Origin of the sequence: Pseudolabrys taiwanensis, assembly GCF_003367395.1 — a bacterium.
GTDB classification, from domain to species: Bacteria; Pseudomonadota; Alphaproteobacteria; order Rhizobiales; family Xanthobacteraceae; genus Pseudolabrys; species Pseudolabrys taiwanensis.
In genome coordinates this window covers 2,091,415-2,146,973 of sequence record NZ_CP031417.1, presented here as the reverse complement: position 1 = coordinate 2,146,973, position 55,559 = coordinate 2,091,415, and the positions used below count along the sequence as shown (strand labels likewise).

Annotated in this window: 57 protein-coding genes (1 of these 57 running past the window's edge); 25 read left to right on the top strand and 32 right to left on the bottom strand. The window is 64.3% G+C overall.

The window, feature by feature from the left end:
• The 10 genes from DW352_RS10300 to DW352_RS10255 all read left to right on the top strand — a co-directional run.
• On the top strand, positions 1-585 hold the 3' portion of the coding sequence (locus tag DW352_RS10300) for an ABC transporter ATP-binding protein (RefSeq protein WP_115690927.1). Its footprint begins 174 nt before the window's first position; 585 of the gene's 759 nt are visible here — the last part of the coding sequence; its start codon lies off the left edge, out of view; it ends in the stop codon at positions 583-585.
• Positions 578-1,294 carry an ABC transporter ATP-binding protein gene (locus DW352_RS10295; RefSeq protein WP_115690925.1) on the top strand — a complete coding sequence of 239 codons (717 nt, stop codon included), beginning with the start codon at positions 578-580 and terminating at the stop codon, positions 1,292-1,294. Before DW352_RS10300 ends, DW352_RS10295 begins: the two co-directional genes overlap by 8 nt.
• Positions 1,295-1,335: 41 nt before the next feature.
• Positions 1,336-2,547, top strand: a complete 1,212-nt coding sequence (locus DW352_RS10290; RefSeq protein ID WP_115690923.1) for an ABC transporter substrate-binding protein — start codon at positions 1,336-1,338, stop codon at positions 2,545-2,547.
• Positions 2,548-2,629: 82 nt separating this feature from the next.
• Positions 2,630-3,841, top strand: coding sequence for an ABC transporter substrate-binding protein (locus DW352_RS10285; protein WP_115690921.1), 1,212 nt, complete (start codon positions 2,630-2,632; stop codon positions 3,839-3,841).
• 138 nt (positions 3,842-3,979) lie between these two features.
• Entirely contained in the window at positions 3,980-4,867 is an 888-nt protein-coding gene (locus DW352_RS10280) for a branched-chain amino acid ABC transporter permease (RefSeq protein WP_115690919.1), read from the top strand.
• Positions 4,867-5,838 (top strand): branched-chain amino acid ABC transporter permease, encoded by a 972-nt coding sequence (locus DW352_RS10275; RefSeq protein WP_115690917.1) that lies wholly within the window; start codon positions 4,867-4,869, stop codon positions 5,836-5,838. Before DW352_RS10280 ends, DW352_RS10275 begins: the two co-directional genes overlap by 1 nt.
• Before the next feature lie 200 nt (positions 5,839-6,038).
• Complete coding sequence (locus DW352_RS10270; RefSeq protein WP_162826897.1) at positions 6,039-7,682, top strand: hypothetical protein; 1,644 nt, start codon at positions 6,039-6,041, stop codon at positions 7,680-7,682.
• Positions 7,683-7,902: 220 nt separating this feature from the next.
• The gene (locus DW352_RS10265) at positions 7,903-8,151 is read left to right on the top strand and encodes a hypothetical protein (protein ID WP_162826896.1); all 249 of its coding nucleotides are present in this window, start codon (positions 7,903-7,905) and stop codon (positions 8,149-8,151) included.
• Entirely contained in the window at positions 8,148-8,474 is a 327-nt protein-coding gene (locus DW352_RS10260) for a c-type cytochrome (RefSeq protein WP_115690911.1), read from the top strand. The genes DW352_RS10265 and DW352_RS10260 overlap by 4 nt, the downstream gene beginning before the upstream one ends.
• Before the next feature lie 38 nt (positions 8,475-8,512).
• Positions 8,513-9,610: an NADH:flavin oxidoreductase/NADH oxidase gene (locus DW352_RS10255; RefSeq protein ID WP_115690909.1), complete on the top strand. Its 1,098-nt coding sequence runs from the start codon at positions 8,513-8,515 to the stop codon at positions 9,608-9,610.
• Positions 9,611-9,622: 12 nt separating this feature from the next.
• On the opposite strand, the gene DW352_RS10250 is transcribed toward DW352_RS10255, so the two are convergent.
• The 4 genes from DW352_RS10250 to DW352_RS10235 all read right to left on the bottom strand — a co-directional run bounded on the left by DW352_RS10250 (position 9,623) and on the right by DW352_RS10235 (position 13,394).
• Entirely contained in the window at positions 9,623-10,267 is a 645-nt protein-coding gene (locus DW352_RS10250) for a TIGR04282 family arsenosugar biosynthesis glycosyltransferase (RefSeq protein WP_115690907.1), read from the bottom strand.
• A gap of 161 nt (positions 10,268-10,428) precedes the next feature.
• Complete coding sequence (locus tag DW352_RS10245; protein ID WP_245434397.1) at positions 10,429-11,205, bottom strand: DUF3750 domain-containing protein; 777 nt, start codon at positions 11,203-11,205, stop codon at positions 10,429-10,431.
• A 182-nt stretch (positions 11,206-11,387) separates the two neighbouring features.
• Positions 11,388-12,734: a TIGR03808 family TAT-translocated repetitive protein gene (locus DW352_RS10240; RefSeq protein ID WP_115690905.1), complete on the bottom strand. Its 1,347-nt coding sequence runs from the start codon at positions 12,732-12,734 to the stop codon at positions 11,388-11,390.
• A gap of 33 nt (positions 12,735-12,767) precedes the next feature.
• The gene (locus tag DW352_RS10235; RefSeq protein ID WP_115690903.1) at positions 12,768-13,394 is read right to left on the bottom strand and encodes a pyroglutamyl-peptidase I; all 627 of its coding nucleotides are present in this window, start codon (positions 13,392-13,394) and stop codon (positions 12,768-12,770) included.
• Between the two features lie 283 nt (positions 13,395-13,677).
• Between DW352_RS10235 and DW352_RS10230 the strand changes: the two genes are divergently transcribed.
• Positions 13,678-15,738, top strand: a complete 2,061-nt coding sequence (locus DW352_RS10230) for a hypothetical protein (protein WP_162826895.1) — start codon at positions 13,678-13,680, stop codon at positions 15,736-15,738.
• 770 nt (positions 15,739-16,508) lie between these two features.
• Here DW352_RS10230 and meaB read toward each other — a convergent pair.
• From meaB to DW352_RS10160, 13 genes are all read right to left on the bottom strand, one after another.
• Positions 16,509-17,498, bottom strand: coding sequence for a methylmalonyl Co-A mutase-associated GTPase MeaB (meaB, locus tag DW352_RS10220; protein WP_115694348.1), 990 nt, complete (start codon positions 17,496-17,498; stop codon positions 16,509-16,511).
• A 9-nt stretch (positions 17,499-17,507) separates the two neighbouring features.
• Complete coding sequence (locus DW352_RS10215) at positions 17,508-17,918, bottom strand: type II toxin-antitoxin system VapC family toxin (protein WP_115690897.1); 411 nt, start codon at positions 17,916-17,918, stop codon at positions 17,508-17,510.
• Positions 17,915-18,157, bottom strand: coding sequence for a type II toxin-antitoxin system Phd/YefM family antitoxin (locus DW352_RS10210; protein WP_245434396.1), 243 nt, complete (start codon positions 18,155-18,157; stop codon positions 17,915-17,917). Before DW352_RS10210 ends, DW352_RS10215 begins: the two co-directional genes overlap by 4 nt.
• A 101-nt stretch (positions 18,158-18,258) precedes the next feature.
• Positions 18,259-19,038, bottom strand: coding sequence for an RsiV family protein (locus DW352_RS10205; protein WP_115690893.1), 780 nt, complete (start codon positions 19,036-19,038; stop codon positions 18,259-18,261).
• Positions 19,039-19,049: 11 nt separating this feature from the next.
• Positions 19,050-19,400, bottom strand: coding sequence for a HepT-like ribonuclease domain-containing protein (locus tag DW352_RS10200; RefSeq protein ID WP_115690891.1), 351 nt, complete (start codon positions 19,398-19,400; stop codon positions 19,050-19,052).
• A gap of 2 nt (positions 19,401-19,402) precedes the next feature.
• On the bottom strand, positions 19,403-19,717 hold the full coding sequence (locus tag DW352_RS10195; protein ID WP_115690889.1) for a nucleotidyltransferase family protein: 315 nt from the start codon (positions 19,715-19,717) through the stop codon (positions 19,403-19,405).
• Positions 19,718-19,753: 36 nt separating this feature from the next.
• A complete protein-coding gene (gene scpA / locus DW352_RS10190; RefSeq protein ID WP_115690887.1) occupies positions 19,754-21,910 on the bottom strand; it encodes a methylmalonyl-CoA mutase in 2,157 nt (718 codons plus the stop codon).
• Positions 21,907-23,757: a methylmalonyl-CoA mutase subunit beta gene (locus tag DW352_RS10185; protein ID WP_115690885.1), complete on the bottom strand. Its 1,851-nt coding sequence runs from the start codon at positions 23,755-23,757 to the stop codon at positions 21,907-21,909. The genes scpA and DW352_RS10185 overlap by 4 nt, the downstream gene beginning before the upstream one ends.
• Positions 23,758-23,818: 61 nt before the next feature.
• Positions 23,819-24,313 carry a 2-amino-4-hydroxy-6-hydroxymethyldihydropteridine diphosphokinase gene (gene folK, locus DW352_RS10180; RefSeq protein WP_115690883.1) on the bottom strand — a complete coding sequence of 165 codons (495 nt, stop codon included), beginning with the start codon at positions 24,311-24,313 and terminating at the stop codon, positions 23,819-23,821.
• Positions 24,310-24,690, bottom strand: coding sequence for a dihydroneopterin aldolase (gene folB, locus DW352_RS10175; protein ID WP_115690881.1), 381 nt, complete (start codon positions 24,688-24,690; stop codon positions 24,310-24,312). The genes folK and folB overlap by 4 nt, the downstream gene beginning before the upstream one ends.
• Complete coding sequence (folP, locus tag DW352_RS10170) at positions 24,687-25,553, bottom strand: dihydropteroate synthase (RefSeq protein ID WP_115690879.1); 867 nt, start codon at positions 25,551-25,553, stop codon at positions 24,687-24,689. Before folP ends, folB begins: the two co-directional genes overlap by 4 nt.
• Before the next feature lie 59 nt (positions 25,554-25,612).
• Complete coding sequence (locus tag DW352_RS10165) at positions 25,613-26,020, bottom strand: DUF4332 domain-containing protein (protein ID WP_115690877.1); 408 nt, start codon at positions 26,018-26,020, stop codon at positions 25,613-25,615.
• A gap of 47 nt (positions 26,021-26,067) precedes the next feature.
• Positions 26,068-26,430: a DUF2267 domain-containing protein gene (locus DW352_RS10160; protein WP_115690875.1), complete on the bottom strand. Its 363-nt coding sequence runs from the start codon at positions 26,428-26,430 to the stop codon at positions 26,068-26,070.
• A gap of 485 nt (positions 26,431-26,915) precedes the next feature.
• On the opposite strand from DW352_RS10160, the gene DW352_RS10155 reads away from it, so the two are divergent.
• Positions 26,916-28,301, top strand: coding sequence for a M20/M25/M40 family metallo-hydrolase (locus DW352_RS10155; protein WP_115690873.1), 1,386 nt, complete (start codon positions 26,916-26,918; stop codon positions 28,299-28,301).
• Positions 28,302-28,428: 127 nt separating this feature from the next.
• On the opposite strand, the gene DW352_RS10150 is transcribed toward DW352_RS10155, so the two are convergent.
• The 4 genes from DW352_RS10150 to DW352_RS10135 form a co-directional block, all read right to left on the bottom strand.
• Positions 28,429-28,857 carry a hypothetical protein gene (locus DW352_RS10150; protein WP_115690871.1) on the bottom strand — a complete coding sequence of 143 codons (429 nt, stop codon included), beginning with the start codon at positions 28,855-28,857 and terminating at the stop codon, positions 28,429-28,431.
• An 89-nt stretch (positions 28,858-28,946) separates the two neighbouring features.
• Positions 28,947-29,708: an ABC transporter permease gene (locus tag DW352_RS10145; RefSeq protein WP_115694347.1), complete on the bottom strand. Its 762-nt coding sequence runs from the start codon at positions 29,706-29,708 to the stop codon at positions 28,947-28,949.
• Positions 29,708-30,631, bottom strand: a complete 924-nt coding sequence (locus DW352_RS10140; protein WP_115690869.1) for an ABC transporter ATP-binding protein — start codon at positions 30,629-30,631, stop codon at positions 29,708-29,710. Before DW352_RS10140 ends, DW352_RS10145 begins: the two co-directional genes overlap by 1 nt.
• Before the next feature lie 92 nt (positions 30,632-30,723).
• Entirely contained in the window at positions 30,724-31,380 is a 657-nt protein-coding gene (locus DW352_RS10135; RefSeq protein ID WP_115690867.1) for a haloacid dehalogenase type II, read from the bottom strand.
• Positions 31,381-31,509: 129 nt separating this feature from the next.
• Between DW352_RS10135 and DW352_RS10130 the strand changes: the two genes are divergently transcribed.
• Positions 31,510-32,361, top strand: coding sequence for an arylamine N-acetyltransferase family protein (locus DW352_RS10130; RefSeq protein WP_115690865.1), 852 nt, complete (start codon positions 31,510-31,512; stop codon positions 32,359-32,361).
• Positions 32,362-32,367: 6 nt separating this feature from the next.
• On the opposite strand, the gene DW352_RS10125 is transcribed toward DW352_RS10130, so the two are convergent.
• Both DW352_RS10125 and DW352_RS10120 read right to left on the bottom strand, forming a co-directional pair.
• Positions 32,368-33,999, bottom strand: a complete 1,632-nt coding sequence (locus tag DW352_RS10125) for an ArnT family glycosyltransferase (RefSeq protein ID WP_245434395.1) — start codon at positions 33,997-33,999, stop codon at positions 32,368-32,370.
• 4 nt (positions 34,000-34,003) lie between these two features.
• Positions 34,004-34,606 (bottom strand): superoxide dismutase, encoded by a 603-nt coding sequence (locus tag DW352_RS10120; RefSeq protein WP_115690863.1) that lies wholly within the window; start codon positions 34,604-34,606, stop codon positions 34,004-34,006.
• A gap of 459 nt (positions 34,607-35,065) precedes the next feature.
• On the opposite strand from DW352_RS10120, the gene DW352_RS10115 reads away from it, so the two are divergent.
• From DW352_RS10115 to DW352_RS10100, 4 genes are all read left to right on the top strand, one after another.
• On the top strand, positions 35,066-35,842 hold the full coding sequence (locus DW352_RS10115) for a hypothetical protein (protein ID WP_162826894.1): 777 nt from the start codon (positions 35,066-35,068) through the stop codon (positions 35,840-35,842).
• A 125-nt stretch (positions 35,843-35,967) separates the two neighbouring features.
• Positions 35,968-36,384: a Ros/MucR family transcriptional regulator gene (locus DW352_RS10110; protein WP_115690859.1), complete on the top strand. Its 417-nt coding sequence runs from the start codon at positions 35,968-35,970 to the stop codon at positions 36,382-36,384.
• 266 nt (positions 36,385-36,650) lie between these two features.
• Positions 36,651-36,911, top strand: coding sequence for a helix-turn-helix domain-containing protein (locus DW352_RS10105; RefSeq protein ID WP_245434394.1), 261 nt, complete (start codon positions 36,651-36,653; stop codon positions 36,909-36,911).
• The gene (locus DW352_RS10100; RefSeq protein WP_115690855.1) at positions 36,908-37,522 is read left to right on the top strand and encodes a DUF6456 domain-containing protein; all 615 of its coding nucleotides are present in this window, start codon (positions 36,908-36,910) and stop codon (positions 37,520-37,522) included. The genes DW352_RS10105 and DW352_RS10100 overlap by 4 nt, the downstream gene beginning before the upstream one ends.
• On the opposite strand, the gene DW352_RS10095 is transcribed toward DW352_RS10100, so the two are convergent.
• Entirely contained in the window at positions 37,519-37,950 is a 432-nt protein-coding gene (locus DW352_RS10095; protein ID WP_115690853.1) for a SufE family protein, read from the bottom strand. The genes DW352_RS10100 and DW352_RS10095 overlap by 4 nt on opposite strands.
• A 75-nt stretch (positions 37,951-38,025) precedes the next feature.
• Positions 38,026-38,439 carry a DUF5330 domain-containing protein gene (locus DW352_RS10090; protein ID WP_115690851.1) on the bottom strand — a complete coding sequence of 138 codons (414 nt, stop codon included), beginning with the start codon at positions 38,437-38,439 and terminating at the stop codon, positions 38,026-38,028.
• Positions 38,440-38,846: 407 nt separating this feature from the next.
• On the opposite strand from DW352_RS10090, the gene DW352_RS10085 reads away from it, so the two are divergent.
• Genes DW352_RS10085 through DW352_RS10075 form a run of 3 tightly spaced genes read left to right on the top strand, consistent with a single transcriptional unit; the run spans position 38,847 to position 41,787 of the window.
• Positions 38,847-40,661 (top strand): PAS domain-containing sensor histidine kinase, encoded by a 1,815-nt coding sequence (locus tag DW352_RS10085; protein WP_115690850.1) that lies wholly within the window; start codon positions 38,847-38,849, stop codon positions 40,659-40,661.
• Positions 40,654-41,400: a peptidoglycan-binding domain-containing protein gene (locus DW352_RS27315; RefSeq protein WP_245434393.1), complete on the top strand. Its 747-nt coding sequence runs from the start codon at positions 40,654-40,656 to the stop codon at positions 41,398-41,400. Before DW352_RS10085 ends, DW352_RS27315 begins: the two co-directional genes overlap by 8 nt.
• Positions 41,401-41,436: 36 nt before the next feature.
• Complete coding sequence (locus DW352_RS10075) at positions 41,437-41,787, top strand: DUF1491 family protein (protein ID WP_115690848.1); 351 nt, start codon at positions 41,437-41,439, stop codon at positions 41,785-41,787.
• Between the two features lie 4 nt (positions 41,788-41,791).
• Here DW352_RS10075 and DW352_RS10070 read toward each other — a convergent pair whose 3' ends face one another.
• The gene (locus DW352_RS10070; protein ID WP_115690846.1) at positions 41,792-42,736 is read right to left on the bottom strand and encodes a DUF2336 domain-containing protein; all 945 of its coding nucleotides are present in this window, start codon (positions 42,734-42,736) and stop codon (positions 41,792-41,794) included.
• A 157-nt stretch (positions 42,737-42,893) separates the two neighbouring features.
• Between DW352_RS10070 and DW352_RS10065 the strand changes: the two genes are divergently transcribed.
• Entirely contained in the window at positions 42,894-43,091 is a 198-nt protein-coding gene (locus DW352_RS10065; RefSeq protein WP_115690844.1) for a hypothetical protein, read from the top strand.
• Between the two features lie 73 nt (positions 43,092-43,164).
• Positions 43,165-43,863, top strand: a complete 699-nt coding sequence (locus DW352_RS10060; RefSeq protein WP_115690842.1) for a hypothetical protein — start codon at positions 43,165-43,167, stop codon at positions 43,861-43,863.
• Here DW352_RS10060 and DW352_RS10055 read toward each other — a convergent pair whose 3' ends face one another.
• The 3 genes from DW352_RS10055 to DW352_RS10045 all read right to left on the bottom strand — a co-directional run bounded on the left by DW352_RS10055 (position 43,864) and on the right by DW352_RS10045 (position 47,316).
• Entirely contained in the window at positions 43,864-44,427 is a 564-nt protein-coding gene (locus tag DW352_RS10055; protein WP_115690840.1) for a DUF1254 domain-containing protein, read from the bottom strand.
• Positions 44,424-45,002 carry a DUF1214 domain-containing protein gene (locus DW352_RS10050; RefSeq protein WP_115690838.1) on the bottom strand — a complete coding sequence of 193 codons (579 nt, stop codon included), beginning with the start codon at positions 45,000-45,002 and terminating at the stop codon, positions 44,424-44,426. The genes DW352_RS10055 and DW352_RS10050 overlap by 4 nt, the downstream gene beginning before the upstream one ends.
• Positions 45,003-45,075: 73 nt before the next feature.
• Positions 45,076-47,316 (bottom strand): transglycosylase domain-containing protein, encoded by a 2,241-nt coding sequence (locus tag DW352_RS10045; protein ID WP_115690836.1) that lies wholly within the window; start codon positions 47,314-47,316, stop codon positions 45,076-45,078.
• A gap of 240 nt (positions 47,317-47,556) precedes the next feature.
• Here DW352_RS10045 and DW352_RS10040 point away from each other — a divergent pair, with 240 nt between their 5' ends.
• Positions 47,557-48,039 (top strand): YcgN family cysteine cluster protein, encoded by a 483-nt coding sequence (locus tag DW352_RS10040; RefSeq protein WP_115690834.1) that lies wholly within the window; start codon positions 47,557-47,559, stop codon positions 48,037-48,039.
• 103 nt (positions 48,040-48,142) lie between these two features.
• On the opposite strand, the gene DW352_RS10035 is transcribed toward DW352_RS10040, so the two are convergent.
• Positions 48,143-50,653 carry a toll/interleukin-1 receptor domain-containing protein gene (locus tag DW352_RS10035; RefSeq protein ID WP_162826893.1) on the bottom strand — a complete coding sequence of 837 codons (2,511 nt, stop codon included), beginning with the start codon at positions 50,651-50,653 and terminating at the stop codon, positions 48,143-48,145.
• Positions 50,654-51,175: 522 nt separating this feature from the next.
• On the opposite strand from DW352_RS10035, the gene DW352_RS10030 reads away from it, so the two are divergent.
• The gene (locus DW352_RS10030) at positions 51,176-51,820 is read left to right on the top strand and encodes a hypothetical protein (RefSeq protein WP_115690830.1); all 645 of its coding nucleotides are present in this window, start codon (positions 51,176-51,178) and stop codon (positions 51,818-51,820) included.
• On the opposite strand, the gene DW352_RS10025 is transcribed toward DW352_RS10030, so the two are convergent.
• A complete protein-coding gene (locus DW352_RS10025; RefSeq protein WP_115690828.1) occupies positions 51,817-53,115 on the bottom strand; it encodes a flavin-dependent oxidoreductase in 1,299 nt (432 codons plus the stop codon). The two genes, DW352_RS10030 and DW352_RS10025, sit on opposite strands and share 4 nt — an antisense overlap.
• 189 nt (positions 53,116-53,304) lie before the next feature.
• Between DW352_RS10025 and DW352_RS10020 the strand changes: the two genes are divergently transcribed.
• Positions 53,305-54,858, top strand: coding sequence for an MDR family MFS transporter (locus DW352_RS10020; protein ID WP_115690826.1), 1,554 nt, complete (start codon positions 53,305-53,307; stop codon positions 54,856-54,858).
• Between the two features lie 71 nt (positions 54,859-54,929).
• On the opposite strand, the gene DW352_RS10015 is transcribed toward DW352_RS10020, so the two are convergent.
• Positions 54,930-55,205 carry a hypothetical protein gene (locus tag DW352_RS10015; RefSeq protein WP_162826892.1) on the bottom strand — a complete coding sequence of 92 codons (276 nt, stop codon included), beginning with the start codon at positions 55,203-55,205 and terminating at the stop codon, positions 54,930-54,932.
• Positions 55,206-55,559 lie beyond the last annotated feature (354 nt).

Here is a 55,559-nt window from a genome sequence, read left to right as displayed (position 1 = left end):
CCCAGCCGCGGGCGTATTCTGTTCAAGGGCGAGGACATCACGGCGTTACAGCCGGCCGATGTCGCCCGCCTCGGCCTCGTCCGGTCGTTTCAGATCTCGGCGGTCTTTCCGCATATGAGCGTGCTGGAGAACGTACGCATCGCGTTGCAACGCCAGCGCGGCGGCTCGTTCGATTTCTGGCGGTCGGCGTCGACTCTCAACGAATTCAACGATCGTGCGCTGGAGCTCATCGCCGATGTCGGCTTGTCGTCATTCGCCGATTGGGTCGCCGTCGAGCTGCCCTATGGCCGCAAGCGCGCGCTCGAGATTGCGACGACGCTCGCGCTCGATCCGGAAATGCTGCTGCTGGACGAGCCGACGGCCGGCATGGGTCACGAGGACATCGATAGGATCGCGCAACTCATCAAGCGCGTCGCGGCCGACCGCACCGTGCTGATGGTCGAGCACAATCTCTCGGTCGTCTCGGATTTGTCGGACACCATCACCGTCCTGACGCGCGGCCGGGTGCTGGCCGAAGGTAACTACGAAACGGTATCGACCAATCCGGACGTGCGTGAAGCCTATATGGGGGTCGGTCATGCTTGATGTGACGCCCCCTTTGCTCGCCATCAAGGAACTGCAAGCCTGGTACGGTGAGTCCCACATCCTGCATGGCGTGAACTTTGAGGTTCGCGAAGGCGAGGTGGTGACGCTGCTCGGCCGCAATGGCGCGGGCAAGACCACGACGCTGAAGTCGATCATGGGCATCGTCGGCAAGCGCACCGGTTCGGTGCGTTTCGAGGGCCGCGAGTTGATCGGCGCCACTTCCGATCAGATCGCGCGCGCGGGCATCGCGTTGTGCCCGGAAGAGCGCGGCATTTTCGCCAGTCTCGGTGTCGAAGAAAACCTGATGCTGCCGCCGGTGGTGCGGCCGGGCGGGCTGACGCTCGATCAGATCTTCACGCTGTTTCCCAACCTCAAGGAGCGCCTCGGCTCGAGCCAGGGCACGAAGCTCTCGGGCGGCGAACAGCAGATGCTGGCCATCGGTCGCATTCTGCGCACCGGTGCGCGGCTGCTGCTGCTCGACGAGCCGACCGAGGGTCTGGCGCCGGTCATCATCCAGCAGATCGGCAAGACCATCCGCGCGCTCAAGGAGCAGGGCTTCACCATCCTGCTGGTCGAGCAGAACTTCCGTTTCGCTTCGACCGTCGCCGACCGCTACTACGTGATGGAGCACGGCCGTATCATCGACCAGTTCGCCAGCAGCGAACTGGATGCCAATGTCGAGAAACTGCACGAATATCTGGGAGTGTGACGAACCGACGAGTTCAACGATAAAGCCGGGAGGAAGTCGCAATGAAGAAAGCAGTAGCCTTGACGGCAGTCGCTGCCGTTCTCGCCTTCAGTCCTGCCTTTGCTCAACAGACCAACGTGAAGATCGGCGTGCTGACGGACATGTCCAGCCTCTATGCGGATGCTACCGGTCCGGGTTCCGTGGTCGCGGCCAAGCTGGCGGCTGCCGATTTCATGAAGGATCATCCCGACGTCAAGGTCGAGGTCGTCAGCGGCGATCATCAAAACAAAGCCGATGTCGGCACGCAGATCGCCAATCAATGGTACGACGTCGACAAGGTCAACATGATCATCGACGTGCCGAATTCCGGCGTGGCGCTGGCGATCGCGGAAGTTACCAAGCAAAAAAACAAGGTGTTTATCGGCTCGGGGCCGGCGTCTTCGGACCTGACCGGCGCCAAGTGCAGCCCGAACACCGTGCACTGGACCTACGATACCTGGATGCTGGCCAATGGCACCGGTAAGGCGATCGTCAAGACCGGAGGCGACACCTGGTTCTTCCTGACGTCCGATTATGCCTTCGGACACGCGCTCGAGCGCGATACCGCGGCCGTCGTCGAAGCGAATGGCGGCAAGGTGCTCGGCAAAGTCCGCCATCCGATCAACACCAACGACTTCTCGTCCTTCTTGCTGCAAGCGCAGGCGTCGAAAGCGAAGGTGATCGGTCTCGCCAATGCCGGGGGCGACACCATCAATTCGATCAAGCAGGCGGCCGAGTTCGGCATCGTCAAGGGCGGTCAGAACCTTGCCGGGCTCCTCGTCTTTGCCAGCGACATCAACGCCCTCGGCCTGCAGACGGCGCAAGGTCTGATCTTCACCGAGACTTGGTATTGGGATCTCAACGACGCCAGCCGCGCCTGGACCAAGCGCTGGCAGACCGAGCGCAACGCTGCCGGCAAGGTGCCGACCATGAACATGGCGGGCGTCTATGCCGGCACGTTGCACTACCTGAAGGCCGTCGCCGCGCTCAAGAGCGCCGCTGACGGCAAGGCGGTCGTCGCGGAGATGAAGAAGCTGCCGACCGACGATCCGCTCTTCGGCAAGGGTGTCATTCGCGCCGACGGCCGTAAGATTCACCCGGCCTATCTGTTCGAGGTCAAGAAGCCGTCGGAGTCGAAATATCCCGGCGACTTCTACAAAGTGCGCGCCACTATTCCGGCCGATGAAGCTTTCCGCCCGCTGAAGGATGGAGGGTGTCCCTTGGTCAGCGGCTAGAGCCGCGTAACGCGTTCGCCTTGGCGGCTTCGGCCGCCAGGGCCGATAAACTGAATCGAACAATATTGGAGGAACGAAACAGATGAAGAAGACGATAGGTTTGGCGGCGCTTGCCGCCGTTCTGACTTGCGGGGTCGCCAGCGCGCAGCAGGTCACCGTGAAGGTTGGCGTGTTGTCGGACATGTCGAGCCTTTATGCCGACGTGGGTGGGCCCGGTTCCGTCGCTGCCGCCAAGCTGGCGATCGCCGACTTCCAGAAGTCCAATCCGAATGTGAAGGTCGAACTCGTCTCGGGCGACCACCAGAACAAGCCCGACATCGGCTCGCAGATCGCCAATCAATGGTTCGATGTCGATAAGGTCGACATGATCATCGACGTGCCGAACTCCGGTGTCGCGCTCGCCATCAGCCAGGTCGCTGCCAACAAAAACAAGGTCTTCATCGGCTCGGGCCCCGCGGCCTCCGATCTGACCGGCGCCAAGTGCAACGCCAATACGGTGCACTGGACCTACGACACCTGGAACCTCGCCAACGGCACCGGCAAGGCGCTGGTGAAGACCGGCGGCGACACCTGGTTCTTCATGACGGCCGACTACGCGTTCGGTCATGCGCTGGAGCGTGACACGTCGGCGGTGGTCGAGAAGAACGGCGGCAAGGTGCTCGGCAAGGTGCGCATCCCGCTCAACACCAACGACTTCTCGTCGTTCCTGCTGCAGGCGCAGTCGTCCAAGGCGAAGATCATCGGTCTCGCCAATGCCGGCGGCGACACCATCAACTCGATCAAGCAGGGCGCGGAGTTCGGCATCGTCAAGGGCGGCCAGAAGTTCGCCGGCCTGCTGGTGTTCGCGAGCGACGTCAACGCGCTCGGGCTGAACACCGCGCAGGGCCTGGTGCTGACCGAGACCTGGTACTGGGACATGAACGACGCCAACCGTGAGTGGACCAAGCGTTGGCAGGCCGAGCGTAACGCGCCCGGCAAGTTCCCGACCATGGTGCATGCCGGTGTCTATTCCGGCACGCTGCACTACCTCAAGGCCGTGGCCGCGCTGAAGAGCGCCGCCGACGGCAAGGCGGTGGTCGAGGAGATGAAGAAGCTGCCGACCGACGACCCGCTGTTCGGCAAGGGCACCGTGCGTGCCGACGGCCGCAAGATTCACCCGGCCTATCTGTTCGAAGTGAAGACGCCGGCGGAGTCGAAGTATCCCGGCGACTTCTACAAGCTGCGCGCCACCATCCCGGCGGACGAAGCTTTCCGTCCGCTGAACGAAGGCGGCTGCCCGCTGGTCAAGGGCTAAAGCACGGACCTCACCCTGAGGCGCGCGCGAAGGCGCGCGTCGAAGGGTGAGGTGCAAGGGTCCGCCCTCATCCTTCGGGACGGCAGCCAACGAAGGTTGGCCGCCTCCCAGGATGAGGGCATCTCTCACGGAAAACGCATGTTCGAAATCTTTGGCATTCCGTCGACGGCTCTGTTCGGTCAGCTCCTCATCGGGTTGATCAACGGCTCGTTCTACGCGCTTCTCAGTCTGGGTCTCGCCGTCATCTTCGGCATGCTCAACATCATCAATTTCAGCCATGGCGCCCAGTACATGCTCGGCGCCTTCGCGGCTTATCTGCTGCTGCAATACACCGGGCTCGGTTATTGGCCGGCGCTGATCGTGGCGCCGATCCTCGTCGGCGTCACCGGCATCATCATCGAGCGGCTGTTCCTGCAATGGCTGTACAAGCTCGACCACCTGTACGGGCTGCTGCTGACCTTCGGCCTCGCGTTGATCTTCGAAGGGCTCGCGCGCAATTCGTTCGGCTCAGCCGGTCTGCCCTATACGCTGCCGGACTCGCTGCGCGGCGGACAGAACCTCGGCTTCATGTTCCTGCCGAATTATCGCGCCTGGGTGATCGTCGCGTCGCTCACCGTATGTATCGGCACCTGGTTCGTGATCGAGCGCACGCGGCTCGGCGCGTATCTGCGGGCGGCGACCGAGAACCCCACGCTCGTGCGGGCCTTCGGCATCAACGTGCCGCGCATGATCACGCTCACTTACGGCTTCGGCGTCGCGCTCGCCGCCTTCGCAGGCGTGATGGCGGCGCCGATCTATAACGTCTCGCCGCAGATGGGCTCGGAGCTCATCATCGTCGTCTTCGCGGTGGTGGTGATCGGCGGCATGGGCTCGATCATGGGCGCCGTCGTCACGGGCTTCGGGCTCGGCGTGATCGAGGGGTTGACCAAGGTGTTCTTCCCCGAGGCTTCCAATACGGTGATTTTCGTGATCATGGCCATTGTGCTGCTGGTGCGGCCGGCCGGATTGTTCGGGCGGAGCAGGTGATGGAACGCGTAATGGACCCCGTGGCACAAAAGCAGCCATCCGCCTTGCGGGCGCAGAGCGAGACCATCGCCTTCGTCATCATGGTCGCGGCGCTCATCGTCGCGCCTTTCGTCACTTATCCGCTGTTCCTGATGCAGGCGATGTGCTTTGCGCTGTTCGCCTGCGCCTTCAATCTGCTGATCGGCTATGTCGGGCTGTTGTCGTTCGGTCACGCGCTCTATTTCGGCTGGGCAAGCTATCTGTCCGCGCATGCGGCCAAGATCTGGGGCCTGTCGCCCGAGCTCGCGATCCTGACCGGCACGGCGACGGCGGCGGTGTTCGGCCTGCTCGCCGGCGCGCTCGCTATCCGCCGTCAGGGCATCTACTTCGCCATGATCACGCTGGCGCTGGCGCAGATGATGTACTTCTTCGCCCTTCAGGCGAGATTCACCGGCGGCGAGGATGGCATCCAGGCGGTGCCGCGCGGACACTTCCTCGGCATCTTCGATCTCAAGAACGAGATGACGATGTACGTCTTCGTGCTCGCCATCTTCCTCGGCGGCTTCCTGTTCATCTATCGCATCATCCACTCGCCCTTCGGCGAGGTGCTGAAGGCGATCCGCGAGAACGAGCCGCGCGCCATCTCGCTCGGCTACAAGACCGACCGCTACAAGCTGATGGCCTTCGTGCTGTCGGCGACGCTGGCGGGCCTCGCCGGCTCCACCAAGGCGATCGTGTTGCAGCTTGCCTCGCTCACGGACGTGAACTGGCCGATGTCGGGGGAGGTGGTGCTGATGACCCTGGTGGGCGGCCTCGGCACGATCTTCGGACCGGTGGTCGGCGCGTTCGTCATCCTGGTCATGCAGTACAAGCTGGCCTCGGTGGGCGAGTGGGTGCTGGTGATCCAGGGCGTCATTTTCGTCGCCTGCGTGCTTCTGTTCCGGCGCGGCATCGTCGGCGAATTCGCCCACTGGCTGCGGATCAAGCTCTAGGAAAGCGGCCCCGGGGGGCGGGGTAGGGCCGGGGGGCAGTCCTGGCCTGCGTCGCCCGTCGGCGGCAGGCGGGGGGTACCGGGCGGGAACTTTGCCCGCTTTCGGGCGAATTTAGTCGGCCCCGTTCATCGGCGGGTCAGGTTCCTGGCCGTATGGTGCGCGAATCGTCGCACGCCATGCCCTTCCCGGAACCGGCCGAAATGAACGTTCATGACCCCCGCCTGACCCTGGCGCCCGAGCCCGCGGCCGTACCGCCGCGGCGGCGCCTGGCCGCCCTTTCCGGCGGCCAGATTGCGGTGGTCACGATCCTGATGCTCGTGGTGGCGTCGATCCCGATCTGGACCAATCCGGTCCCGCCGCTGTCGGACTACGTCAATCACCTCTCGCGCATGCAGGTCATCGCCAATATCGGCAAGGACCCGAACCTGTCGCGCTTCTACGAGATCGTCTGGCAGCCGATCCCCAATCTGATGATGGACCTGATCGTGCCCGTGATCGCGCGCGTGGTGTCGGTCTATCATGCCGGTCAGATCTTCCTGATCGCGATGTTCGCGCTGCTGATCTCCGGCGCGATTGCGCTCAACCGCGCGCTGTTCGGGCGTTGGTCGGCGTTTCCGCTGGTCGCGTTTCCGCTGCTCTACAATCACGTCTTTCTGGTCGGCCTGACCAACTACATCTTCGGCATCGGCCTCGCTTTGTGGGCGCTCGCGTGCTGGACCTTCCTGCGCGAGAAGCATTGGGCGATCAGGCTCGGCGTCTCGACGCTGTTCACCGTGTCGTTGTTCTTCTGCCATCTCTCGGCGCTCGGCGTGTACGGCGTCGGCCTGCTGGCTATGGAGCTGTACCGGCTATGGACGCGCCGGCAGGAGCCGCTCGGCTGGCGTCTCGTCGATTTCGTGGCCACCGGTATTCCGTTCTTGCCGGCGCTGCCGCTGCTGCTGCTCAGCCCGACCATGCGCCTGGCGGAAGAGAACTATTGGGAGCGGCTCGGCAAGATCGACGGCCTCATCTACGCCGTTCAGGTCTACTCGGACATCGCGGCCTTCGCGCTGCTGGCGCTTGCCATTACCGGCATGGCCTGGGCCGTGCGCCGCAATCTGGTGCGCTTCCACCCGCTGTTCTGGGTCATGCTCGCGGTCTGCGGCATCGTCTATCTGGCGATGCCGCGCGTTGCCTTCGCGACCTATATGGCCGACCAGCGGCTGCCGATCGCCTTCGTGTTCATGCTGATCGCCTGCGCCGATATCGATCTGCGCCACCGTCTGGTCCGCCGCGGCTTCCTGGCCTTCCTTGTCGTGACGCTCCTGGTGCGCGTCATCGAGGTGGACGTGACCTGGGCGGAGCTGTCGACGTCGACCAGCGAATTCCGCGCCTCGGTGAAGCGCCTCAAGCCTGGCGCCAAGGTGTTGGTCGCTTATGCCAAGGGTGACGGCGGCGACGACGTTGCCGAATACGGTCTCGTTCACGCCGCCTGTCTCGCCATCATCGAACGCTCGGCGCTGGTGACGACCGTGTTCAGCGTCAAGGGCAAGCAGGTGCTGCACGTCAAACCCGAGTACCGCAGCATCGTCGATAACGAGGACGGCACGCCGCCGACCGTTGCGCGCCTCTTGATCGCTGCTGATCGCGAGGACCCGGACGCGCCGAAGTACTGGGATAATTGGCCGAAGCACTACGACTACGTCTATCTGCTGTTCACCGACAGCGATGCGGACAATCCCGATCCGGCGCATCTGACGCTCATGCAGGATGGCACGAACTTCCAGCTGTACCGCGTGAACGGTAGCGCCACCTCGGCCGTGCCCCAGCGGCAACAGCTTTCGGCGGGCGAGCCGCAGCGCTGACAAGGCCTAGCCGTGCCTTGACTCGTACGGGTCTTTCTGAAGCCGGCCGCCTAGGGATTGCGGGGATAGAGCCGTGCGATTTCCTTGGGAAATCGCACGAATCACTGTACGAATCGAATCAGTTGAAAACTTTTTGCGGTGGCGTCTGCGTGCATTAGCCGGTTACCGCGCGATCCGTCGATCGAGCGGTCCACAGCCGGCCTTGGTCACGGACCCCTTCATGGCGGCTTTCAGCCGGTTCAGCATCGAAGCCTCAGCGCGCCAATGGCATGCGCTCGCCGAGCGTCGTGTTGCCGCCTATCTCGACATGTATCGTAGCGGCCGCTGGCGACACTATTATGCCAGCCAGGAAGAGTTCGCCGCGCGCATGCTGGATGTGATAAAAGTCGCGAAGGCCTTTCAGCAAATCTCCGGCGGGCCGGCGCCCGTCTTGCCGGACATCCAGGACGTCTTTCGCGAAGCCGCATGAGTGCCGTTCGTCTTGTCCCGTGCGCCGCGCTGGTTTGGGCGGTCTTGAGCGTTTCGGCGCTGGCCGAAGACAATCCCGAACACGGCGCCGAATTGCTGCAGAAGGAGTGCGCCTCCTGCCACGCCGTGGGCCGCACCGGCGACAGCCCGCACAAATTCGCGCCCCCCTTCCGTACGCTCGGTCAGCGCTATCCGATTGAATCGCTCGAGGAGGCGCTGGGCGAGGGCATCGTTTCCGGCCATCCCGATATGCCCGAATTCAAGTTTGACGCCGATGACGTCGGTGACATCATTGCCTATCTGAAGTCGATCCAGCAGCGCTGACCATTCCGGCCGGCGCGCGTCGACCGCGAGTTTTCTCCATGAGCCATGCGTTGTTTTCGCCGATCAAGCTGTCGGGCCTCGAGCTTGCCAACCGCCTCGTCGTCTCGCCGATGTGCCAGTATTCGGCCGACGACGGCTGCGCCACCGATTGGCACCTGATGCATCTCGGCATGCTGGCGCATTCTGGCGCCTCGCTGGTGGTGGTGGAAGCGACGCATGTCGAGCGTGCGGGGCGCATCACCCATGGCTGCCTCGGCCTCTACAGTGACGACAACGAACTCGCGCTGGCGCGCGTTATCACGCAGGCGCGGCGCATGGGCAGCGCCAAGTTCGGCGTTCAACTCGCCCATTCCGGCCGCAAGGGTTCGGCGCAGAAGCCGTGGGACGGCGTCACGTCGTTGAAGGCGGGCGAAGACCCCTGGGAAACCCTCGCCCCGTCGCCGATTCCGTTCGGCGACGGCTGGCACACGCCGCGCGAGGCGACCGAGGCGGATCTCAATCGTATCCGGGACGCGTTCGTCAATTCGGCCAAACGCGCATTGCGCATCGGATTCGATGCCATCGAACTGCATATGGCGCACGGTTATCTGCTGCACGGCTTCCTGTCGCCGATCGCCAACAAGCGCACCGATCAATATGGCGGCTCGTTCGAGAACCGTTTGCGCTTTCCGTTGTCGGTCGCGCGGGCCGTGCGCGCCGCCGTGCCGCGCGAGGTGCCGCTCGGCGCTCGCATCACCGGGAGCGACTGGCGGGAGGGCGGCATCACGCCCGACGAGGCCGTCGCTCTCGCCAAGGCGCTCAAGGCCGAGGGGCTCGATTACCTTTGCGTGTCGTCGGGCGGCGTTGCCGCCGATATTCGCAATCCGAGCGAGCCCGGCTACAACGTGCCGATCGCCGCGCGGGTGAAGCAGGAGGCCGGCATTGCCGCGCGGACTGTCGGCCTCATCGTGAAGGCGGAGCAGGCCGAGCAGATTATCGGCGAAGGACACGCCGACATGGTCGCGCTCGCCCGCGGTTTCCTCGACGATCCGCACTGGGGCTGGCACGCGGCCAAGGCACTGGGCGCCGACGTGAAGCGGCCGCGGCAGTATCTGCGCGCGGGCCCGAAGCTGTGGGCGCCGGCGGCGAAGGCCTGATCGGACGGCCGCTTAGCCGGTCGCCGTCAGCGCAAGCTCCGGGATCTCGCGCAGCATGCGCGGGAGATCGTCTGCGGTCTCGACATCCCACAGCGGCGGAAATTCGTTCAGCACGAGCCGGCTCGCGATGACACGCGCGCGCGTCTCGGCGAGGACCTTCGGCGTGCCCCACGGGATTTGCGCGAACAAAGACGGTTCGGGCCGGCGCAGGCCGATGAGCACATAGCCGCCGTCCTCGGCCGGTATCAGCACGACTTCGGCGCCGTCCTGAAGCGCCTTCGCGGTGCTACGCAGATGCCGCGGCGTCAGCGCCGGACACGCGGTCCCAATTAACAGCACCGGCCCCTGGGCGGCGGTGGCGGCGGCCAGCATGCGCGCGCCGAGATCGCCCGCCGGCTGGGGGCGCAATGTCAGCGGCTTGCGCGCCACCATCGAGAGGAACGTGTCGTGGCTCGTATCGGGCGTCCCCCACAACGTGACGCGGCCGACCTCGGCCGAGAGGGCGGTGGTCACAGCCCTGTCCGTCAGCCGCTCCTGCAGGAAGGCGGCCGCCTGCTCGCCGATGCTCGGAATGAGTTGTGTCTTGGCCACGCCTGGAATCGGTGCCGTTGCGAGAATGGCAACGGCTGTCTTGGCGTCGGGCAGGGGAGTAACCATAAGGAGAGCCGAGCTTTTCTGGATCGACCCTGCAGAAATACGCCAGGCATGGCGGTCGCATCAACCGTGACACCGCGATGATGGCCGCTTTGGCGGCAACGCAGCGCGAGGGTGGTTAGCCGGATGTGAACCGCGCCGCCCGGCGGGCCGATCGAACGCTGCTAGCGCGCCTGCGCCACGGCTGCCGGCGCGCCAAACCCGATGCGGCCGAAGCCCGGCAGCTTGACGCCCGGCTGGCGCAAGTCGATGCCGACGACCAGGCCGAGCAGGTTCACTTCCACGCCTTCGACCCAGCCGAGCTTGAAGCCGGCGAGACCGCCGACGCTGATCTCCACGCCCGTATGGCTGTCGGTGAGCCCCGCATAGAAGCCGTCGCGATAATCGCGGCCGACCGCATTCGGCGGCAAGGCCACGCCAAGCTCGGGCACCGTGCGCAGCACGGCGGCGACGAAGCTGTTGCTGTTCGGTCCCGGCCAGATGCGATAATCGCCGGCCTTGGCGTAGCGATACGCGCTGACCGCGGCCTCGATCTGCGGGATCATCTTTTCGGCTTCGGCACCGGACACGTCGGCGATCGCCACCGGCAGATTGCCGTACCAGCGGCCGTCCGGCGGCCAGTTGTTGTTGCGCACCGGCTGGCCCCAGCCGACCACGTCGTAACGCGTCCAGGCGCTGGCGTTGGCCGGCTTGTAGACGATCCAGCTGTGCACCGAGAAGATGCCCTTCCAGGCGCCCGTCGTGCCGGTGAAGACGACCACGCGCGCGTCCTTGTCGGCGGTCGCCGGCGGCAGCAGGCCCGCGCTCGACCAGTCGGCGTCGCGCCAGGAACGCGGGTCGTTGCCGACGGCGTAAAGCGCGGCGCGGGCGACAAGCGGCCCGAGAAAGAGAAGCAGGATGGCGAACATCGGAACAACGCGGCTGAAGCGGCGGGAGCGCATGGCGAGCAGTATAGGTGGGTTCGCGGCGGCACGAGGGCAAGCGGCGATGCGTGTCCCGGCGCGGTGTCAGACCCGTCACCCTGAGGTGCGCCCCGAAGGGGCGCCTCGAAGGGCGACGGCCAATGAGGTGACGCCGTCACCCTTCGAGGCTCGCTGCGCTCGCACCTCAGGATGACGGCAATTCACCGCGCCTGATTGTCCGCGATCTTGAGCTGCGGATAGGCGGCCGCGCCGTCCTTGGCGAGATCGCCGGTGACGGCCTTGGCCCATTCCATGCCGACGATGCCGCCGCGCTTGGCGCCGGCGATGAGATTGCCGGTGATGGTCGCGTCGCCGGCGCCGCGCACGACGGAGACGGCGATGCCGATGCCGGCGTTGCGCACGACGTTGCCGGTCACCGTGACGTTGCGCAGATAGGGGCCCCAGCCGACGCGAATGCCGTAGCCGGGCGCGTCCTCGATGACGTTGCCGGTGCAGGCGGCTTCGGCCTCGACGCCGATGCCGACGCCGGTCCATTCCGGTGGGTTGTCGGGCCGCCGCACGCCGACATTGCGCAGGAGATTGCCTTGCACGACGGCGAGCCGGCCGCCGTCGTTGAAGTTGGTGACGGCGATCCCGTTCTCGGCGGTGTCGATCACGTTGTTCGCGAACACCGCGCCTTCGTAACCGAACTCGGCGTACATCGCGGCCTCTTTCATCACCGCGCAATTGTTGCCGAGCACCTGCATGTTGGAGGCTTGGTTGCCGCGCACCGCCGAGAAGGCGCAGCGGCGGATCGTGTTGTCGCGCACGATCACGTTAGCGGCGCGAAAGACGTTGACGGCGTTGCCGTTCTGCCCGGTGCCGCCGGCGCGGGCGGCGATGTCCTCGATGGTGTTGGCGGCAACAACGCTGCCGTCATGACGCTTCGCGCTCTGCCACACGCGAACGCCGCCATTGCCGCAGCCACGGATGACGTTGTTGCTCACGATCGCGCCGGTGTTGTCGACGCCGTAGAGCGCGTTATCCGCCGATGTGACGATCGTGTTGCCGGTGATGATCGCGCCGTCGCTGTTGGTGACGGCGACGCCGTTGCCGCCGGCGTTGCTGACCGTGCAATCCGTCAGGCGCAAGCCCCGCGTCGACGTAAGATCGACGAGTCCGCGGTTCTGCGGCAGCGCAACGCCGTTGCCCTCGAAGGCGAGGCCGGACAGCGTCACGCTGTCGGCGCCTTGCGCCGCGATCAGCACCGCGCCGCGCGTGAAGGACAGCCTGGTCGCGCCGCGCACGCCGAAGATCTGGACCCCGGCCGCAAGCCTGAGATCGCCGGCCCGGTAGACGCCGGGCGCCAGCATCAGCGGCGCGCGGCTCTGCGCGCAGGCGTCGAGCGCGCGCTGCAGCCGCGCCGATTGATCCTCGGCCGCGCCCGGCCGCACGCCGTATTGCGCCGCATCGACCCCGAACGTCGCCAAGGGCGCGGCGCGCGCCGCGGACGCGGTGGCCGCACTCGCGGCGGCGGCGATCAGGAGGCGGCGGCGGTCGACGGGCATGGGCCTATTGTGCGCCGGCCGGGTTAAGGCCGGTTAACGCCGCGCCGCGGCCGCCAGCGCCAGCAGGATGCGGGTTCCGGCGCGGGCGAGGTCGTGGGCGGCGAACCGCCGGCCGCCGCGCCGCGCCTGCGCTCCGCGCGCCGTCAGCGGCACATGGACGAACGCCGCCGCGCGCGGGCCTCCGGGCTTGCCGGCGGCCTCGGCCGCGCGCCAGCACAGGTAATTGCAGAGATAGCGCCCGGCGTCCGGCGACAGCGCCGCCGGCAGGCGCGCCTGCCGCGCCGCCGCGAGCAAGTGCCGCACCGGCGCCGGCAGCGGCAGGGCCGCCGGGGCGCCGCGCACGATTTGGCTGCGCCGCAGCGAGGCGCTGGTGGCATCCGGCATCAGCGCCAGGGCGTTGCGCGCGCGCGTCTCGATGCGGATGTGCCGCGTCCGCGCGGCGAGGCCGAACATTAGCACCGCGTCGGGCTTGTGCTTGGCGAGCAGCGCCGGCAAGTCGCGGTCGACCGCGGCGTAGCTCACCGGGAAGACATGCGTGACGATGGTGACGTCGCGCAGCGCCGGCCGCCGCACGCTGCCGAGCGCGCGCACCAGCCTCTCGGTCGGATTATACGGCGCGCCGGGGAAGGGGCCGAAGCCGGTGATGAGGATGGTGGTCATGTTTTCTTTTAACATCCGAGAGCGGCTGTCCGCCTCATCCTGAGGAGCCCGCCGAAGCGTAGCGAAGGCGGGCGTCTCGAAGGATGGGGCGGCCCCATGCTTCGAGACGCGCTGCTTTGCAGCGCTCCTCAGCATGAGGCCGAGAGAGGCCGGCTCGCGTGGCCGTTCTCTCCAATTTCTCCTTTTCTAGCGCGCGGATGCTCGGTTGTGCAGAGAGTAGTGTACCGGGTAGGGTTGCATGGCAAAAAAAGCGCGCTGATCATCGACAATGAATACAGTCCCGTTGACCGCATCCTCCTTCGCCACCTATCTGGCGCTCGCCACGTCAACGCCAAATGCGGAAAACTTTAAGCCTATACCAGATGTACTGGCGGAGCGACGGAAGGAACAAGATGCTCAACTAAAGGAGATCAGGGGGCTCCTTTTAAAACCGAACAGCGGATTGCTGGTGGACGCGGTCTCGATCCTTCGCAAGCCGATCTGCATCGCAGCGCTTCTCGGACGCATAGACCCAGAGCAATATACGTTAATAAACTACATACGGGACGCTCTCAGTCAGTCCAATGATGACTACAAGGATTGCCGCTTCGTCGTCCCTTTTAGCGAAGAGGCGACCTGGAAGCAGGCGATCTCAAGGGCTCGCCGTGCGATGGAGCTCGCCGACTTCAATCATTACGACATTAACCGGTTTTCTCGTGCATACGCCGTTGCCGGCGCGTGCAAGCGTTGGGAGAAACGTGGATTTCAGATCACGCTATCGACATTCGGACCGAGCTTGGATGACAAAGACGTCTCTAAGATATGCGCAAATATAGAGGCGACCATCCGGTCTCTCGGCGGCAGAAACGTTATTGGTAATATTTTGGCTTGGCACACCGCCAATGGGCGAATGTACGAAGGGTCGCTTCTGTATGGGCGGATCGTCGATCAGCTAGGCCAGCATCGAGAGCCGGCTATTCCATTCCATTTCCTGTATAATTTGGCCTTGAAGCACCTCGGTGCTGCGCAAACATCGACACACCCCAAGGATGACTTCGGGCGCGCAATTGAATTGGCACGTGATTTAGGTGCTGTGTTCGACGTCGAATCGTATCTCGTCTATGAGAATATGGGTGTCGCAATTGGCAATTTTCACAACACGCTGGTTGATCGCATATTTTACGATGAACTTTTCGGATTTCAGCAATGGCAGCCGACTGTCGCGGAACACCTTCTGCGGGAGTGGCTTGGGCATCTTGAAGCAACCGGGATACCCTTGCCTGTTATCCAAATGGCGGGATGGCGGCGCTTCGTTTCATCGCTATTCAAATTGTCATCAGTGGACAAATTTATCGTCACTCATCCCTGTGAGCACGTGAATGCTGAGTTAGGGCTTGCAAACGTCAGTCAGTTGTTTGAGTTGCTTGCCATTACTGCCGACAAGCTCAATGACGGCTATTCCACGCCGTTCGAAACGGCAAAGCGGAACGCTCCCTATTTCCCACTTTATCGGCTCAGCAAGGACGTTTGGCTGATCCCTCCGCGAGGAATTTTTGGGCGAGCGATGTACGAGCGAATTTACGCACTTCTGCGCGATATGAAACATCCCCAGCTTGAGCGAGCAATGGGCGCGGCCCTCGAACTTCTCACGGCTGACGCAATCGCTAGCACCGGAAAAGCACCAGAAGTCCTGGGCGAGAAATACAAGGAAGGCACCACCAAGAGATCCCCGACATTCGAGGTCGATGTGGTCTCAGAAACGGCCGCGGACTTAATTTTGCTTGAGTGCAAGAAGAAGCCACTGACCAATGCGGCACGAGCAGGCAATTCCTTGTCAGCGGCAGTCGATCTGGCACAAGGCTTCCTCGATCCCTTGGTCCAGATGGCCCGTCATGAAAAGCATCTTTGTGGGTCTGGATTACACTTCATCAGCGGGAAGTCATTACATCTTGGCGAACGACATCTGACGAAAATCAGCGTCACAATGACTGATCACGGCTCGATGCAAGATCGGCTATTTTTGCGTGGGCTGATTAGCGCTTTGTACGGGGTTAAACTGACAGCCGCAGATCCCGCCAATCAAAAGGAAGCTAAAAAAGTAAATGATGCTATCGCGGCGCTTCAGGGCGGCGTCAACGCAATCATTTCTCTGACTGGGGAGCCTCTAGACAAATTCATTCGTCGTTATTTGCCTTCTTGCTGGTGGCTGTCAATTGATCAGCTGTATTTCCTTTGCCGCGGATCGGCCGATCTTCGCGCGGCACTGGCGCCATTGGGAAGCATTACGTTCGGCAGTGGGGATATAATGACGGAGATTTCTCACAGCGCACGTGTCGGGCTCCTTGCGAAATACAGGCGAGCTTGACGACAAACGCGAGACGCCCTGTGAGTTAAATCGTAACCTCTCCAGTCCGAGTTTGTGTCTCGCTAATTGCGCGCGTTCGCTGTGGGTGACAAGTGGATATGACCATGTCCTCGAACTAGGCCCCGCTTTGCGCGCCGTAGCTGATGTTAGTCGATGCCTCGTCGCCCCAAAATATCCTCCCTACCCCTTGAACTTTTATTCCTACTGATTATAGTCCTTCCTATCCCGCCCCGATAGCGAGGGGTGTCTGATCAGCGTCTCCAGACGCGGGGCGGGGAGCGGTGGCCGGGCGGGGGCGTCGGAGATGCGGCGCCAGTTTCCCTCCCGGCGGTCCAAGCCGCGGACGTCCCGGCGCCTCGACGTGGCGCCGAGGGCCCTGACGGCGGAAGCCCGGGACTCGTCAGAAGTCCGGGGCCACGCCTGGCTCTCCATCGGTGGTATGTGCCCGAAAGGCCGTTAAACGATCGCCCACCGGGGATCTTCGCGGAGCAAACCTCAAAACACCGCGCGCGGGACGCCTTGGGACTGGCGGACTTGCGGCTTTACTCACCTCGACAAGCCTCGATGTCGCGAGGCATCGAGGTCCGTGGGTCCGACGGGACCTAGGCGTTCCGCGCGCCCTCGCGCTTTTCTTGCTTGGGTGGCGGCAATGGAATTCCGGACGACGGCGTTGCCCGCGCCGCAAAGAACAGGGCCGGCGGAGCGTTGGCTTCTCGCCCCACCCGCCGGCTTCGCCGGCACCCTCCCCGCGAGCGGGGAGGGATAAGGCGCTACACCCCGAGTAGCGCCGCGATCTCTTCCACCGCCAAGGTCGGCGCCAGCGCGCCGGCGGCGACTTGCGCTTCGGCGTGCCGGACCTTGGCGCGGATCGCCGGATCGCTGCGCAGGCGCGCGGTGAGCCGCTCCTCGAGCATGGCCCACATCCATTTGACCTGCTGCTCGCGCCGCTTCTCGGCGAGTTCGCCTGAGGCGCTCATGAGTTTCTTGTGCCGCTCGATCTGCGCCCACAACGGCGCGATGCCGTCGCCGGTGAGCGCCGAATAAGTGACGACCGGCGGCGCCCACGTGGCCGAGCGCGGCGTCAGGATGTTGAGCGCGCCGCGATACTCGGCCGCGGCGGCGCGGGCACGCTGCACATTGTCGCCGTCGGCCTTGTTGACCGCGATCATGTCGGCGAGCTCGACGATGCCCTTCTTGATGCCCTGCAGTTCGTCGCCGGCGCCGGCGACCATCAGCACCAGGAAAAAGTCGGTCATATCGGCGACCGCCGTCTCCGATTGGCCGACGCCGACGGTCTCGACCAGCACCACGTCGTAACCGGCCGCCTCGCACAGCAGCATGGTCTCGCGCGTCTTGGCGGCGACGCCGCCGAGCGTGCCGGAGGAGGGCGAGGGCCGGATGAAGGCTTTGGGATCGATGGCGAGCCGCGCCATGCGCGTCTTGTCGCCGAGGATCGAGCCGCCGGTGCGCGAGGACGACGGATCGACCGCCAGCACCGCGACCTTGTGGCCGTGCTCGGTGAGGTAGGTGCCGAGCGCGTCGATGGTCGTCGACTTGCCGGCGCCCGGCGCCCCGGTGATGCCGAGCCGGATGGCCTGGCCGGTCGCCGGCAGCAGCTGCTGCACCAACTGATGCGCCTGCGCGCGGTGGTCGGCGCGCTTGCTCTCGATCAGCGTGATCGCCCGCGCCAGCGTCGCGCGGTCGCCGGCACGGATGCCGGCGGCGAGCGTGGGGACGGACGATGAGGTTGGTGACGGCATCGTCGCCAATTACGCCGGGATGAGCGCGATGTTGAGGCGCCTGGCGCTGGCGCGGACATCATGGTCGATCGTCGCCAACGTCGCGTCGTTGGACAAGGCCAGTTCGACGTAGATCGCATCGTAAACGGTTAGCTTCTCTCGCTCGGCAAAATCGATCAGAGCGAACATGCGGTCGAAGGACGGCGGGGCTTCCGTTCTAGGCCTGAAGGCGACGAGATAGTCGATCGCTGAGCCGACCATTTCAGCAGTCATTCTTCCGCGGCGTTTGTTTATCCAAAGAGCGTTGGCGACTTCCGAGGGCCAATGTGCGGGCACGCTGATCTGCGCCGTGAGCAAGAGGTCATAGACAGAATCTGGATCGGCGACATTGTCCTCGCGAAGAATAAGCGCAACGATCAACGAAGCGTCGACAACGATCAATGACGTCCCTCGTTGATCCAGCTCTTGATTTCCTCGGGGGTCGCCTGGATGTTGATCTCACGGGAAAGTGCGCGCAAACCCTTGATCGCCTTGCGCCGTTCTTCGACCTCTTCCGGCGTCAGTTCCGGTTCGGCGCGCACGAGCTTTGCCACGGGCTTGCCGTGACGCGTAATCACGACCTGACCACCCTTCTCGACCTCTTCGACGAGGGCAGACAGGTTTGTCTTAGCTTCGAACATACCGACGTGCTTCATGGCGCTAATATAAGAAATCTAGCTAGACTAGTCTAGCTAGATTTTGTCCCCGGCTATCTATCTCACGGTCTCCGGCACCACGGCCGCTACTGCTCGTCCTTCTTGGCGTCGTCCGCCGGCCGCTCGCCGCCGAACAGCGCGACGCCGTCCGGCGACAGGTGGCTCTTGAACACGGTCCACGGCACGAACACGACGTAGCTGCCCTCGACGTAAGCGCCGACCGCATAGGGCGAGAAGTAAGCGATCAGTCCGCTGCTCTTGTCCTTCTCGGTCGACGGCGCGAGCGCGATGGCGCCGATCGACAGGATCTTCGGCTTCACATTGTCGATGCCCGAATCCTTGTCGGCGTCGGGAATGTCGCGCGCCTTCTTTTCGGCGACGAGCGCGATGCGGATCGCCTTGGCGAGCGTCTGCATGGTCGGGCCGTTGTCCGCGCTTTCCTTGAAGAAGGGCCGGATGCTGATGCGCTTCTTGGCCCCGCTGTCCCACAGGATGATGTCGGTGCCGTGATTGGGATGCGCGCCGAGGCTGTTCATGTAGTCGGTGCGCTCGACGCTGACATAGCGGCCGATCGCCGAGCGTTCGCCGTAGCTGCGCTCGAAGGTGTAGCGCCGGCCGTCGCTGAAGATGTCCGGCATCTCCTTGCGGTCCTTGTCCGCTTCGGTGCGCCACTTCGCCATCTCGCGCCGGCCCTCGGCCAGCAGGTTGTCATAGAGGCCGGGATAGGCCTTCAGCGCGTCTTCGACGATGACGCTGGCTTCGATGTTTTTGGTGTTGAGGGTCGCGGCGGGTTTGGGGTCCTCGGCGCGAGCCATGGAGCCGACCGACATTGCGGCGATAAGGGCGAGTGCGTTTAAGAACTTCATGGTTCGGATTCTTACGATTTCCGACGCTCCTCGTCGAGCACGCGCTCCACGAAGTTCTTCAGCGGCGGCAATTCGGTGTTGGCGATGTGCAATAAGATATTAACGTCGATGCTATGATAGGCATGGCGGAGCCTGTTGCCGAGATCGGTCATGCGCGGCCAGTCGATGGCGGACTCCCGCTTCCTGATATCTGCCGGGACATGTCGGGCGGCCTCGCAGATGATTTCGAATTCGCGTTCGAGCACCATGCGCATCCACCGGCTATCCGATATTTTGTCGCGGTCGCCCTTCGCGAGCAATGATCGAATGCTTTCGATGCATTCGAGAATTTGTTCCAGCCGATCGCCGAGGCTGGGCGGCATGATCAGAACACCTTGATGAGATCGTCGGCGATCCGCGCGGAGATTTTGTCGCTCAAAGAACCGCGAAGGCTGGCTTGCACCTCGAAGCCGACGGCGACCTTCACAATCTGCTCCACATCGAAGGCGACATAGAGCGGGTTTTTGATGTCCGCATCGACGGCAATAAGCACGTCCAGATCGCTGTCCGGCCGCGCGTCGCCGCGTGCGCGCGATCCGAAAATAGCAAGCCCCGTCACGCCCTTGGCGCGGAGGGCCGGTTCGAGTCCGCGCAGGCGTTCGAGCAAGGCGTCGCGACTGAGGTCGGCGGCAACAGTCATGGGACGCAGGCTATCACGGACGGCCCGCGCTGGACATCACTCCGCCGCTTCCTGGCTGTGGCCGAGGCGCTTTGCGAGCGACTTCAGGAGCTTCTCGGCGGCTTCGGAGATCACGGTGCCGGGCGGGAAGATCGCCTCGGCGCCGGATTTCATCAGCGCGTCGTAGTCCTGCGGCGGTACGACGCCGCCGACCACGATCATGATGTCCTCGCGGCCCTGCTTCTTCAGTTCGGCCTTCAACTCCGGCACCAGCGTGAGATGCGCGGCGGCGAGCGATGAGACGCCGAGCACGTGCACGTCGTTCTCGACCGCCTGGCGCGCGGCTTCTTCCGGCGTCGCGAACAAGGGACCGATATCGACGTCGAAGCCGAGATCGGCGAAGGCGGAGGCAATCACCTTCTGGCCGCGGTCGTGACCGTCCTGGCCGATCTTGGCGACCAGCAGCCGCGGCCGGCGGCCTTCCGCCGCTTCGAAGGCTTCGACCAGATCGCGCACACGTTCGACGGCGCCGGTCATGCCGACCTCCCGCTTGTAGACGCCGGTGATGGCTTTGATCTCGGCGCGGTGGCGGCCATAGACCTTCTCCAGCGCCGCGGAAATCTCGCCGACGGTGGCCTTGGCGCGGGCCGCTTCGACCGCGAGTTCGAGCAGATTGCCGTTGCCGCCATCGGCGGCGCGGGTGAGGGCGTCGAGCGCTTCCTTGAGCGCCGTCGGATTGCGTTCGGCCTTGAGCCGCGCGAGCTTATCGAGCTGGCGCGCGCGCACGGCGGAATTGTCGACCTTGAGCACGTCGATCGGCGGCTCGTCGCTCGGCTGATATTTGTTCACGCCGATCACCGACTGGTGGCCCGAGTCGATGCGCGCCTGCGTCTTGGCGGCGGCTTCCTCGATGCGGAGCTTCGGGATGCCGGCCTCGATCGCCTTGGCCATGCCGCCGAGGCCCTCGACTTCCTGGATATGGCCCCAGGCCTTCTTGGCGAGTTCGTAAGTGAGGCGTTCGACATAGTAAGAGCCGCCCCAGGGATCGACGATGCGCGTCGTGCCGCTTTCCTGCTGCAACACGATTTGCGTGTTGCGGGCGATGCGCGCCGAGAAGTCGGTCGGCAGCGCCAAGGCTTCGTCGAGCGAGTTGGTGTGCAGCGACTGCGTATGGCCTTGCGTCGCCGCCATCGCCTCGATCATGGTGCGGGCGACGTTGTTGAACACGTCCTGCGCGGTCAGCGACCAGCCCGAGGTCTGCGAATGCGTGCGCAATGACAATGAGCGCGCGTCGTCCGGCTTGAACGGCTTGATCAGCTTCGCCCAGATCATGCGCGCGGCGCGCATCTTGGCGATCTCCATGAAGTAGTTCATGCCGATCGCCCAGAAGAACGAGATGCGCGGCGCGAACTGGTCGACGGTCAAGCCGGCCTTCAGCCCCGCGCGCACATATTCGACGCCGTCGGCGAGCGTGTAAGCGAGCTCGAGGTCCTGCGTCGCGCCGGCTTCCTGCATGTGATAGCCGGACACCGAGATCGAATTGAACTTCGGCATCTCGGCCGACGTATAGGCGAAGATGTCGGAGATGATGCGGAGCGACGGCGCGGGCGGATAGATGTAGGTGTTCCGCACCATGAATTCTTTGAGGATGTCGTTCTGGATCGTGCCCGACAATTTGTTGTGCGGCACGCCCTGTTCTTCCGCCGCGACGATGTAGAGCGCGAGCACCGGCAGCACCGCGCCGTTCATGGTCATCGACACGCTCATCTGATCGAGCGGAATGCCGGAGAACAAGGTGCGCATGTCGTAGATCGAGTCGATCGCGACGCCGGCCATGCCGACGTCGCCGGCGACGCGCGGATGATCCGAGTCATAGCCGCGATGCGTGGCGAGATCGAAGGCGATCGACAGGCCCTTCTGGCCGGCGGCGAGATTGCGCCGGTAGAAGGCGTTGGAATCCTCCGCCGTGGAGAAGCCGGCGTATTGCCGGATGGTCCAAGGCTGCGCCGCGTACATCGCGGGGTAGGGGCCGCGCAGGTAAGGCGCCTTGCCGGGATAGGTGTCGAGGAAGTCGAGGCCCTTGAGATCGGCTTCGCTGTAAGCGGGCTTCACCGCAATGGCTTCCGGCGTCATCCACGGCGCGACATTGTCGTTGCCGGGAGGAACGGCCGTGTCGGCGAAAGCGACCGAGGTGAAATCAGGAATCTCGCTCATGGCGTCCTCAGCGTATCATAGGCGGCCTGCAGCGTCGAAAGCACGTCGCAGCCCGCGTAAATATAGGTCTTCACGCCCGCACCCTTCAGCGCGGCTTCAAGTTCGCCCGGCCGGCCAGCGAGATGGACGATGGCGCCGGCCGCCGCGAGTTCCTTCGCCGCGTCCGCCGCTTGCGCTTCGTAGACTTTGTCCGATGAACAGAGACAGGCAAGCTTCGCGCCCGAAGCCTTGAACGCCGCGCGCATCGCGGCTTGATCGGGGAAGCCGTCATTGCCGACCGTCTCGATCCCGCCGGCTTCGTAGAAGTTCTTGGCGAAGGTCGCGCGCGCGGTGAAGTCCGACACCTTGCCGAGATTGGCGAGGAACACCTTCGGACGTGCACCGGTCTTGGCGAGAATGGCGTCGGATTTATCGCGCAAGGCTTCGAATGGCTCGGAGAGGCGCGTGAGCGGCAGCGGTTCGACTGGCGTGCCGGCAGGCGACGCCAGCGTAACGCGCGCGACGTCGAGCACTTTGGGCGATGCTTCGGTGAGATTGGGATAATCGCTGGTGCCGGTGAGCGGGTCGCGGCGTTTGGCGATGGCGGCCTGGCGCGCGGCGCGCGTGGCGGCGATCTTCTTCTGGATGACGCCTTGCTCGATGGCGGCCGCGGCGCCGCCGGCGGCTTCGATCTCCTGGAACAAGAGCCACGCCGTCTCGGCGATCTCACGCGTCAGCGTTTCGATGCCGCCGGCGCCGGCGGCGGGATCGACGACGCGATAGAGGTTCGACTCTTCGAGCAATATGAGCTGCGTGTTGCGCGCGACGCGCCGCGCGAAAGCGTCAGAGAGGCCGCAGGCGAGAGTGAAGGGCAATACGCTGATGCTGTCGGCGCCGCCGACGCCGGCGGCGGTGACGGCGATCGTGGCGCGCAGCATGTTCACGTTGACGTCGCGCGCGGTCATCATGCGCCACGCTGTCTCGGCCGAGACGAACGCCGGCTTGGGCGCCACGCCGCTCGCTTGTTCGACGCGCGCCCACAGCTTCCGCAAGGCACGGAATTTGGCGATGGTGAGGAACTCGTCGGCGTCGGCCGCGAGGCGGAAGAAGATGAAGTCGCGCGCCTGATCAAGCGATATGCCGGCATCCGCGAACATGTGCCAGTAGGCGACGGCGTTGGCAATGACGAAGGCGAGCTCCTGCGCTTCCGAGCCGCCGGCGGCATGCACGCCGCGCCCGTCGGCAACGGCGAACGGGCCCTTGAAGCCTTGCGACGCGAGACGTTCGACCATGCCCGACAGGAGCTTGGCGGTCTCCGCCCACGGGCGCGGCGCGACGCCGTTGCGCGCCATCAGGCCGAGTGGATCGTGGGCGAAGCGGATTTGCGTCTTGGCCGGATCGATGCCGCGGGTCTTGACCACAGCGGCGAGGTTCAGCCCGGCCTCCTTGGCTTGCGTGCTGAAGTCGGTTTCGATCGGCACGGCATCGAGCCAGACATTGTCGAGCGCGGCGGCGATGCTCGCCTCACTGCCGTCGAGGCCGTAGCCATAGGCGCCGACGCTGCCGGCGAAGACCAGGGAAAGTGCGGTGGCGCCGTTCTCCAGGTCGTGCAGCGCCTGGGCGTTGGCGGCCTTGGCATCGGGATGGTCGACGCGTTGGATGACCTGCCACGGCACCGCCGGCCGGCCGGCGACGAGCGGTGCGCCGGCCGCGCGCGGATAGAGCGGCTCGACGCGCAGGCCGTCATAGGTGCGGCTCACCAGGCGCTTGTCGAAATCGGCGCCCTTCAGCGCGGCATCGACGAGTTTGCGCCACTCGGTCTCGGTCGTGGCGGGGAATTCGGCGGCAAGGACAAGGTCTTCGGTCATCGGGGAAAAATGCCACAGTCGGGCGCGGCCCGCTATTGCGTTACAGCAAATTTTGACCCCGTCAGAACGTCCGGGGAGCGAGCCGTTCGATGCCAGCGGAATCGACGGCGTGGACGGCATCCGCGATCCGGCGGCCGGCGATAATCCGGTCGCCGGCGATCTCGGCGAGCGGCACCAGCACGAAAGCGCGCTCGAACAGGCGCGGATGCGGCAGGATCAGGTCGTTCTCGGTGAACGTCACGTCGCCATAGGCGAGGAGGTCGATATCGGCGGTGCGGGGGCCCCAACGCCGCTCGTTGGCGCGGTCGCGGCCGAGGATGCGTTCGACGCCATGGGCGCGCTCAAGCAGCGCATGCGGCGTCAGGGTGGTCTCGACCGCGATGCAGAGGTTCACGAACGGGGCCTGGTCGGTGTCGCCCCAGGGTGGGGTGCGATAGTCCGACGAGCGGGCGAGCAGGCGCACCGCATCGTCATCGCACAGCAGCGTCACGGCGCGGTTGAGTGTCGCGCGGACGTCGCCGACATTGCCGCCGAGCGCCAGAAAGGCCTCGGTCATGGCCTGTTGGCGGCGCGGCGGCTGCGCGACAACGTGATACCGATGTCGCTGAAGGTCGCGGCGACCGGCGCGTGCGGCTTGTGGATGGTGACCTGCACGGCCTCGACGCGCGCGAAGCTGCTCAGAACCGCGTCGGCGATGCGCCCGGCGGCCGCTTCGATCAGCCGGAAGCGTTTGTCGCAGAACACGTCGGCAACGCATTCGACGACTTTGTCGTAGGACACCGTGTCGCGCACCTTGTCGCTCTGCGCCGCTTCCGACAGATCGATCGTCAGTTCGAGATCGATGGTGAAGGTCTGGCCGACCTTGGCCTCGTGCGGCATCACGCCGTGAAAGGCATGCAGCACCAGGCCGGTGATGAAGATGCGATCGCTCATCGCGCCGCCTCGATGGCGGCGGCGATGCGCAGCGCCTGAACGGTTTCCTTCACGTCATGCACGCGCACGATGGCTGCACCTTTTTCGACGGCAATCACATGGCTGGCGATTGAACCGCCGATGCGATCGAGCGGTGCCGACGGCACCACCGAATTGATGAAGCGCTTGCGTGAGGCGCCGACCAGCAGCGGCAGGCTGAAGCGCATGAACTCCTCCTGCCGCGCGAGGCAGATGATGCTCTGCTCCGGCGTCTTACCGAACCCAATGCCGGGATCGAGCACGATCTTGTCGCGCGCGAGCCCGGCCTTATCGGCGATATCGAGCGTGCGGGCAAAGAAGGCGAGCACGTCGGCAACGATGTCGATGTTGGGGTCGGCCGCTTCGCGGTTATGCATCGCGATCACCGGCACGCCGCGCGCGGCGGCCAGCGGCGCCATCGCCGGATCGTAATGCAAACCCCAGATGTCGTTGATGATGGCGGCGCCGTGGTCCAGCGCCCAGGCGGCGGTGTCCGCCTTGTAGGTGTCGATCGACACCGGCAGACCGAGCTTCGCGATTTCGGGCAGGATCGGCGCGAGCCGTTCGATTTCATCGGCGCTCGTGACGGGCTTCATGCCGCCATAGGGCCGCGTGGACTCCGCGCCGATGTCGAGAATGTCCGCGCCTTCCTCGATCATTTCGCGCGCGTGCGCGATCGCATGCGACGCTTCGAAGAAATGGCCGCCGTCAGAAAAGGAATCCGGCGTCACATTGAGGATGCCCATGACCAGCGGCCGGCCGCGCCCGAGCAGGGCGGCCAACACGTCCGTGTCGCCGTTCCGTGCGGCATCAGGCCGATCGTTGAGAACCCGGGCAAGTGGCATGCGGCTGGCTTTGCGCGCTCGGGCCAGCGCTGTCAAGCCAGCGGCGTGCGGCGCAGCCGTCAGTATTTGATTTTGAGCGGCAAGGTCTTGGCGTGCTCGACCCAGCGCGCGACGACCCGTTCGGACGGCACCAGGCGCACCAGCTTGCGCTTCTTGTTGGCGTCCGCGAGGGCCTTGGCGAGGTTGACCGGATTGCGGTGCTTGAGATCCTTGACCGTCTCGACACCTGCGGCGGCGAGCAATTCCGCGTATTCCCGGCTCACGCCGCGAACGCGCATGCGGTCGGCGAAATTCGCCCAGCACAGAAGCGTCTTCGCGTCGATGCCGGTGTCTTGCGCCAGCAGCTTGCGCTTGGCCACTGTGCACGCACGCTCCAGCAGACGACCGGTCGATCGAATACCGGCCCCTTTGAGGAGCGTGGCGACCTCGCCATCTATCTCCTCAATGGCCGAAATGGGGTAGGACATCCGCTCCTCCTCGCCGGCACGTCAGTCGCGCGGCGAAGTCAGAAGGTTCAAATAAATTGGCTGAGGCCGGGGACGGCGCCGACGATCTCGCCGACGGTGTCCTCGCCGGCCTTGTCGCGCGCAAAGGAGAGGGTCTCTCGCGCGACGGCTTGGACCTGTCCCATGCTCAGACCCGCCGCCATCATCTTGGTGCCGGCACCCATGATGCCGCCCATGGAGAAAAGCCCGCCGCCACTGGATTCCTGTGCCGCGATGAGCGCTTCGGCGCCCGGCAGACGATCGATGAGAGCCTGCACCTTATCGGCGGGGCCTTCCTTGCGCAGAAACTCGAGAATGATGCCGACGGATTTTTCAGCGGCTTCCTTGTCGATCCCGACATTGGCGACGAGCCGCGCAATCAATTCTTCCATAATGTCCTCGCGTCCCGTGCTACCGGAAGGGTCGATATCTATTGAACGCCAGCCAAACGTGAATGACAAGCGCGATGAATGTGCATGCGATGCAACGTGAACTGTCGCCCCTTCATTGCCCTGTGCTGCGGTCAAGTCAACATCCCCGTGAGTGAGTGCCGCGGCGGAGAGAACTTCCGCGGGCGTCATGTCGTGGCGGGGCTGTCCACTAATACCGCGAGTACACCGTTGCAATTGCGCACGCCGTGTTCGGTTCCGCGATCCTTAAAGAAGTATAGTCGCAGTGCCGAAAAACGTGCGCGATTTATCGTGATTGCGCAGCTTATTATCCGGTATCGTTTTGCTGGGCGTAACGCCGGGTGGCCCGCATAAGCGCGCGGTGTACGGGACGGCCGCGTGCAGGCCACATATGCCACATGCCGTAGCGGCCCTTTTCACGGCGGCCTCGCATTGTTACCTTGCCGCTTCCCCGGACGGAGGATGACATGAGCACATTGGACGCGGTGCTGAGCCGCATCGACCAGGATATTGACCAAAGCGTAGAACGGCTGTTCGCGCTCCTACGCATCGCTTCGATCTCCACCGATCCGGCCTACAAGCCGCAGTGCCAGGCGGCCGCGGAACATGTCGCCGCCGATCTGGACTCCATCGGCTTCACCTCCGAGGTGCGTCCGACCGCCGGGCACCCGGTGGTCGTGGCCAAATCCAACGGCGCCGGCGGCCCGCATGTCCTCTTCTACGGGCATTACGATGTGCAGCCGGTCGATCCGCTCAACCTCTGGAAAACGCCGCCGTTCGAGCCGCGCATCGATACGTTGCCTGACGGGCGCAAGATCATTGTCGCGCGCGGCGCGTGCGACGATAAGGGGCAGGCGATGACCTTCATCGAAGCCTGCCGCGCTTACAAAGCGGTCACCGGCAAGCTGCCGGTGTCGATCACGACGATGATCGAAGGCGAAGAAGAATGCGGTTCCAAGAACCTGTTCGATTTCGTGAAGAACAATGCCGACGAGTTCAAGCTCGACCTGGCGCTCGTCTGTGACACGGCGATGTGGGATCAGAAGACGCCGGCGATCACGACGTCGCTGCGCGGCCTCGTCTACGAGGACGTCAAGATCACTTGCGCCGATCGCGATTTGCATTCCGGCGTGTTCGGCGGCGCGGCGCAGAATCCGCTGCGGCTCCTGACCAAGATTCTCGGTGCGATGTGGGACGACGACGGCCGTGTCACAATTCCGGGCTTCTATGACGGGGTGAAGGACCTGCCGGCCGATATCAAGGCGGACCTGTCCGCGCTCGATCTGACGGAGGAGAAGTTCCTCGGGCCGATCGGGCTGAAGACGTCGGTCGGCGAGAAAGGGCGTTTGCTGATCGAGCAGATCACCACGCGGCCGACCGCGGAGATCAACGGCATCATCGGCGGTTACACGGGCGAGGGCGCCAAGACGGTGATCCCGGGCGAGGCGAGCGCCAAGGTCTCGTTCCGTCTGGTCGGGTCGCAGGATCCCTTCAAGGTCCGCGATGCGTTCCGTGCGTTCGTGCGCGCGCGGTTGCCGGCCGACTGCAAGGTCGAGTTCGGCAATTTCGGCGTGGCGCCGCCGCTTCAGCTTTCGTTCGACAATCCGGCGCTGACCAAGGCGCGCGCGGCGCTGGCCGACGAGTGGGGCAAGAAGGCGGTCACCGTCGGTGCCGGCGGCTCGATCCCGATCGTCGCCGATTTCAAGAACGAGCTCGGCATGGACTCGCTGCTCGTCGGTTTCGCGCTCGATGACGACCGCGTGCATTCGCCGAACGAGAAGTTCGACCTCAAATGCTACCACAAGGGCATCCGCTCCTGGGCGCGCATCCTGCACGCCTTGGCTGAAGGGTGAGGCGGCGGCGGGGGACGACGCTCACACTCATCACCGCTCGTCCCCGCGAAAGCGGGGACCCAGCGCTGGATTCCCGCTTGCGCGGGAATGAGCGGGTATCGGCTGCGATCGCGCCGGCTGCTAAGCGTCAGGCGCGCTCCAGAAGCCCCTTGATCAGGAACATCTCGGCCTCGTGGACGGTCGAGATCTGCGCCCAGGCTGCGTCGTCCTGCGTCGCGAGGCGCCACGTGAGCAGGCTGACGACGCATTTGTCCGCGCCCATCTTGAGCACATCGCCGGGGATGACGCGCGACATGTTGCGGAACTGCATGGCCTCTTCGGAGGGGCCGACGTCGTAATCGACCAGCAGCCGGGCGCGATCGGCATTGAGCCGGACATAAGTGTCCTTGCCGGAAAAGACCGACTGACCGACGAACAGGCCGGGCTTCACCTCGCGGCGCTGATAGCTGCCCCAGGTCCACTGACCCTGCTTGAGCCCCTCGGACATGATCTCGAAGGCGACAGCGGCCGGCCGCTCGACCATGATGCTGCTGGAGTGACAATGCGGGTCTTGCATGCGCTTTGATCCGGGCTCGCGTTGAGGACGGGCCCGTTATGGCGGCTCCGCCATCTATGCGCAATGCGCGCCAGGAGGCGCGCTTCCGGCTACCGCTTGAGCTTGTAGCCGGTCCTGAACATCCACCAGATCACCGCGAGGCAGATGGCCATGAACAGCAGCGTCATGGCGAAGCTGACGCCATGGCTCACGTCGGAGACCTCGAAGAAGCTCCAGCGAAAGCCGCTGATCAAGTAGACCACGGGATTGACCAGGGCGACGTCGCGCCAGAACGGCGGCAGCACGCTGATCGAATAGAACGTGCCGCCGAGGAAGGTGAGCGGCGTGATGATCAGCAGCGGCACGATCTGCAGCCGCTCGAAACCTTCGGCCCAGATACCGATGATGAAGCCGAGAAGGCTGAAGGTGAAGGACGTCAGGACCAGATAGGCGACCATCCAGAACGGGTGCGCGATGGACAACGGCACGAACAGCCACGACGTCGCCAGGATGATCACGCCGAGGATGATGGATTTGGTCGCCGCCGCGCCGACATAACCGAGCACGATCTCGAAAGCCGCCACGGGCGCCGACAGGATTTCGAAGATCGTGCCGGTGAAGCGCGGAAAATAGATGCCGAAGGACGCGTTCATCGTGCTCTGCGTCAGCAGAGTCAGCATGATCAGTCCCGGCACGATGAAGGCGCCGTAACTGACGCCTTCGATCTCCGGGATGCGCGAGCCGATGGCCGCGCCGAACACCACGAAATAGAGCGAGGTCGAGAGCACCGGCGAGACGATGCTCTGCCAGATGGTGCGCGCGGTGCGCGACATCTCGAAAATGTAGATTGCCTGGATGGCCCGCCAATTGATCATCGCTTGCTCACCAATCCGACGAAGATGTCCTCGAGCGAGCTCTGCGTCGTGTTCAGGTCGCGGAAGCCGATGCCGGCCTTGGCGAGGTCGTCCAGCAACGCCGTCACGCCGGTGCGCTCGCCCTGCGTGTCGTACGTGAAGATCAGCTCGTTGCCGTCGGCGCCGAGCGTGAGATTGTGCTGGGCCAGGGCGGCTGGAACGGCGGTTATCGGTTTCTGCAGCAGCAGCGTCAGCCGCTTCTGGCCGAGTTTGCGCATCAGCTCGGTCTTTTCCTCGACCAGGATGATTTCGCCTTTGTTGATCACGCCGATGCGGTCGGCCATGTCCTCGGCTTCTTCGATGTAGTGTGTGGTCAAGATGATGGTGACGCCGGCGTCGCGCAGGTTTCGCACCACCTGCCACATGTCCTTGCGCAGCTCGACGTCGACGCCGGCGGTGGGCTCGTCGAGGAAGAGAACACGCGGCTCGTGCGCCAGCGCCTTGGCGATCAGCACGCGCCGCTTCATGCCGCCCGACAGGGTCAGGATCTTGTTGTCCTTCTTGTCCCACAGCGACAGGTCCTTGAGGACCTTCTCGACATAGGCCGGGTTGGGCGGCATGCCGAACAAACCGCGGGTGAAGGAGACGGTTGCCCACACGCTTTCGAAGGCATCGGTGTGCAGTTCCTGCGGCACGAGACCGATCAGCGAGCGGGCGGCTCGATAGTCCGTGACGATATCGTGGCCGCCGACGGTCACGGTTCCGCCGGTCGAGCGCAGAATGCCGCAGACGATGCCGATCAGCGTCGTCTTGCCGGCACCGTTCGGGCCGAGCAGGGCGAAGATCTCGCCGGCGCGGATCTCGAGGTTGATGTTCTTCAGCGCTTCGAAACCGGACGCATAGCGCTTCGATAGATTTTTGATCGAAATCATCGACGACATGAATGGATAATTGCTCGGCGGGATGGCTCGCGCGGATATAGTTCGCGCCGCGCCGTCCCGCCAGGGCCGGCGCCTGCCTTAATTGTTAATGCTCAGGCCGCGTTGGCCAAGGCATTCAGATCACTGAGGGTCTGGACCGGCGGGAAATCGAGATATTCGTCCGGCAGCTTGGCGCGGTTGATCCAATAGGTGCGGAAACCGACCGAGGTGCCCGCCATCACGTCCCAGCGGTTCGAGGTGACGAAGGTCACGTCGGCCGGGGCGCACTGATAGTGATCGGTGACGAGCGTATAGACCTCGGGCCGCGTCTTGAACATCTTCAGCGTGTCGACCGAAAGCAGGGCGTCGAGATCGGCGGCAAGGCCGGCCGAATCGACGGCGCTCTTGAGCATCCGCGGCGAGCCGTTGGACAGTGTGCCGGTCTTGTGGCCCTTGGCCTTCAAGGTGCGCAGCGCGCTGCGCGCGTCCGGAAATGCGTCGAGTTTGTAATAGGCATCCATCAGCTTCGGCTTGAGCGCCTTGTCGACCGAGGGCACACGCGCCAGCGCGTAATCGAGTGCGCGCTCGGTCAAGTCCCAGAAATCGGCGTAGTGGCCGGCGAGGGTCAGGGTCCAGGTATATTCGAGTTGTTTGGTGCGCCAGATCTCGGACATGCGGTCGGCGTCGGGACCGGCTTCGGCGCGGTAGCGCCCGATCGCGGCGTGCACGTCGAACAGCGTGCCGTAAGCGTCGAATACGTAGATCCCCATCGGTCCTTCTCCGCGTCTGCGTCGGGCGTCTGCAGGCTCAAATGACCCGAGAGGGCGCCGCATTGCAAGCAGGACGGGTTTATCGTAAAGCCGCAGCCCTCCACGACCTCTCGAAGCGACCGATCCGTGATGAACGAAACCGTTCTCGAACAGCAGTCCGCAGGCCGTGCCGAACGGCCTTTGGTCGATCTCGACGCGTATTTCGCGCGCATCGGCTATCGCGGGCCGCGGACGCCGACGCTGGAGACGTTGCGCGCGCTGCATGAACTGCATCCGGCGGCGATCCCTTTCGAGGCGATGGACGTTCTGCTCGGCCGCGGCATCGATCTCGATCCGGCCGCAGTCGACGCCAAGCTGATCGACGCGAAGCGCGGCGGCTACTGTCACGAGCACAATGGCCTGTTCAAGCGCGTGCTCAGGACGCTCGGCTTCGAAGTCGAGAACCTGATGGGCCGTGTCGTGTGGATGGTGCCGCCGGCATCGCCGCTGCCGCGCGGCCACGCCGCCTTGCGGGTGACGATCGACGGCGAGCGGTGGCTCGCCGATGTCGGCTTTGGCGGCTGCGTGCCGACTTCGCCGCTGCGCATGACGACGAGCGAGGCGCAGCCGACCCGGCACGAGAGCTTCCGCCTCGTGCCCTCGCCCGACGGCTTCATGCTGGAAGCGTTGCGCGGCGATACCTGGCTGCCGATGTACGAACTGGTCGAGAGGCCGCAGTTCGACGTCGATCTCGCAATGATGAACTGGTTCACGGCGACGCACCCGGAATCGGTGTTCAAACGCGCGCTGATGGCGGCGCGCACGACGCCCGAGGCGCGCTACGGCCTGCGCGACAACCGGCTGACGGTGCGGCATGCGGACGGGAAGACCGAGCATCGCGCCTTGAGCGCCGCCGAAGTCGAGCAGGCGCTGGAGCAGGTCTTCAAGCTGCCGGTCGAGCCAGCGTGGCGCGACGTGATCGCACGCTTCGCGCCGGCGTGAGCCGCGTCACGGCGGCGGCTCGGTGAGCAGGTTCGGCGTCGGCCGGCCGCGCAGATCGTAGACGCGGGCATACATCACGCCTTCGCGCTGAATGTCGACGATGACCGGCCGCGCAATGTCCTCGCAATAGAACGTGCCGAGCGACATGGCGAAATCGGCGCGCTTCTCTTCCCACGTGGTCTCGAATTGCGGTCCGAGTTCGACATCGGCGGGCGGCTGCGGCCCGCAGATCGCGACCACCCAGCGTCGCCCGGCCGGCGGCTTCTCGTGCGTCTGCTTGAGATGGGCGCGCAGGCCCTGCGCGGCTTGCTTGAAGGCCAGCCCCCAGTAGTCGAGCATGTAGCGGCCCTGTGCCGCCCTTACGCCGCCGGATGCCCAGTTGAACGACGAGTATTCGTAAGGGTGCAGCCGCACGAGTTCGGTGACGGGCAGGGCGATGGCCCCGGCAAACACGGCCGCCGCCACCCCAACCGCGATCCTGGAGCGCTCGCGCAGCCAGTCGATGATCCACGAAGCGGCCACGCCGCCGAGCACGGCAAATGGCGGGATCACGAACACGAAATGGCGCAGTCCGTTATAGAGCGCCGGCCGCATGATCATGGCCAGCACCACGGGGAATATGGCCGCGAGCGCGATGGTGAGGAGGCAGGCACGGCGGTTGAGCGGCACGCGCGGCCGTGCGGCGGCGACGAACGCGCCAATCAGGCCGATGGCGCCGAGGATCAGCATCGCTTCGGGCAATTTCAGCGCGAACAGATGCGGCAGATAGCTCGCCGGCATGTCGGGCACGGCGATGCGGACGCCCTCGTACAATTCTCGCCAAGGCTTCTCGAAGAACGTGTCGAAGTATTCGGCCGCGTGCAGCGGATTGAGTGGCGACAGGATCGACCATGGCCACAAAAGCCCCATGATCAGATAGCCGAGCGGCAGCGCCGGCAGCAGCGCAATCACGAACTGACCGCAGCGCGTGAGCGCTTTACCAGCGCCGATGCGGCTGATCTCGACCGCAACAATGAGAGCGATGCCAGCCGCAACATAAGGACCAGCGACGACGGCGAGAATGCGGGCACCGAACGTCGCGCCTAACCCGAGGCCGACAAGCACCATCGTGCGCGCATTCGGGTTCGGATATTCGTCGAGCGCGCGCACCGCGCCGTAAAGCAGCAGCACCATTGCGACCGCGAAGGGCGCATCCTTCGCGTTGATGAACATGTGCCCGTAATAGATCGGGCAGGTGGCCAGCAGCACGAGCGCAACGAGGCCGCCGACTGGACCGCCGAGGCGGCGCGCGAGGCGCCACGTGATCAACAGCCCCACAATGCCGACGGCAGCGCCGACCAGCCGGCGGGTTTCATAGAGCGTGAACGGCGCGACCTTGGCGATAAGCGCGGCCAGCATGTCGAAGCCGCCGCCGTACTTGTACAGGTTGACGAACGAGAGTGCGCGCGCGTCGGCGAAACCGGAGCCGTACAGTTTCAGCAGCAGATCGCCGTACTGCGAGTGGGTGTAGTCGTCCCAGCCGAGACCGTAATCGCGGAAGGTCAGCGCGGCGGCGAGGGCGACCGCCGCCAAAAGGAACATGGCCGCGCGGTCAGCCCAAATTGTCGGCAGCCGCGCGGCCATGGCCTTGTCGATCAACGTATTACTTGGTGGCCGCGGCGAACATCTCTTCAACGTATTCCCAGTTCACGAGGTGATCCAGGAATGCCTTGAGATAGTCGGGACGACGGTTGCGATAGTCGATGTAGTAGGAGTGTTCCCACACGTCGCAGCCGAGGATCGGCGTCGCGCCGTGCACCAGCGGGTTCTCGCCGTTCGGCGTCTTCATGATGGCGAGCTTGCCGTCCTTCACCGCGATCCAGGCCCAGCCGGAGCCGAACTGCGTGACGCCGGCCTGCGCGAAATCTTCCTTCGCCTTGGCGAGGCCGCCGAGGTCCTTGTCGATCGCCGCCTGCAGCTTGCCGGGCAGCTTGTCGCCGCCGCCATTGGGCTTCATCCACTTCCAGAAGTGGAGGTGGTTATAATGCTGGCCGGCGTTGTTGAAGAGGCCGGCGTTCTTGCCGAACGAGCCCTTCACCACGTCCTCGAGCGACTTGCCCTCGAGACCGGAACCTTCCAGCAGCTTGTTGCCGTTGTCCACGTAAGCCTTGTGGTGCTTGTCGTGGTGATACTCCAAGGTCTCCTTGGACATGTAAGGCGCAAGAGCCTCATAGGCGTAAGGCAGCTCGGGCAGTTTGAACGACATTGCGTCCTCCTCGATCGACTAACGATATTTCGGAATAAGCCGGCGTCACGATGAAACCGGCACGTCCCCAGACGAGTTCCCCGGGTGGGTTAATTAGGCTTTGGCGCGGGTGCGAGCAACCGCTGGAGCAGCGAGCGCGCCCCTTCCTCGCAACGCTCTCAGGGGTTGCAGAGGCTGCGGCGCCAAACAGCATTAACAAACTGTGGGTGCCTTGGATGCTATTTTATGGGATTAGTTGCCGCAGGCGCCGAAAAAGACCAGAATTGTCAATCGGTATAGGTATTTAGCTGAGTCACCCACGCCTCCGGCGCGATTGGCCGAGGATCAGGAGCGTTAGGCATGCCCATCTTGTTATACGGTCTTGGGGCAGTTTGCGTCCTCGTTGGCGCGTTTTTCGCCTGGCTCGGCCTTCCGGACCGTGAATTCAGCTTCGGCAACACGCTCATTCTGACCGGCTGCGTGTCCGTGGTGGGCGGGCTGATTATCATCGGCCTCGGTGCCGTCGTGTCGCATCTTCGGCAGTTGATTGAACTGAGTGCCGGCCAGCCGGCCGCTCAACCGCGACGCTCGGTCGAAGCCTTCGAGGCTCCTTCGGGCCGGCCACCGGCCGGACGCATTCCATTTCCGCCGAAGCCCAAGGTTGAGGCGCGGCCGCCGGCGGCGATGCCGGCAGAACTGCCGCCGAAGGCCGAGCCCGTCGCCGTCGCTGTGCCGACCCTGCCCAATCCGGATGAGCCCCTCACGGAGGTCGCCGAGCAGGCGCCCCCGCCGCCGCCCGAGCCGGTCGTCGAGACGATGGCGGAGCCGCCCGTCGCGCCGCCGCTCGACTTCCGCGACGAGCCTTTGAAGGAAATTGAGCCCCAGGAAGGCTTTGATCGCGAATGGCCGGCGCCGCCGCCGCCACCCCCGGCGCCCGAGCGCCGGTCTCTGTTCGGCTTTGGCCGGTCCGAGCGCAAAGTGGTGGAAGACCTGCCGCGGCTCGACGAAATGCCGCCCGAGCCGGAAATGCCCCCGGCGCCGCCCGCTCCCGAACCGGTCGCCGAATTCGAGCCGCCGGCCGCCGTCGAATCGACTCCGGAGCCGCCCCGCGACGTCGCGATTCTGAAATCGGGCGTCGTCGATGGCATGGGCTACACGCTGTACGTCGACGGTTCGATCGAGGCAGAGCTGCCGCAGGGGACGTTGCGCTTCGCGTCGATCAACGAATTGCGCCAGCATCTCGAGCAAAATACTTAAGATACTGGCCGCTTGCCCTGCCGAAAACTCGGATACGCAATAATGGCGGCGCTTTCTGCTTGCTCGCCGACAAATCGATACTATACTTCGGATAAATTTACTGCGCCGAATAGTAGGACATATCGATGAGCGACGGCACGGGCGGCAACTTCATCGAGCTGACGGCGGAAATTGTCTCGGCTTACGTCAGCAACAACACGGTGTCGGCGTCTGAAATTCCGAATTTGATCAATCAGGTACACGCCGCGCTCAGCCGCGTCTCCGGCAAGGCCGCCGAGGTGCCGCTCGAGCCTCTGAAGCCCGCGATTTCCCTGAAAAAGTCGATCACGCCGGAATACATCGTCTGTCTCGAGGACGGTAAGAAATTCAAGTCGCTCAAGCGTCACTTGCGCACGCAATACAACATGACGCCCGAGCAATACCGCGAGAAATGGGGTCTCAGCCCCGACTATCCGATGGTGGCGCCCAATTACGCCGCCGCGCGGTCGGAATTGGCCAAGCAGATGGGCCTCGGCCAGCAGCGCCGGCGCCGCGGCCGCTGACGATCCGGCGGCGTTCGGCCCGGCGAAGGCGGGGCGGCGGCAGGATTTTTCCGGAATTTCCGTTCGATATCAGCCGCCTGGCTTCCCGGAAAAGAATTTATCCCCAACGCGGAATCGCGCGCGATAGTCTGTAGGCAAATGGTCCTACAGAGGAGATCGCGATGACCTGCCTGGCGGTGCCGACAACGTCCTTTTTCACACGAAGCGCGGGACCACCGCCTGAATTGGCGTGCTGGCGGCGGGTGGAATTGGCGGTCGCCCTCACGATGGCGGTGCCGCTCGGCCAGATGCGTGCGGCGACCCGGTCCCCGGTGGATGCGGCCTACGCGCGGCAGATCGCGATGTATATCGGCCATGCGGTTCTGGGCCTGGGCTTCAGCGCCATCGGCCGGCTGTGCGGCCGCGATCATAAGACGGTCGCTTATGCCTGTCGCATGGTCGAGCAGCGGCGCGACGATCCGGCGGTCGATTGCATGTTGAACCTGCTGACCGATTTTTGCCGCGAGATGGCGGAGAGCTGGGCATGAGCCGCACGAAGAATGTTGCTGCGGCAAAGCTGCCGCGCTCTCCGGCGCCGGACATCGCGCGTGAGCGCGCGCAGCATCTGGCGCTGTCGCGCCGGCAGATCGCGACCGAGACCGGCCGCAGAGATGTCGTCATGGACGAAGGCGAAAGCCCGCTGGTGTGGCTGGCGCGGCGGCAAGGACGTGACGGCCGCGCCTTGATCGAGCCGCATCAATTGCAGGCCGGCGAGCGGCTGCGGCGCGACTTCACGATGGCGAACCTGATGCCGCGCACGACGTCGAATTGGAGCAGCCCCATGGCATCGTCCGGCTTCAACCCGGATGCCGCCGCAAGCGATGCGATGATCGCCGCGCGGCAGCGCGTGCATCGGGCGCTCGACGCGGTCGGGCCGGAGTTCTCCGGTTTGTTGATCGACGTGTGTTGCTTCTTAAAGAGGCTCGATGACGTCGAACGTGAGCGACAGTGGCCCGCGCGTTCCGCCAAAGTCGTGTTGCAACTCGCGCTTACGCAATTGGCGCGGCACTACGGCTATGGCGAACGCGTCAAAGGCGCAGCACGTCCGGCGCTTCGCACATGGCTGGCGGACGACGCCGCCTTCACCGGCCGCGATTAGGCGACCGTCGCGAGCGCCGCGCCGGCATCGGCGCGGATGCGCTCGACCATGGAACGCAGGCCGTTCGAGCGCTGGGGCGTGAGATTTTCTTTGAGCCCGAGCTGCTCGAACACCGCCGCGGCGTCGGTGTCGACGATCTTGCGGGCGCTCTTGCCCGAATAGAGCGCGAACAGAATGGCGATCAGCCCGCGCACGATGTGCGCGTCGCTGTCGCCCTCGAAGGTCAGCACCGGACCCTCGCCGCCGTCAGGCTTCACGTGTGTGACCAGCCACACCTGGCTGGCGCAGCCGCGCACTTTATTGGTCTCGTTATGATCCGCATCCGGCAGCGGCGGCAGCATGCGGCCAAGCTCGATGACGTACCGGTAGCGGTCGTCCCACTCGTCGAGCAGGGCAAAGTTCTCGATGATCTCGTCGATACCGGTCATGGGGCCTATATCTGTGCGCGCGGCCGTGCACCGGCCGCACGCGCTATATAGGCGCCCGCGCTCCGCGGCGCAAAATCAGGCCGACGGCCGCCCGGCGCGGGCTTCACGGCGCGGCGGCAGCGGCACCGGCGCGTGCCAGGCCGGCGCCATGTCGGCTTCCGTCAGCGTGCCCTGGCCCGGTTGCGGTTTCATCGCGGCCTTCTCGGCCGGTTGCGGTTGCTGGCTCAGCTTGCTGCTGATGAATTCGAACAATGTGCGCGCGCCGGCTTCAGCCTTGTGGCCGATCGCCACCGCAACCTTGCCGCCGACAACGCAGGCGTCCGGTTGCCGGTCGCAGAAGCCACGTGCGTCAGACACCGCGGCGCTCGCGAGCGTGACTGCCTGCACCGGATCGATCTGCGTTTCCGGCGCATCCGATTTCGATCCGAGGCTCGGCAGGAGCACGCAAACGATGCCCAGCCAGAACGCCACCCGCAGGAGGAAGAACATGACCCAATCCCTGATATCCCCGACGGCTTTCTGCCGCCTTTGAGCTAAAACCTACCAGACAGGCCTGAAAGTGTCGTTGGCTTGGCAACGACGTTTCGACGCGAATTTTCCTCAAAGTTGAAATGATCGACTTTGCCTAAAGTTTTACGCAATTCGGCGCGGCGTGCCCGATGAGCGCCGTTTTGGTTACCGTATCGGTAACGGCGCGGGCGGCGAAATCCCTTACAAATGATTGCGCGCAATAGAAATTTCACCATGCCCGGCAAATCGCGGGCATTTCGCGTCGGTGCCTGGGGTTCACGGGCCCGCGACGCCGTCACCTTAGTGTTCGCTTAAGCCGGCCGGGCCTAGCATCCCGGCTCGAAAAAGGGGCGCGTCTGTTCTCAACAAGACGTGGGACAGGGACCGTGAGTTTCCTCACGCCAGTGTGGAACTATGTCGATACGTTGGTGCACCCGGTGGCGCAGCAGGATGCGCTGACCACGGCGCGCCATCGTGCCTTCATTGCGCCGCGTCTCATCGGCAGCTTCGCCGCGCTCGCCAGCTTTCCCATTTATCTTGCGTTCCGCGGCGCGCCGAGCTTGCTCGAGGTCGCGGTGTTCGGCTGGCTGATCGCGCCGATCCTCACGGCTTATTACCTGTCGCGCACCGGCCGCTATGAGAGCGCGCATGTTCTTTCGTCCGTCGCGCTGACCGGCCTCGTCACGGTCGTGGCCTGGTGCACCGGCGGCATCGGATCGTTCGCGGCGATCTGGCTTGTCGTCGTGCCGCTCGAAGCCGCGCTGTCGGCCTCGCGTCGCGTGGTGGCGCTCGCCTCCACATGCGCGCTGGTCGGCGCCGGCCTGCTCGTCGGGCTCAGCACATTCGATCTGGTGCCGGCGCCGGCCGATGTCGGCAATGCGCACGGCGCGCTGGTCTCGCTCGGCATCATTTCGGCCGCGCTCTATGCCACCGGCCTTGCGCTCGGCGCCGAGACGCTCGCGCGCACCAGCTTCTGGCTGCTCTATGCCGAGGAAGACCGCTATCGTCTGCTCGCGCGCAACATGACAGACGCGATCACGCGTCACGGCCGCAACGGCGCCGTGTTGTTCGCCTCGCCCGCGGCCGAGCCTTTGTTCGGGATGCGCGCCGCGGAACTCGCCGGTCACGGTCTGTTCGACCGCGTTCATGTCGCCGACCGCCCGGCCTATCTCACCGCGCTTGCCGAAGCGGCCGACGGTGCCGACCGCTCGGTCGAATTCCGCATCCAGCGCCGCGAGGCGGACGACGATCACGCCGGCACCTTCAACTGGGTGGAGATGCGCTGCCGCCCGCTCGATCGCGCGCAAGACAGCAACGGCGATACCCGTGAAGTCGTCGCCGTGCTGCGCGACGTGAGCGAGCGCAAGACGCAGGAACGCGCGCTCGAGATCGCGCGAGCCGAATCCGAGCGCGCCAACGCGGCCAAGAGCCATTTCCTCGCGACGATGAGCCATGAGTTGCGCACGCCGCTCAATGCCATCATCGGTTTTTCGGACATGCTCACCAACGAGTCGCTGGTGCTCGATCCGGCGCGCAAGGTCGAATACGCGCGGCTGATCAACGAGTCCGGCCATCATCTGCTGTCGGTCGTGAACGGCATTCTCGACATGTCGAAGATGGAAACCGGCAACTTCGAAATCACGCCGGAACCTTTCGCGCCCGCGCCGGCGATCACGAGCTGCTGCGATATCCTGGCGTTGAAGGCGCGCGAGGCCGGCGTCGAGATCAAGACGCGCATCGCCGATCTGCCGGAACTGATGGCGGACCGGCGCGCCTTCAGCCAGATCCTGATCAATCTCGTTTCCAACGCCGTCAAGTTCACGCCGCGCGGCGGCCGCATCTCGGTCAGCGCTTTCACGGAAGGCCATAAACTCGCGGTCGTGGTCGAGGATACCGGCGTCGGCATTGGTGAAGACGATTTGCCGCGTATCGGCGAAGCCTTCTTCCAGGCGCGCGCCTCATATGATCGCCGTCACGACGGCACCGGCCTCGGTCTTTCGATCGTCAAGGGGTTGGTGCGGCTGCACGATGGTGATATCGACATAGCGAGCCGCCTCGGCAAAGGCACGCGCATCACTGTGCGTCTGCCCATCGACGGCGAAAGCGGCGGACATCGTCCGTCCGATCCCATCAAGCTGGTTACTGAACGTGCGAAAGAACTCGCGACCGTCGCCAACGTCCGGATCAAAAAAAGTGCGTAAGCGCAGTCGACAGGAGCAGGAGGTCGAGACGGGCCGCGGCGCCAAGGTCGCGGCGGCCATCGGTCGTCATCCGCGCGAGTTCGTCGGCATCGTCATGGCAACCGGCGCGACAGTCATGATTTTCGCAAATGCGCTCTTTTTGCAGAAGGGCCCCCATCCGGCGCCGATTTTTGCGACGCGTCCCGTTGTTGCGGTTCCGGCGCCGCCGCCGCGCGTGCAGATTGCGCCCGCCGTGGCGCCCGTTGCGCCTTCCGCCGCAACCATTGCGCCGCCGGTCGATAACGGTTCGAGCCGCACGCAACTGATCACCGACATCCAGCGCGAGCTTAATCGTCGTGGCTACTATGACGGCGCCGTGGATGGCGTCTGGGGTGCGCGCACCGACGCGGCCGCGCGTGATTTCGCGCAGGCGGCCGGTCTCAAGATCAATGTCGAGGCAAGCGACGGTCTGTTGCGCGCGATCCTCTCGTCGGGTGCCAAGCGGGCTGCCGCGGAACCGCCGGCGCGCACCAACGATCCGATCGCACAACTGATCGCGCCATCGAAACGTGTGCTGGCCGTGCAGCGGGCGCTCGCCGATTTCGGCTACGGTCAGCTCAAGCCAACTGGCCTCTACGATCCGGACACGCGCGCCGCCATCGAGAAGTTCGAGCGCGACCGCCGCCTGCCGGTGACCGGTCAGATCTCCGACCGCCTCGTGCGCGATTTGGCGGCGATGACCGGCCGTCCGCTCGAGTGAATGGCCGCCTGCCGGCGCGCATGCTAGGCAGGTCCCATGCGATTGAAATCGGGCATCTGGGCGTCGGCTTATCTGCGCCGCTGTAATATCGAGGGCGCGTTCGCGGCCGTGCGTCGGCGCGGAGCCGACGAAGCGGGCGCCATCTTCATCAAGCTCAATCGGCTCGACGGCACCGGCGTGCTTTACGGGCCCGCGCCGCAGGCCGTGTTCGATGAAGCGCGCCCGGCCGAGCGATTGTTCTCCGTCCTGCTCGGCCAGAACGGCCCGGTGGCGGAGGCCGACATCGAGGCGCGGCTGACGCGGGAGATTAAATTCGACCCCGACGTTTGGATCATTGAAGTCGAGGATCGCGCCGGCCGCAATTTTCTGGACGACGCGGTGGTGTAAGGCCTCAGCGGCTGTTGGTTTTGAGAGCGCCAGGTTGCGCCGGCCGCTCGCCGGCGCGCGTCGTGCTTGATGCCGGGCGCGCCCGACGACGCTCATCGTCATACAGCACGGGGGCATGAACCGGCTGCTTCCGCGCGACGGGCTTGGTCCAGGTCGACAGCAGGTGAGCCGCTGCTTGCGCCGATATCTCGCCGAACAGATTGGCGAGATCGTAGACGCGGTCGACCGATTGGCCGATGGCCGGATTGAGGAAAAGCAGGATCCGGTGCAGCACGGCCGCCTTCATGCCGATGGCTTTGGCAACGACCACCAGGCCCTCGCCAAGGTCATCATGGACGATGCGCTCGGCAAGCCGGCGATCGAGGCCGAGATCGCGCATGAGCGTGCGGCAGAAGGCGTCGGAATTGCGCTGTAGCGCCGCTATTTCGAGCTGCGCGACGGTCTCGTGAGCGGCGGCGAGGGGACGCAGCCGCGGCCCGTCCACGACGTCGAGATTGGCGAGAACCAACCGGCGATCGCTGGCCGATGCGGAGAAAAATACTTCGACGAGATCGTCAGACACAGCCGCAGGCGGGGCGGGTTTCGGTTCGGGTTCCGACCGTCGCGCCATTTCTTGCGCGATCGCTTGGGCGATCTCCTGCATAGCTTCGGCCATGGGGCGTGGGGTCGGCGGCGCGAGTTGTCCGCCGAGCGCTTCCAGCACGGCCTTGGGGGCTCCCGCATAATCGCGCAGGCTCGCATGCACGGCCGCGCGCGTCGGCTCGTCGGCCGATTGGATCAGCCCCAGCGCGAGCTCGACATACTGGGTCTCTTCATAGGCGGTGTGCGTCGCCTTCTGCACGTACAGGTCGGTAAGGACGCGCAGGAGGGTCGGACGGATGTCGACGCCGTCGCGGCAGGCCAGGTCGAGTAGGCCGTCGAGCGGCGGAGACGCGGGGGACTGGGACATTCGTGCAACGCTTTGCGGGGTCTTGGAATAGACGCACCTTAGAGCGTTCGTGTTAGCGAACCGTTAACCTTGCGCACCCTTAATTAACCCGAGGTGCCGACCTGGCAGGTCTAGTAGAGAGTGAGGTAACAGCGCCGGATCGGAAAAGGGGACTGCAATGGGCGAAGTCATCCGTTTTCCTGAAGCTTCGGGCTACGCACGCGCCGGCCGCTATGTCGACGCCGCGAGCGAACCCGCGACCGTCATCATCCTTCCGGTGATCCGCATCGAGCGCGATCCCGATGGGTCGAACGGGCTCGAACCACATACCGGGAATAATCCCGGCCGGCGCCGTCGCCGGCGTGCCGTGCGCTGACGGTCACGGCTCAACGATGCAGGTCTCGCGCCAGCCCTTGCGGCACAGATTTTCGATTCGGCACGCCTTTCTTTTGATCGGTTTGCTGACATTGGCCGGTTGCGCCAATGGCGACTTCGAGGAAATCCGGCCGTCTTTGGTGCGCGACGACATTCACGACTGGGTCGGCCGCGATGCCGTGCCCGGCAAGCCTTCGTCCTTCCATCTCACCGACGACGAGCGGCTGCTCCGCGACTTGGCTTATCCGTTGATCGAGCCGCCTTACGACCGGCATCGCTGGTATTCGATCGCGGGAGAATACGGTCTGCTGGAATCGGCGCGGGCCGCGTCATTCAATGTCGGCGACTACGCCACGCACCTGATGTCGAACAAGTTCGACTCATCGGCTGCCCGCTACAATCAGCTCATTGACGATGTTCGCAACGACAGCACGCGGATGCCGGCCTTCTTCGAGGCGGCCGGCCGCGTGGTCGACATGGATCGCAAGCGGCAGAAGAGTCTGCGCTACGTCGAGACGAGCCCGGGCGAGTATCGCGATGCGGAGCGGCGCATCCAGGAGAACAACGCGGTCATCGGCATGGTGTATACGCGTCTGGCGCAGCGGATCGCGTCGTATCGCTTCGCGCTCGAGCGCCTTGTTGTCGCGACGCCGTCTCAACAGGCCGTGGACGCCGAGCGGCAAGTCGACCGTTTGAAGACGGAGCTTGCGCGCTATCGCACCATGCTGCCGCCGACGTGGATGCGCGAGCCGAGCCTCGCAGCCAACAACTGATCAGCGTGAGCCTTTGACGTCGTCGGAGCGGCGGCACTGCGCCGCGGCGACCGCGCTTTGCGCCTGCGGCATCAGGCCGGGCTCGGGCGCCATCGCCCGGATCGCAATGAGGCCGGTGAGGGAGGGCGACTCGACGATCAGGCGGTCGGCCGCGGTGACGTCCTCTTCCTCGGGCATCTGATTGTGCTGTTCGATCGTCATCAGATCGAGTTCGATGACGCGGCGGCCGGCGGCGCGATCGTTGATCGCGTAATAAGCGACGTCACGGTTGGTGTAGAACGACACCGAGGTATAGGCCGTGCGAACGGGCACGCTGAGCTTCATCGGTCCTTGCGAGAGATCGTAACGGCAGATCGCGCTCGCAAACGCCGGATCCATATAAGGCATCGCGGCGGCATCGGACGTCGGCGGCGGAAGCGGCGTGACCGTGTTCACGGGCGTGATCGGCTCCAACCGCGCATAGGCGTCGCGCGTCGCCGTACGCGGCAACATGATGATCGTGGCGATGTGCACCACGCCGCCAAGCAAGCAGCCACCGAGAAGCAGAAGGGCCCAGCGGATCATGGGCAACCCCGGGTCGTGACGGATGGCATCGGCACCTCGCGGCCGGCGCGCGTCGAGACGCCGACGGCCGTGTCGTAGAGGCGCAGCACCAAGGTGTAGCGCTCAATGCCGCCGGTCGGCAGCCAGTTGCCGGGCTGAGCCCGCGGCGCGGCGACAATGGAGAAGCTGCCGTCGGCGCCGCGAACGATTTCCTGGCTGGTGAAGCCGTGGCGCCCGACCGAATTGGCCGCGAGTTCGCCCTCGCGATTGTAGAGGGTGATGGTCCAGAAACGCGCCGACGGCGTGATGCCGGCGACGACCACATCGCAGCGGCCGTCGAGCGGCTTGCCCTTGTCGTCCGATTCGGCGGCGAAAGTGATGCCGTCGCCGACCGCGGTTGGCAGGAGGCCGATGCGGGCGATCGAAGCGCGTGCGTACGGGTCGGCGTCCACCGTTCCGGTCTTCGGCCAAGCCGTCCACGCGCCAATCGTGAGGGCGCCGAACGCGGCGCCGCGCTTCAACGCGAAATAGGTGCCGCTCAGGCCGATGACGGCGCCGACCGCGAGGACAAACAGCGTTCCGAAAAGCAGCCGCACGATCGATCCGCTGGCAGGGTCAAGAAATTGATTCGAGGGTGGGAGACTACGCCGCCGGAGGGCAGGCGGCTAATCAGTTACGACCGAAAGCCTTGCCCTCCAGGGCGGAGGCGAGGGCATCCGGCTTTTCGGCCTCGGCTTGTTTCTTCTTCTCGGTCGTCGCCGTTGGCGGCGTCGGGCCGAGGGCACGGTTGGCGTCTTCCATCAGGCGCTCGACGCGCACCAGAATGTCGGCCCCGCGCCGCGTCAGCACGGCCGGACGAACAGGCGGTGGCGGTGCGTCCGACTTCGATTTGGCTTCGGCGACGACAGGCTGGCGGACCTGCGGCACCGGCACGCCCGGCAATTGCTTCAACTCCATGCCTTGGTGTGCGTATTCCATGATCCCATGCCACGTCATTGCCGGCAGCGCGCCGCCGGTCATGCGGTTGGTCGACGTGTAGTCGTCGTTGCCGAACCAGACGCCGCACACGAAGTTGCCCGTGTAACCCATGAACCAGGCGTCACGATAAGCGTTGGTGGTGCCGGTCTTGCCGGCGGCCGCGATGCCGTCGAGGCGCGCGCGCCGGCCGGTGCCGTTTTCGACCACGCTGTTCATCATCGTGATCATGTCTTGCGCGACCTTGGGCGGCATGACCTGGCGCGGCTTGGGCCCGTCGCGATCGTAGCGCCAGATCGTCTGACCGTCGCCGGTGCGCACTTCCAGGATCGCGTGCGGCGTGACGGCCTTGCCGAGATTGGGGAAGGTGCCGTAGGCGCCGACATGTTCGAGCACGGTGACGGCGTCGGCGCCGATCGGCAGCGACGGCGTGTCCGGCAACTGGCTCTTGATGCCCATGTCGTGCGCGAGCTTGACGATGCGCGAGCGGCCGAGCTTGGGATTGCCATCGCCGACGGCGACCGACAGGCGCACCGCGATGGTGTTGATCGAGCGTGTCAGCGCCTGGATCAGGGTCATCGAGCCGGCATAGCCGTTGCCGTAGTTGTGCGGGCACCAGTTGCCGAGACAGATCGGCGCGTCGACGACGATCGAGGTCGGCTTGAAGCCGTGCATCAAGGCGGTGGCGTAGACGTAAGGCTTGAACGACGAACCGGGCTGACGCATGGCGTCGGTGGCGCGGTTGAACTGGCTGGCGCCGTAGTCGCGGCCGCCGACCATGGCGCGCACCGAGCCGTCGACTTCCATCAGCACCGCCGCCGCCTGCTTGGCGTGATACTCCTGGCCGTACTGACGCAGCGAGTTCTCGACCGCGGCATCCGCCGCCTTCTGCATGCCGGTGTCGAGCGCGGTGCGCACGACGAAGACGCGCTCGGTCATCGACTTCGGAAAGGTGTCGACGAGCTTCTTCATCTCGTCGAAGGCATAGTCGAGATAATAGTTCGCCGCGCGGTCGTCTCGGCGGTCGACGGGGGTGGCGGGGTGGCGGCGGGCGCCGAAGACCTGACCCTCGGTCATGAAGCCGGTGTCGACGAGGTTGTCGAGCACGACGTTGGCTCTGGCGCGCGCGGCCGGCAGGTTGACGTTGGGCGAGAACTTGGTCGGCGCCTTGAACAGGCCGGCGAGCATCGCGGCTTCCGCGAGATCGACGTCGCGCGCCGACTTGTTGAAGTAATACTGCGCCGCCGCGTCGACGCCGAAGGCGCCGCCGCCCATATAGGCGCGATCCAGATACAGCTTCAAAATCTCGTTCTTGGTCAGCCGCGCCTCGAGCCACAGCGCCAGGAACGCCTCCTTCACCTTGCGCTCGAGCGTGCGCTCGTTCGACAGGAACAGGTTCTTGGCGAGCTGCTGCGACAGAGACGAGCCGCCCTGCACGACGCCGCCGGCGCGCGCATTGGTCACGAAGGCGCGCGCCGTGCCGGCGATGTCGATGCCGAAATGGTCGTAGAAGCGCCGGTCCTCGGTCGCCAGCACGGCCTTGATCAGGTGATCGGGAAACTCCTCCAGCGGCACCGAGTCGTTGTGCTTGATGCCGCGCGAGCCGACCTCGTTGCCGTAGCGGTCGAGGAAGGTCACGGCGAGCTCCGACTTCTTCAGCCAGTCGTCGTCCGAGGTCTCGCGGAAGGCGGGGATGGCGAGCGCCAGCATCAGGATCGCGCCGGCGGTGCCGAGCGTGGCGCCTTCCGAGAGCAACTCCGTCAGCCACCGCCGCCAGCCGGCGACGTGGAAGCGGTCCATGAAGGTGGAGAAACGCCCATAGGTCTCGCGCGCGCCGGACAGGCTCCGGAACAGGCTGAAATCCACCCAGGCGTCGATCGCCAGGAAGAACTTCTTGAGATTGGGCTTCCAATCCCGGGGGAACAGGTCGCGCAAGGCTGAAGGCTCTGGTTTGCAAAGGGACGGCGGCCGGCCGCAAGGCCCGCCGCGTTGCCGCATTTTAGCCGATCGGGCGCCGCCCGGCCATGGCGGGAAGGCGGAACCTGGCGCCAAAGTGAACGCCAATCGCGGCAAAATAGGGCCGGACGGCCGCCGGGGAAGGGGGAAACTCCCCGCCCGCGCCTCGCGGCCGGGCCCGGCGGGGGCTATATGGAGACCTCAACCCAAGGGATTCGGATGCCGGACGAGACGCCCTTCTGGCGGCGCAAGCGCATGAGCGAGATGACCGCCGCGGAGTGGGAGAGCCTGTGCGACGGCTGCGGGCGCTGCTGCCTCAACAAGCTGATCGACGAGGACACCAACGAGACGGTGTACACCGACGTCGGCTGCGTGCTGCTGGACGGCGAGACCTGCCGCTGCATCGACTACAAGAACCGGCAGAAGAAGGTGTCGGACTGCGTCAAGCTCACCTGGCGCAACGTCTCGCGCCTGTCCTGGCTGCCGCCGACCTGCGGCTATCGGCTGATCGCGCAGGGCAAGGACCTGCCCTGGTGGCACCCCTTGGTCTCCGGCACGCAGGAGACGGTGCACAAGGCCGGCATCTCCGTGCGCGGCCGCGTCAGCGCCAGCGAAGAGGACGTGCCGGACGAGAAGCTCGTCGATTACATTGTTGGGTGGCCGGGGAAGTGGCCGAGGGGAACAAAGCGCAGGGCGCGATGATGGCGACCGCTCACCAGAGCACTAGTACACTTTGTTACTGAAAGTTGGGACGTAATTTCTTGATGAAAAACTGCACTAGGTTGAGGCAATTTCAACGGTTTCTTCAACGGTTTCGGTAGCCTTGCTCGATCTCAATTTTTCGAACTGCAGCCGTAGCTTCGACGTCAGTGAAAACGTCTTTTCTTTTGTAAATTTTCTTGGCCTCGTCGAACATGCCACTGGCAGAATAGTATGACGCTTCGGTCTCGAGTAAGACTCTCAAATTAGTTAGGCGCTCTGACGTGTTCGGGCGATACACGACGTCACGCATCTTCTGTATTTCTTCAGCGGCGATCGTTTTGTTTCCTCGTTCTAAATATATCTTTGCCCTCAGTTCGTGGACGTTGAATATGCCTGGGGTTTTGTGGGCAGCCTCGTCGATTAGCTTGCAGGCCTCGCTGAGATTGCCCGTCCTGAACTCGTAATCTGCGCGTCGGGTTGTATAAAAGGATTTTCCTTCTTCTTCTCCAACGGCTTTTAGTCGTTCCAGTAAGTAGTTGATCTCTGATTCGTTCCTTTTGAGAGTATGTGGGTCGTCGCCGAAAAGAATTCTCAAGAGCACATCAAGGACGTATGCGTTGTCTGGGGCGACCTCAAAAGCCTTGCGCGCAAATTTCTCTGCATCCGACAGGTTTCCACGAACGAGACATATTGACGCGAGCCCATGCGCTGCCGAGAAGTTTCCCGGAGCGTCGTCGTAGGCTTTTCTCATAAAGGTTTCAGCTTCGGGAAGGTGACCTCTCATCCGAGCCATAAATCCGAGAAGAAAATTAAGGTTGCTTCGCGCCCACGAGTCGTTCGCGTTGGCCTTCAGTATGTCAATCCCATACTGAAAGTTCGCCTCCTGCCCCAGTCTCGCGGACGCAAGACATAGAATTCTGCTGGCCTCAACCCTGCCAGCCGGTGACAATCTTCCAGAGTCATTAAGTGCGCTTCGAGCAAGGGAAATGCTCTCATCGAACTTTTTTGCATCGTATCGTCGGCGGGCTAGCCAAACGAGATGTGACGGCAATAGAAATGCCGAGAACAGTGTCGGTATCTCGCCTCCTTCTTGGAGCCGTGCGAGGATGGCTCCCTCGACCATAGGAGCCGCGATCTCGTCGCTCTCAGCCTTGGCTGTGAGTATTCCGCCGACCGCGCTTAATAGTGCTCGTAAAGGCTCGCCAGATAGATCAAAACGCTTGTCTCTGCGGACGGCGATGCGCAAAGGGAGGGCAATTGAGAAAGTGTCGGTGTCGATCTCAACGACGTGGTAATCTATTAGTTTTGCGAGGGCATTTGAAGCTTTGACGCTGTCTCCCCCGGAGACTTGGACTAGTATTTCAAAATCTAAAACATTGAAGTGATTAAGCGCTGAGATTATTTTTTGCTCTTCCGGTGAGAATGCGATCTTGGTCAGGAAATCAGATGCTCTGCGCCGTTTCCATTGCGTGATTTCTGAAGGATCTCCTAGTATGATCTTAATGCCATAGTGCTTCACCGCCTCCACAAGAAAGGCGACATTAAACGGGTGTCCATCACTCAGGTTGGCCAGTTCAGCGAGATCGTTCTCCGTATAGGTGATGCCGGAGTTGCGGAGCATTAGGCCGATGAGTTGCTTGGTTTCATCAAAGCTAAGTGACGAAAGGCGACAAAATATCAAGCCTTCGGTATCTCGCTGACGAGCCTGTGGCATCATTCGTTCGGCGATAAAAACTACGCATGGGCGTCGTTGGGGTGGGAGTCGTGCAATAATTTGCCGCACCGGTGACTGGAATTGTCCATCACGATCTAGCAGTCCGCCGTGGTCGATAATGAGTACTGCTTCGCGGGTATCAATCGCTCGTTCTAATAGCTGGACAATTAGGTGCTCTTTGCCCGCTTCGGTCTCTGTAGCAAAGGCTAGTATACGTGTTCGATAGGCCGATAGCGTCGAGTTGGGTGCGAGTTTCTCGGAGAGCTTTCTGTAAATCTCTTCGAGTCCATCTAACTCTTCAATGGAGATCTCAGGAAATACGGAAATAACAGAGGGGTATATGTCGCTGAATAGTCGGCGGGCGAATGTTCTTCGGCCTGTCCCGGCGAATCCGGACACGTAAATACCGCGAAGGCGAGTCAGCTTTGGGTCTATTAGCTTCTCCTTTGTTTCGCCAAGTTCTTTCAATCGGCCTACAAATGGCTGTGCGGCTCCCGATAATTTTGATTGCAACAGAATTATTTGGTGCTGGATTAATCTTGCAATGGACTGCGGAGATGTTGCTTTGCGTACAAAATTGAAGGTTTTCCAGTTGTCGTCGGCGGAGGAGAACGAATTTTCATCAAGGCAGATCACGAGAAATCGTTCGACGATGCCTCGTGCAAATAACTCTTGAGCGAGTAGAGCTTCATATCGAACTACTCCGGAAGCCAAAGCATCTTTCGAGAGAAAAAGTATGAATAATGACGACCTGCGAAGTGCGTCCTGAATGGCCGTGACGTTCAATAATCCGCGGTCAAAGGTCTCGGAGTCCAGTTCAACATTTGCAGCCCCGAGTTGGGCAGCGACCTGCTCAACAGTTGCTTTGTCGCGTGAGGAGTGACTGAGAAAGGCCTTCATCATCGTCCTTACGTTTTCAAGGAGGAGATCAGTCGGTATTCAGTGTGCTTATGAGGATTGCCTGCCCGGTTTTGTCGTTCGCAAAAGTGGGGCTAACTCACGTATACTGCATCACCCGTATTTCGGGTGGTCAAGTCTGATTCTCGTTGTTGTTGTGGGTGGCCGTGATAATGCGAGGTTTATTGCGTTTTCGATCTCGCCTCCGGTTCTACGGCTGGCTCGAAGACCGCGCCGAACGCCGCAAGACAAGCTTCGCGGTCGAGTCGAGGGGGGCGCAGGCTGCAGACGATCGTTCTTGACACCGTGACGCTGCCCGGCTAATTTTCCTACATTCTCCGACAAGTGGGTTTGAAGGCCATGACGCAACGCACGTCCGTGCGCGCGGCGGCGCGCGAACTGTATGGGGAATTGAAGCGGGAGAGGGCGGTTGCCAAGCAAGCGCCCCCCACCCCCGACCCCTCCCCACCACGCGCTGCGCGCGCGGGGGGAGGGGAGAAGGGCGCCGTGGCGGGTGGAACGGCCGTGCCTCCGCAAGACCTCACCGCGCGCATCAGAGCGCTGTACGAAGAGACGAGCGTGCCGGTGCGCGAGATTGCGGCGATCGCCGGCGTGACCGAGCGCACGCTTTATAAGTATGTCGAGAAGCACGGCTGGACCAAGCGCTATGCCGTGCTGCCGCGCGGGCGCGCCGCGGCGGCGCATAATCGCGGCCGGCGCTGGGCGTCTACGGCAGGTCGCGTGCCGGCCAAAGGGTCCGGCGGCCGTTTCATCCGCCGCGACGATAGCGGCCAGCCGTTTCCGACCGGGCTCAAGGCGCTCGATGCGCAAGGCCGCGCCGAGGCGCAGGCGCGCTGCGATGCGGCGGACCCGCTGGCGCGCGAAGCGCAGCAGGAGGCGATGCGCGTGCATCAGGCGGACGCGCGCCTGCGCGCGTGGCGGGCGGTGGAGCGCGCGCTGAAGAACCTCACGCAGTTCAAGGACGATCATCGCGCCTGGCGTAAGGCCGAGCGCCTGGCCAAGGACTGGGGCGGCGATCCCTGGCGGCGGCCGAAGGTGCCGCCGTGCCCCGGCGACGAAACGACCGAGCGCGCCTTGCGTTTGGCGCTGGCCGCCGCGAGCGATTATCTCGAAGCCGTGCAGCGGGCGGACGCGCCCGCCGGCGCTTAAGCCGTCTGCAGCGCCCGCGCCTTGGCGCCCTTGGCGATGGTCGGCGGCGCCGTGTTCAGCGCCTCGATGGCAAAGCCGGCGGCCGCCTTGTAACCGGCCATGAACGCGGCGCGCTCCTGCGGCGGGATGACGTCGTCGATGTTGTCGAAGGTGCCGCCGCAGCGTTCGTCGACCAGGTTCAACAGGCCGAACGGGCCGGCGCCGCGGTTGCGCAGGATCAGCTGCGAGATCGGGCCGCACAGTTTCTCGTCGAAAGCGGCGAGCGCGTCGGGCGTCGCGCCGTGCTCCACCATCGTGGCGCCGAGCACGCGCGCGTCGACGATCGCCTGGCTGCCGCCGTTCGAGCCGGTCGGGTACATCGCATGCGCGGCGTCGCCGAGCAGCAGCACCGGGCCGTCCTGCCAGGTCGGCACCGGATCGCGGTCGATCATCGGGTTTTCGAAAGCGACGTCGGCGCCCTTGATCAGCGCCGGCACGTCGAGCCAATCCCACACCCAGCTGTCGAAGTGATGCGCGAAGTCGGCGGTTTGCACCTGGCGGAACCAGCCGGCCTGCTTCCAGCCTTCGGCATTGTCCATCGTCACTTCGGCGATCCAGTTGATCATCGACAGGCCGGTCCGCGGATCGGGATGCGAGATCGGATAGAACACGACGCGCTGGCGGTGCGTGCCGAGGCCGACGAAGGAGGCACCCGAGCGGATCGGCTTGCCCCAGGTCGTGCCGCGCCACATCACCGCGCCGCCCCAGTGGATCGGCGGCTGGTGCGGATGCATCTGCGCGCGGATGGCCGAGTGGATGCCGTCGGCCGCGATCAGCAGCGCGCCGCGTTGCTGCGACGTGGTGCCGTCGGCGTGTTCGATCAGCGCGGTGACGCCGCCGTCGGCGTTCTTGCGATAGCCGGTGACGCGGCTGCCGAGCTGGACGGCGCCGGCGCCCATGCGCGCCACCGCCTTGTCGTGCAGCATCATGTGGAAGCGGCCGCGATGCACCGCGTATTGCGGCCAGTTGTAGCCGGCGTCGAGGCCGCGCGGCTCGGCATAGATGTCGTTGCCGTTGAGGCCGACCAGCGCCCACTCCTTGGCCGGCAGGCCGACGCGGTCGAGATCGGCGGCGGTGAAGCCGAGGTCGTACAGCTCGCGCACGGCGTTCGGCTGCATGTTGATGCCGACGCCGAGCGGGCGCATTTCGCGCACCGCCTCGTACACGATGCAAGGCACGCCGATCTGATGCAGCGTCAGGGCGGTCGCAAGGCCGCCAATGCCGCCGCCGGCGATGATTACGCGATTGTCCGTCATGAGGTCCCGGCCGATCCTAGAGAGCAGGGGGTTCAATAGCTTCTGTCGGGCGCCGGGAGCAAGCCGGCGGCGCGGCGGCGGGTGGGGCGGGCCGTCTGCCCATCTTTGGGGGGCAGGTATTGGGGTGCATAGCGGTCCCCCACGCCCCGCCATTGCCTCCGGGCGCGAAGCACGGCATTGCTCCGCGCCATGAACCCCCGTCCGCAGCATCCGCACCCTCACAAGCCCGCCAAGGCCCATGCCAAAGACGGGGCGGGGCGCGTCGTCCTCAGCCATCCGGAGATCCTGCGCATCATCTTCGGCCTGATGCTGTCGATGTTCCTCGGGGCGCTCGATCAGACCATCGTCGCCACGGCCTTGCCGACCATCGGCCGCCACTTCAACGACCTCGGCAATCTCGCCTGGATCGTCACGGCCTATCTGCTCACCGGCACGGCGGTGACGCCGCTCTACGGCAAGCTCTCGGACGTCTACGGCCGGCGCGTGATCATGCTGACCGCGATCGGACTGTTCATCGCCGGCTCGGTCGCCTGCGCGCTGTCGCCGTCGATGGGCGCGCTCATCTTTGCCCGCGCGCTGCAGGGCGCCGGCGGCGGCGGCCTGATGGCCTTGGCGCAGACCATCATCGCCGACGTGGTGTCACCGCGCGAACGCGGCCGCTATCAGGGCTATATCGCCGCGGTGTTCGCGACCTCCTCGGTCGGCGGTCCCGTGCTCGGCGGCTTTCTCACCGAACATTTCGACTGGTCGCTGATCTTCTGGATCAACGTGCCGGTCGGCCTCATCGCGCTCGGTGTCACCTCGCAGTCGCTCAAGCTCGTGCCGTATCATCCGCGCAAGCATCGGCTCGACGTCATCGGCGCGCTCTTGATGATCAGCGCGTCGGTCGCGCTGTTGCTCGCGCTGTCGTGGGGCGGGCGCGAATATGCGTGGATCTCCGTCGAGATCGGCGCGCTGTTCCTGCTGTCGGCGGTGCTGTGGATCCTGTTCGCGTGGCGCCTGGCCGCGGCGGCCGAGCCGTTCCTGCCTTTGTCCGTGCTCGGCAATCCGGTGGTGCGCAGCGCCGCGCTGACCGGCGCCTGCACCATGGGCGCGCTGGTCGGCATGACCATCTTCGTGCCGCTCTATTTCGAAGTCGTGCTGCATCTGTCGGCGAGCCAATCGGGCCTCGCGCTCATTCCCTTGATGGCGTCGTCGGTGCTGGGTTCGACCATCGTCGGCCGTTTGATGATGCGCGTCACGCACTACAAGCGGGTGCCGCTGCTCGGCTCGACCGTCGCCATTCTCGCGCTCGGTTCGCTGGCGATCTGGCCGGCCGCGATGCCGATGTGGCTGGTCTTGGTGATGCTCGCCGTGATCGGCTCGGGCTTGGGAACCGTGTTCCCGGTGTCGACCGTCTGTCTGCAGAATTCCGTGCCGCATGCGCAGATGGGCATCGCCACGGGCGCCGCCAATTTCTTCCGCGCGCTGTTCTCATCGCTCGTGGTGGCGATTCTCGGCGCCATCGTGCTCGGCGGCTTGGGCGGTGAAACCGGCGCGGCGGTGGAAACGCTGGCGCGCTCGGCTTCGGTCGACGTTCTCGTCGTTGCGTTCCGCTTCGTGTTCCTCGCCTGCGCGCTGGTGCTGGCCTTCGGCATGGCCTTCCTGATCGCTTTGGAAGAGCGGCCGCTGCAGGGCCCGCCGAGTGCCGCCGCCGAAGCGCCGACCGCGCCCGCGACCTCGATTCCGAACGTCGCCAGATAAACACAATATAAAAACCCCGGCCGCGATGGCCGGGGCTTTGGCCCAAGAGGGCAGAACGCCTTTCGGCGATCTTAGTTCTGCGGATAATCGCGACGCAGTTCCTCGCGCACATACGGGCTCGGATCGGAGCCGCGATACTGGCCGTAGGAATAGACGGCATTCGGGTCACGCATCATGCGGCCGTGAACGCGCGGCGCGTAAGCGAAGGCGCTGCCCGCTTCATTCGACTGCAGCGAAGCAACCGGCGGATTGATGTTGCCGGTGCCGAAGTCCGGGCTGTACGACTGCGCGAAAGCGGGGGTCGCCAGAACCGCGGCGACGGCCGCGCTCAACAGAAGCTTCTTCATCTTTGTCTCCATCGTTCCAAGGCGACGCCGTTCGCCGCCACGACCGGGAGATGGGTTGCGATCCGCTCGCCGGCTTGTCTGAAATTGCCGCAGTGCAGCGTGGTTTGCGCTTTTGCGCGCCGCCGTTTTCGGGTTCCCGACGCGGCGCCGCGCGCCCGATCGTTGCATTTATGCATCAGCATGCGCCGCTCACGCATGCGTGTCTTGCGGCGCAGCATTGGAGCGCCGATATCCGCATGTGCGCCGCTGTAACCAAGACAAAAAGCGGCGCGGGGAAACTTCCAAGTACGGCGGTCTTAGTCTCCTAACGTGGAGATCGCATGTCTTCAAATGCAATGCCGGGCGACGATCGCT

Bases quoted from the DNA above. Each gene is read 5' to 3' on its own strand.
- DW352_RS10090 (WP_115690851.1), bottom strand. From the start codon at position 38,439: ATGTTCTTCCTCCTGCGGGTGGCGTTCTGGCTGGGCATCGTTTGCGTG.
- DW352_RS10095 (WP_115690853.1), bottom strand. From the start codon at position 37,950: ATGACCGGTATCGACGAGATCATCGAGAACTTTGCCCTGCTCGACGAG.
- DW352_RS10160 (WP_115690875.1), bottom strand. From the start codon at position 26,430: ATGGAAGAATTGATTGCGCGGCTCGTCGCCAATGTCGGGATCGACAAG.
- DW352_RS10205 (WP_115690893.1), bottom strand. From the start codon at position 19,038: ATGAAGTTCTTAAACGCACTCGCCCTTATCGCCGCAATGTCGGTCGGC.
- DW352_RS10235 (WP_115690903.1), bottom strand. From the start codon at position 13,394: ATGACCACCATCCTCATCACCGGCTTCGGCCCCTTCCCCGGCGCGCCG.
- DW352_RS10290 (WP_115690923.1), top strand. From the start codon at position 1,336: ATGAAGAAAGCAGTAGCCTTGACGGCAGTCGCTGCCGTTCTCGCCTTC.
- DW352_RS10020 (WP_115690826.1), top strand. From the start codon at position 53,305: ATGAACCCCCGTCCGCAGCATCCGCACCCTCACAAGCCCGCCAAGGCC.
- folP (WP_115690879.1), bottom strand. From the start codon at position 25,553: ATGCCACTTGCCCGGGTTCTCAACGATCGGCCTGATGCCGCACGGAAC.
- DW352_RS10195 (WP_115690889.1), bottom strand. From the start codon at position 19,717: ATGACTGTTGCCGCCGACCTCAGTCGCGACGCCTTGCTCGAACGCCTG.
- DW352_RS10240 (WP_115690905.1), bottom strand. From the start codon at position 12,734: ATGCCCGTCGACCGCCGCCGCCTCCTGATCGCCGCCGCCGCGAGTGCG.
- DW352_RS10285 (WP_115690921.1), top strand. From the start codon at position 2,630: ATGAAGAAGACGATAGGTTTGGCGGCGCTTGCCGCCGTTCTGACTTGC.
- DW352_RS10165 (WP_115690877.1), bottom strand. From the start codon at position 26,020: ATGTCCTACCCCATTTCGGCCATTGAGGAGATAGATGGCGAGGTCGCC.
- DW352_RS10265 (WP_162826896.1), top strand. From the start codon at position 7,903: ATGGCGGCTTTCAGCCGGTTCAGCATCGAAGCCTCAGCGCGCCAATGG.
- DW352_RS10270 (WP_162826897.1), top strand. From the start codon at position 6,039: ATGAACGTTCATGACCCCCGCCTGACCCTGGCGCCCGAGCCCGCGGCC.
- DW352_RS10075 (WP_115690848.1), top strand. From the start codon at position 41,437: ATGCGATTGAAATCGGGCATCTGGGCGTCGGCTTATCTGCGCCGCTGT.
- folK (WP_115690883.1), bottom strand. From the start codon at position 24,313: ATGACCGAGGCCTTTCTGGCGCTCGGCGGCAATGTCGGCGACGTCCGC.
- folB (WP_115690881.1), bottom strand. From the start codon at position 24,690: ATGAGCGATCGCATCTTCATCACCGGCCTGGTGCTGCATGCCTTTCAC.
- DW352_RS10280 (WP_115690919.1), top strand. From the start codon at position 3,980: ATGTTCGAAATCTTTGGCATTCCGTCGACGGCTCTGTTCGGTCAGCTC.
- DW352_RS10120 (WP_115690863.1), bottom strand. From the start codon at position 34,606: ATGTCGTTCAAACTGCCCGAGCTGCCTTACGCCTATGAGGCTCTTGCG.
- DW352_RS10015 (WP_162826892.1), bottom strand. From the start codon at position 55,205: ATGAAGAAGCTTCTGTTGAGCGCGGCCGTCGCCGCGGTTCTGGCGACC.
- DW352_RS10035 (WP_162826893.1), bottom strand. From the start codon at position 50,653: ATGAAGGCCTTTCTCAGTCACTCCTCACGCGACAAAGCAACTGTTGAG.
- DW352_RS10040 (WP_115690834.1), top strand. From the start codon at position 47,557: ATGCCGGACGAGACGCCCTTCTGGCGGCGCAAGCGCATGAGCGAGATG.
- DW352_RS10210 (WP_245434396.1), bottom strand. From the start codon at position 18,157: ATGTTCGAAGCTAAGACAAACCTGTCTGCCCTCGTCGAAGAGGTCGAG.
- DW352_RS10255 (WP_115690909.1), top strand. From the start codon at position 8,513: ATGAGCCATGCGTTGTTTTCGCCGATCAAGCTGTCGGGCCTCGAGCTT.
- DW352_RS10245 (WP_245434397.1), bottom strand. From the start codon at position 11,205: ATGCGCTCCCGCCGCTTCAGCCGCGTTGTTCCGATGTTCGCCATCCTG.
- DW352_RS10070 (WP_115690846.1), bottom strand. From the start codon at position 42,736: ATGTCCCAGTCCCCCGCGTCTCCGCCGCTCGACGGCCTACTCGACCTG.
- DW352_RS10185 (WP_115690885.1), bottom strand. From the start codon at position 23,757: ATGACCGAAGACCTTGTCCTTGCCGCCGAATTCCCCGCCACGACCGAG.
- scpA (WP_115690887.1), bottom strand. From the start codon at position 21,910: ATGAGCGAGATTCCTGATTTCACCTCGGTCGCTTTCGCCGACACGGCC.
- DW352_RS10130 (WP_115690865.1), top strand. From the start codon at position 31,510: ATGAACGAAACCGTTCTCGAACAGCAGTCCGCAGGCCGTGCCGAACGG.
- DW352_RS10260 (WP_115690911.1), top strand. From the start codon at position 8,148: ATGAGTGCCGTTCGTCTTGTCCCGTGCGCCGCGCTGGTTTGGGCGGTC.
- DW352_RS10100 (WP_115690855.1), top strand. From the start codon at position 36,908: ATGAGCCGCACGAAGAATGTTGCTGCGGCAAAGCTGCCGCGCTCTCCG.
- DW352_RS10250 (WP_115690907.1), bottom strand. From the start codon at position 10,267: ATGGTTACTCCCCTGCCCGACGCCAAGACAGCCGTTGCCATTCTCGCA.
- DW352_RS10055 (WP_115690840.1), bottom strand. From the start codon at position 44,427: ATGATCCGCTGGGCCCTTCTGCTTCTCGGTGGCTGCTTGCTTGGCGGC.
- DW352_RS10155 (WP_115690873.1), top strand. From the start codon at position 26,916: ATGAGCACATTGGACGCGGTGCTGAGCCGCATCGACCAGGATATTGAC.
- meaB (WP_115694348.1), bottom strand. From the start codon at position 17,498: ATGCCGTCACCAACCTCATCGTCCGTCCCCACGCTCGCCGCCGGCATC.
- DW352_RS10150 (WP_115690871.1), bottom strand. From the start codon at position 28,857: ATGCAAGACCCGCATTGTCACTCCAGCAGCATCATGGTCGAGCGGCCG.
- DW352_RS10140 (WP_115690869.1), bottom strand. From the start codon at position 30,631: ATGTCGTCGATGATTTCGATCAAAAATCTATCGAAGCGCTATGCGTCC.
- DW352_RS10200 (WP_115690891.1), bottom strand. From the start codon at position 19,400: ATGCCGCCCAGCCTCGGCGATCGGCTGGAACAAATTCTCGAATGCATC.
- DW352_RS10025 (WP_115690828.1), bottom strand. From the start codon at position 53,115: ATGACGGACAATCGCGTAATCATCGCCGGCGGCGGCATTGGCGGCCTT.
- DW352_RS10110 (WP_115690859.1), top strand. From the start codon at position 35,968: ATGAGCGACGGCACGGGCGGCAACTTCATCGAGCTGACGGCGGAAATT.
- DW352_RS10105 (WP_245434394.1), top strand. From the start codon at position 36,651: ATGGCGGTGCCGCTCGGCCAGATGCGTGCGGCGACCCGGTCCCCGGTG.
- DW352_RS10065 (WP_115690844.1), top strand. From the start codon at position 42,894: ATGGGCGAAGTCATCCGTTTTCCTGAAGCTTCGGGCTACGCACGCGCC.
- DW352_RS10275 (WP_115690917.1), top strand. From the start codon at position 4,867: ATGGAACGCGTAATGGACCCCGTGGCACAAAAGCAGCCATCCGCCTTG.
- DW352_RS10135 (WP_115690867.1), bottom strand. From the start codon at position 31,380: ATGGGGATCTACGTATTCGACGCTTACGGCACGCTGTTCGACGTGCAC.
- DW352_RS10295 (WP_115690925.1), top strand. From the start codon at position 578: ATGCTTGATGTGACGCCCCCTTTGCTCGCCATCAAGGAACTGCAAGCC.